Annotated in this window: 43 protein-coding genes and 3 pseudogenes (1 of these 46 only partly in view); 21 read left to right on the top strand and 25 right to left on the bottom strand. The window is 69.9% G+C overall.

The genetic code is table 11. From position 1 onward, the window contains the following. Positions 1–243: 243 nt before the first annotated feature. Positions 244–1,794: an MFS transporter gene (locus tag IOD14_RS22460; protein WP_249126288.1), complete on the top strand. Its 1,551-nt coding sequence runs from the start codon at positions 244–246 to the stop codon at positions 1,792–1,794. A 19-nt stretch (positions 1,795–1,813) separates the two neighbouring features. On the opposite strand, the gene IOD14_RS22455 is transcribed toward IOD14_RS22460, so the two are convergent. After that, positions 1,814–4,132 (bottom strand): FUSC family protein, encoded by a 2,319-nt coding sequence (locus IOD14_RS22455; RefSeq protein WP_249126024.1) that lies wholly within the window; start codon positions 4,130–4,132, stop codon positions 1,814–1,816. A gap of 348 nt (positions 4,133–4,480) precedes the next feature. On the opposite strand from IOD14_RS22455, the gene IOD14_RS22450 reads away from it, so the two are divergent. Then, a complete protein-coding gene (locus IOD14_RS22450; RefSeq protein WP_212671317.1) occupies positions 4,481–5,317 on the top strand; it encodes a hypothetical protein in 837 nt (278 codons plus the stop codon). 737 nt (positions 5,318–6,054) lie between these two features. Continuing rightward, a complete protein-coding gene (locus IOD14_RS22445; protein ID WP_212671316.1) occupies positions 6,055–8,109 on the top strand; it encodes a putative Ig domain-containing protein in 2,055 nt (684 codons plus the stop codon). 727 nt (positions 8,110–8,836) lie between these two features. On the opposite strand, the gene IOD14_RS22440 is transcribed toward IOD14_RS22445, so the two are convergent. Beyond that, positions 8,837–10,141 (bottom strand): DUF3533 domain-containing protein, encoded by a 1,305-nt coding sequence (locus IOD14_RS22440; protein ID WP_249126287.1) that lies wholly within the window; start codon positions 10,139–10,141, stop codon positions 8,837–8,839. A gap of 350 nt (positions 10,142–10,491) precedes the next feature. Between IOD14_RS22440 and IOD14_RS22435 the strand changes: the two genes are divergently transcribed. The 3 genes from IOD14_RS22435 (at position 10,492) to IOD14_RS22425 (ending at position 17,657) form a co-directional block, all read left to right on the top strand. Then, entirely contained in the window at positions 10,492–11,040 is a 549-nt protein-coding gene (locus IOD14_RS22435) for a hypothetical protein (protein WP_212671315.1), read from the top strand. Positions 11,041–11,490: 450 nt separating this feature from the next. Next, complete coding sequence (locus IOD14_RS22430; protein WP_212671314.1) at positions 11,491–14,763, top strand: ABC transporter permease; 3,273 nt, start codon at positions 11,491–11,493, stop codon at positions 14,761–14,763. Positions 14,764–14,822: 59 nt separating this feature from the next. After that, positions 14,823–17,657, top strand: a complete 2,835-nt coding sequence (locus tag IOD14_RS22425) for a hypothetical protein (RefSeq protein ID WP_212671313.1) — start codon at positions 14,823–14,825, stop codon at positions 17,655–17,657. A gap of 44 nt (positions 17,658–17,701) precedes the next feature. Here IOD14_RS22425 and IOD14_RS22420 read toward each other — a convergent pair whose 3' ends face one another. Beyond that, positions 17,702–18,664, bottom strand: coding sequence for an ABC transporter ATP-binding protein (locus IOD14_RS22420; protein ID WP_212671312.1), 963 nt, complete (start codon positions 18,662–18,664; stop codon positions 17,702–17,704). 351 nt (positions 18,665–19,015) lie between these two features. Between IOD14_RS22420 and IOD14_RS22415 the strand changes: the two genes are divergently transcribed. Continuing rightward, positions 19,016–19,684, top strand: a complete 669-nt coding sequence (locus tag IOD14_RS22415; RefSeq protein ID WP_212671311.1) for a hypothetical protein — start codon at positions 19,016–19,018, stop codon at positions 19,682–19,684. A gap of 136 nt (positions 19,685–19,820) precedes the next feature. Continuing rightward, positions 19,821–20,402, top strand: a complete 582-nt coding sequence (locus IOD14_RS22410; protein ID WP_212671310.1) for a DUF4383 domain-containing protein — start codon at positions 19,821–19,823, stop codon at positions 20,400–20,402. Positions 20,403–21,067: 665 nt separating this feature from the next. Here the strand turns inward: IOD14_RS22410 and IOD14_RS22400 are convergent. Next, positions 21,068–22,249 (bottom strand): helix-turn-helix domain-containing protein, encoded by a 1,182-nt coding sequence (locus IOD14_RS22400; protein ID WP_212671309.1) that lies wholly within the window; start codon positions 22,247–22,249, stop codon positions 21,068–21,070. 395 nt (positions 22,250–22,644) lie between these two features. Here IOD14_RS22400 and IOD14_RS22395 point away from each other — a divergent pair, with 395 nt between their 5' ends. Continuing rightward, positions 22,645–23,094: a DUF2690 domain-containing protein gene (locus IOD14_RS22395; protein ID WP_123986604.1), complete on the top strand. Its 450-nt coding sequence runs from the start codon at positions 22,645–22,647 to the stop codon at positions 23,092–23,094. A 394-nt stretch (positions 23,095–23,488) separates the two neighbouring features. On the opposite strand, the gene IOD14_RS22390 is transcribed toward IOD14_RS22395, so the two are convergent. Beyond that, complete coding sequence (locus IOD14_RS22390) at positions 23,489–24,055, bottom strand: TetR-like C-terminal domain-containing protein (RefSeq protein WP_123986603.1); 567 nt, start codon at positions 24,053–24,055, stop codon at positions 23,489–23,491. 76 nt (positions 24,056–24,131) lie between these two features. Between IOD14_RS22390 and IOD14_RS22385 the strand changes: the two genes are divergently transcribed. Next, positions 24,132–25,415 carry an MFS transporter gene (locus IOD14_RS22385; protein WP_212671308.1) on the top strand — a complete coding sequence of 428 codons (1,284 nt, stop codon included), beginning with the start codon at positions 24,132–24,134 and terminating at the stop codon, positions 25,413–25,415. A 354-nt stretch (positions 25,416–25,769) separates the two neighbouring features. Here the strand turns inward: IOD14_RS22385 and IOD14_RS22380 are convergent, their stop codons facing one another. Together IOD14_RS22380 and ctaD are read right to left on the bottom strand one after the other, a co-directional pair. Next, positions 25,770–26,249, bottom strand: a complete 480-nt coding sequence (locus tag IOD14_RS22380) for a hypothetical protein (protein ID WP_212671307.1) — start codon at positions 26,247–26,249, stop codon at positions 25,770–25,772. 3 nt (positions 26,250–26,252) lie between these two features. Next, the gene (ctaD, locus tag IOD14_RS22375; RefSeq protein ID WP_249126023.1) at positions 26,253–27,965 is read right to left on the bottom strand and encodes a cytochrome c oxidase subunit I; all 1,713 of its coding nucleotides are present in this window, start codon (positions 27,963–27,965) and stop codon (positions 26,253–26,255) included. 616 nt (positions 27,966–28,581) lie between these two features. On the opposite strand from ctaD, the gene IOD14_RS22370 reads away from it, so the two are divergent. Beyond that, entirely contained in the window at positions 28,582–28,746 is a 165-nt protein-coding gene (locus IOD14_RS22370) for a hypothetical protein (protein ID WP_212673539.1), read from the top strand. Here IOD14_RS22370 and IOD14_RS22365 read toward each other — a convergent pair. Beyond that, positions 28,711–29,282 (bottom strand): annotated as a pseudogene (locus IOD14_RS22365) (response regulator transcription factor); the annotation flags it as partial. The gene IOD14_RS22370 and the pseudogene IOD14_RS22365 sit on opposite strands and share 36 nt — an antisense overlap. A gap of 161 nt (positions 29,283–29,443) precedes the next feature. Here IOD14_RS22365 and IOD14_RS22360 point away from each other — a divergent pair. Next, entirely contained in the window at positions 29,444–30,136 is a 693-nt protein-coding gene (locus IOD14_RS22360; RefSeq protein WP_212671306.1) for a DUF4142 domain-containing protein, read from the top strand. A 294-nt stretch (positions 30,137–30,430) separates the two neighbouring features. On the opposite strand, the gene IOD14_RS22355 is transcribed toward IOD14_RS22360, so the two are convergent. After that, entirely contained in the window at positions 30,431–30,877 is a 447-nt protein-coding gene (locus IOD14_RS22355) for a peptidase inhibitor family I36 protein (protein WP_123986600.1), read from the bottom strand. A 140-nt stretch (positions 30,878–31,017) separates the two neighbouring features. On the opposite strand from IOD14_RS22355, the gene IOD14_RS22350 reads away from it, so the two are divergent. Both IOD14_RS22350 and IOD14_RS22345 read left to right on the top strand, forming a co-directional pair. Further along, positions 31,018–32,001 carry a winged helix-turn-helix domain-containing protein gene (locus IOD14_RS22350; RefSeq protein ID WP_123986599.1) on the top strand — a complete coding sequence of 328 codons (984 nt, stop codon included), beginning with the start codon at positions 31,018–31,020 and terminating at the stop codon, positions 31,999–32,001. Positions 32,002–32,455: 454 nt separating this feature from the next. Continuing rightward, positions 32,456–33,336, top strand: a protein-coding gene (locus IOD14_RS22345; protein ID WP_212673360.1) for an IS5 family transposase whose coding sequence is annotated in 2 segments (ribosomal slippage) — positions 32,456–32,816 and positions 32,816–33,336 — 882 coding nt in all. Because the reading frame shifts where the segments join, the coding sequence is not laid out codon by codon here. Between the two features lie 14 nt (positions 33,337–33,350). On the opposite strand, the pseudogene IOD14_RS22340 reads toward IOD14_RS22345, so the two are convergent. Both IOD14_RS22340 and IOD14_RS22335 read right to left on the bottom strand, forming a co-directional pair. Beyond that, a pseudogene (locus IOD14_RS22340) lies at positions 33,351–33,554 on the bottom strand (DUF664 domain-containing protein); the annotation flags it as partial. 65 nt (positions 33,555–33,619) lie between these two features. Then, positions 33,620–34,357, bottom strand: coding sequence for an SDR family oxidoreductase (locus tag IOD14_RS22335; RefSeq protein ID WP_123986598.1), 738 nt, complete (start codon positions 34,355–34,357; stop codon positions 33,620–33,622). Positions 34,358–34,441: 84 nt separating this feature from the next. On the opposite strand from IOD14_RS22335, the gene IOD14_RS22330 reads away from it, so the two are divergent. Then, complete coding sequence (locus IOD14_RS22330; RefSeq protein WP_212671305.1) at positions 34,442–35,083, top strand: TetR/AcrR family transcriptional regulator; 642 nt, start codon at positions 34,442–34,444, stop codon at positions 35,081–35,083. A 20-nt stretch (positions 35,084–35,103) separates the two neighbouring features. Next, the gene (locus IOD14_RS22325; protein ID WP_212671304.1) at positions 35,104–35,460 is read left to right on the top strand and encodes a hypothetical protein; all 357 of its coding nucleotides are present in this window, start codon (positions 35,104–35,106) and stop codon (positions 35,458–35,460) included. A 39-nt stretch (positions 35,461–35,499) separates the two neighbouring features. On the opposite strand, the pseudogene IOD14_RS22320 reads toward IOD14_RS22325, so the two are convergent. The 4 genes and pseudogenes from IOD14_RS22320 to IOD14_RS22305 form a co-directional block, all read right to left on the bottom strand. After that, a pseudogene (locus tag IOD14_RS22320) lies at positions 35,500–35,830 on the bottom strand (IS5/IS1182 family transposase); the annotation flags it as partial. Positions 35,831–36,124: 294 nt separating this feature from the next. After that, entirely contained in the window at positions 36,125–37,261 is a 1,137-nt protein-coding gene (locus tag IOD14_RS22315) for a cellulose binding domain-containing protein (protein ID WP_212671303.1), read from the bottom strand. 230 nt (positions 37,262–37,491) lie between these two features. Continuing rightward, entirely contained in the window at positions 37,492–38,514 is a 1,023-nt protein-coding gene (locus tag IOD14_RS22310) for a LacI family DNA-binding transcriptional regulator (RefSeq protein ID WP_212671302.1), read from the bottom strand. Positions 38,515–38,843: 329 nt separating this feature from the next. Further along, a complete protein-coding gene (locus IOD14_RS22305) occupies positions 38,844–41,762 on the bottom strand; it encodes a glycoside hydrolase family 48 protein (RefSeq protein WP_212671301.1) in 2,919 nt (972 codons plus the stop codon). Between the two features lie 735 nt (positions 41,763–42,497). On the opposite strand from IOD14_RS22305, the gene IOD14_RS22300 reads away from it, so the two are divergent. Next, entirely contained in the window at positions 42,498–44,243 is a 1,746-nt protein-coding gene (locus IOD14_RS22300; protein WP_212671300.1) for a glycoside hydrolase family 6 protein, read from the top strand. Between the two features lie 200 nt (positions 44,244–44,443). Here the strand turns inward: IOD14_RS22300 and IOD14_RS22295 are convergent, their stop codons facing one another. Next, entirely contained in the window at positions 44,444–45,028 is a 585-nt protein-coding gene (locus IOD14_RS22295; protein WP_212671299.1) for a dihydrofolate reductase family protein, read from the bottom strand. A gap of 230 nt (positions 45,029–45,258) precedes the next feature. Here IOD14_RS22295 and IOD14_RS22290 point away from each other — a divergent pair, with 230 nt between their 5' ends. After that, complete coding sequence (locus IOD14_RS22290) at positions 45,259–46,128, top strand: alpha/beta hydrolase (protein WP_212671298.1); 870 nt, start codon at positions 45,259–45,261, stop codon at positions 46,126–46,128. Positions 46,129–46,299: 171 nt separating this feature from the next. Here the strand turns inward: IOD14_RS22290 and IOD14_RS22285 are convergent, their stop codons facing one another. Next, on the bottom strand, positions 46,300–46,818 hold the full coding sequence (locus tag IOD14_RS22285) for an AAA family ATPase (RefSeq protein ID WP_212671297.1): 519 nt from the start codon (positions 46,816–46,818) through the stop codon (positions 46,300–46,302). 365 nt (positions 46,819–47,183) lie between these two features. Here IOD14_RS22285 and IOD14_RS22280 point away from each other — a divergent pair, with 365 nt between their 5' ends. Together IOD14_RS22280 and IOD14_RS22275 are read left to right on the top strand one after the other, a co-directional pair. Next, positions 47,184–48,023, top strand: a complete 840-nt coding sequence (locus tag IOD14_RS22280) for a hypothetical protein (protein ID WP_212671296.1) — start codon at positions 47,184–47,186, stop codon at positions 48,021–48,023. Between the two features lie 15 nt (positions 48,024–48,038). After that, positions 48,039–48,803: a PIG-L family deacetylase gene (locus tag IOD14_RS22275; protein ID WP_249126022.1), complete on the top strand. Its 765-nt coding sequence runs from the start codon at positions 48,039–48,041 to the stop codon at positions 48,801–48,803. Positions 48,804–49,004: 201 nt separating this feature from the next. Here IOD14_RS22275 and IOD14_RS22270 read toward each other — a convergent pair whose 3' ends face one another. The 8 genes from IOD14_RS22270 to IOD14_RS22235 all read right to left on the bottom strand — a co-directional run bounded on the left by IOD14_RS22270 (position 49,005) and on the right by IOD14_RS22235 (position 56,930). Next, positions 49,005–49,817, bottom strand: coding sequence for an alpha/beta fold hydrolase (locus tag IOD14_RS22270; protein WP_249126021.1), 813 nt, complete (start codon positions 49,815–49,817; stop codon positions 49,005–49,007). 166 nt (positions 49,818–49,983) lie between these two features. Beyond that, positions 49,984–50,790: a fumarylacetoacetate hydrolase family protein gene (locus tag IOD14_RS22265; protein ID WP_212671294.1), complete on the bottom strand. Its 807-nt coding sequence runs from the start codon at positions 50,788–50,790 to the stop codon at positions 49,984–49,986. Further along, positions 50,787–51,107: a ferredoxin gene (gene fdxA, locus IOD14_RS22260; protein WP_123986587.1), complete on the bottom strand. Its 321-nt coding sequence runs from the start codon at positions 51,105–51,107 to the stop codon at positions 50,787–50,789. The genes IOD14_RS22265 and fdxA overlap by 4 nt, the downstream gene beginning before the upstream one ends. Positions 51,108–51,114: 7 nt before the next feature. Beyond that, positions 51,115–52,119, bottom strand: coding sequence for an NAD(P)/FAD-dependent oxidoreductase (locus tag IOD14_RS22255; RefSeq protein WP_123986586.1), 1,005 nt, complete (start codon positions 52,117–52,119; stop codon positions 51,115–51,117). Positions 52,120–52,350: 231 nt separating this feature from the next. Continuing rightward, positions 52,351–53,220, bottom strand: a complete 870-nt coding sequence (locus IOD14_RS22250) for an IclR family transcriptional regulator (protein WP_249126020.1) — start codon at positions 53,218–53,220, stop codon at positions 52,351–52,353. After that, positions 53,217–54,176: a catechol 1,2-dioxygenase gene (locus tag IOD14_RS22245; protein WP_212671293.1), complete on the bottom strand. Its 960-nt coding sequence runs from the start codon at positions 54,174–54,176 to the stop codon at positions 53,217–53,219. The genes IOD14_RS22250 and IOD14_RS22245 overlap by 4 nt, the downstream gene beginning before the upstream one ends. Beyond that, complete coding sequence (locus IOD14_RS22240) at positions 54,173–55,567, bottom strand: peptidase dimerization domain-containing protein (RefSeq protein ID WP_212671292.1); 1,395 nt, start codon at positions 55,565–55,567, stop codon at positions 54,173–54,175. Before IOD14_RS22240 ends, IOD14_RS22245 begins: the two co-directional genes overlap by 4 nt. A 115-nt stretch (positions 55,568–55,682) precedes the next feature. After that, positions 55,683–56,930 (bottom strand): Rieske 2Fe-2S domain-containing protein, encoded by a 1,248-nt coding sequence (locus IOD14_RS22235; protein ID WP_212671291.1) that lies wholly within the window; start codon positions 56,928–56,930, stop codon positions 55,683–55,685. 163 nt (positions 56,931–57,093) lie between these two features. On the opposite strand from IOD14_RS22235, the gene IOD14_RS22230 reads away from it, so the two are divergent. Beyond that, on the top strand, positions 57,094–57,671 hold the 5' portion of the coding sequence (locus IOD14_RS22230; protein ID WP_212671290.1) for an AMP-binding protein. Its footprint extends 916 nt past the window's final position; 578 of the gene's 1,494 nt are visible here — the first part of the coding sequence; its start codon is at positions 57,094–57,096; its stop codon lies beyond the right edge, outside the window.

Below are 57,671 nucleotides of genomic sequence, written 5' to 3'. Positions count from 1 at the left end.
GTGATGTGTCGAAGTTTGCTGACCGACCTGACCGACCTGACCGACGTGACCGGGCGCTGTACCCAGTTGGCGCAGGCAGGGCGCGGCCGGGCGGCGAGCCCCTGCTCCGCCGCACCCCGCTCTGCCGCTGCGGTCTCGCCCAGGTAGAGGCAGACTGGCAGAGTGAGTGACACACGCTTCAAGGGTGCTGGCACCACGCCCGCGCCTCGCTCGGTGCATCAGCAGACGCTGGCCCTCGCGGCCATGATGTTCGCGGTTGCGATGACGTTCATCGATCAGACCATCGTGTCGATCGCCGCCCCGGACATCGTTCGGGAGTTGGACCTCTCAGCATCCGGCATGCAGTGGGTGATCAACGCGTATCTCCTGGCACTGGCCGCCTTCTTCGCCGTCGGCGGCCGCCTCGCCGACCTGTACGGTCCGCGCCGGATCGTGGTCATCGGCGTGCTGGTGTTCGTCGTGGCCTCGGTGATGTGCGGCTGTGTCCCCAAGGGAGAGGCCGCGCAGGGCTGGCTCATCGGCTTCCGTGCTGTCCAAGGGGCAGGGGCGGCGCTGCTGTTCCCCGCCGCGCTCGCGGTGGTCGTGGCGGTCTTCCCGGCCGAGCGCCGCGGCCGTGCCCTCGCGCTGTTCTTCGGGCTGTCCGGCGCACTGACTGCCGTCGGACCTTTGCTGGGCGGCTGGCTGACGGCGGCATGGACGTGGCGTGCGGTGTTCTGGGTCAACGTTCCCGTGGCAGTGGTGGCGCTGGTCCTCACCGCCATGGCGCACATCGCCGACCGCAGACGTGCGGGCACCCTGGACATCGTGGGAGCCGCTCTCATGGCAGCCGGCATGGGACTGAGTGTTCTCGGGTTCCAGCAGGCCTACTCCTGGGGCTGGGACAGCCCGGCCACCTGGCTTTGCGTCGTGGGCGGCCTGGCGATCCTCGCCGTCTTCGTCCGCTACGAGCGGGGCGTCCGGCATCCTCTGATCGACCTGCGCGTCTTCCGGGACAGGGGCTTCACCGTTGATGCGGTGGTGCTGTTCTTCGCCATGCTCGCGTTCGTCCCGCTGTTCTTCTTCGCGTCCGTGTACGCACAGGTCTCGCTCAGCGCCTCGCCCAACCAGGCAGCTCTGTTCCTGCTGTACGTCTTCGCGGGCTTCGCCATCGCCTCGCAGTGGGGCGGGCGGATCCTCGATCAGCGGGGCGCTCGCCCGGCGCTGAAGGCGGGCGCCGTCGTGGGCTGCGTCGGATTCGCCCTGTGGGCGGGCAAGCTGACCGACCTGTCCATGCACGACCAGTGGCCGTACGCGGCTCTGGCCGGAGCGGGCATCGGCTTCATCCTGGCTCCCGCCTCGACGGACGCCGTCAACCGTGCGATCGGCCCGTCCTACGGCGAGGTCACCGGCGTCACACAGACGGTGCGGAACTACGCCGCGAGCGTGGGCATGGCCGTCTTCGGCACCATGCTCACCCATGCCACGCGGGCGAATGTGACGGACACCCTGCAGGCGCGGGGCCTGTCGGCCGAACAGGCCCGGGACACCGCTCACCGCCTCAGCAGCTCCATCACGGGCAGCGGCGACGCCAACCCGCCTTCGGGCACCGGCGCGTCGGCCGACCAGATGCACGACATCGTCAGCGCGGTGCGCTTGGACTTCGCCGAGGCGAACCAGTGGGTCTTCTACGGCATGGCCGTCGCCCTGGGGATTGCGTTCCTGTGCGCGCTGTGGCACCCGGGCGGGACCGAGGCCGCGGCCGGTGCCTCATCCGTCGAGGCGCCGCATCGGCAGGCCGCCACGAAGACCGACTGATCGTCACCAGCCGCCCGTGTCAGGCGGGTTTGCAAGAGCTGCCGCCGCCCCCGGTGCTGCCCCCATCCCCGGTGCTGCCGCCGCCCCCGGTGCTGCCGCCATCCCCGGTGCTGCCGCCATCCCCGGTGCTGCCGCCATCCCCGGTGCTGCCGCCACCCCCAGAGCAGCCGGCGGTGTGCGAGTCGGCGGGCTCTGGTGAGGCCGCGCGGGAGATCCGGGTCAGATCGGCAGCCAGGGATGCCAGCCACTCGACGACGGCGTAGTACCGGCGGGGCGCGCCCGCCGGCTCGGCGTCGAACTCGGGGTGCACCGGATCGATCCGAGGTACGGGCGTGGGCGGGGTGTCCCCGCCGGGATCGAGGGCCGCGGAGACCAGCAGCATCCGCCCGGCCATGCGTTCGCCGAGCGCCTCCACGATCCGCGCTGTCGCCGCGGGCAGCACGGTGGCCGGCGGAGCCGCGAGCCGTTCGGAGCCCCACAGGGTGTGGTGGCCGGCGATGAGCGTCGCCTGCCAGTCCACCGACGGCGGGTAACCGCGCCCGGCGCCCGTCAAGGTCGTGGGCTCGCTCTGGAACTGCGCGTAGGCCGACTCGGCGAGGACGAGCGCGTGGTGCAGGGACCGCTGCCCCGGCGCGGCCGCCGGCACGATCGTGGCGGCACCGCCCGCCACCGACGAGGTCGTGGCCACCACGACCTCCGCGGCAGTGCGCAGGAGTTCGGCGGCCGCGCGGCGCATCTCGTCATGAGCGCCCCGCGGCCACGCGAGCAGCCCGAACACGGCGCCGATCGTGCTTCCGATCAGCACGTCGAGCATGCGCACCTCCGCCAGCTGCCAGGTGGACGGCGCCAGCTGCGCGAACACCAGGGCCACCAGCACGGTGAACAGCCCCTGGGCCCACCCGACACCCCGCACCGGCCCGACCGTGAAGGCGAGCAGCATCCACAGGGGAAGCAGCACGGCGTAGACGTTGGTGTGGGTGCCCACCAGGGTCAGTGTTGCGGCGGTCAGCAGCGCCCCGGCCAGCGTGCCCGTGAGCGCGAGCCGGATGGTGCGACGGGTCGCCTCCAGGGTGGTCCTGGTGAGACTGAGCGTGGCGAGCATGGCCCAGAAGCCGTGCGGCAGGGTGTCGATTCCCGCGACGAGCCGCGCCGCCGTAAGGGCCAGCGCGATCCGCACCGCGTTCTGGAAGAACACCGACCGGCGTCCGGCATGGCCGCGCACCCTGTGCCACCACAGCACCGGGGCCGGCACGGTGGAGTACCAGAAGCGCTCCGGCGCCACCTCCACCTCGGCATGCCGTCCGCGTACGGCACGGTCGGCCGCCGCCCCCATGGCCAGCGCGGCGTCCGCGATCTCCAGCACGGCCGCATGCCTGCGCAGCACAGCAGGCGTGAATCCGGACCGGGGCGTGGCCCCCGAGCCGGACGTCCCCCCGGACAGGGCAGACAGCGCAGCACGTGCCGAGGACAGCTCGTCGTACGGCCCCACCGGCGAGGTCCCTGCGCGCAGACACTCCGCCGTCGCCGTCGCGAGCTCCGCCGCCGCCCGCAGCACGGCCGCCACCTCGCGCTCCTGCGCCCGGGACGGAGCCGTCAGCCACGCCAGGCGATTCAGGAGCGTACGGACGGCGAGGCCGGTGTGGGCGAGGGCCCGAACCCGCACACCGGGACCGGCCGGACGCTCCGCCTCGGGCACCATCAGGGACCGCAGCCCCCGTCCGGTCTCTTCCGCCGCGCCGCGGTCCTGGGTCGTGAGGACATACGGCGGCACGGCCAGGGTTCGGGCGCAGTGGGCCGCCGTCCGTGCGGCGCGAGCTGTCCGCTCCCGGTACGGCGTCGGGGAGGGCTCGGGGAAGACCAGTGCCTCGGTGGCGATCAGCAGCACCAGTCCGGTCGTCGTCCCGAGCAGCCGCTCGTCGAGCGAGCCGGGATCGTACGGCGGGAACGACGGCAGGATGTACAGCAGCTGGAGCCCCGGTGCCACGCCTGCCGGGCGCGGTCCGCCCACGGCGGAGAAGGCCAGCGCGAAGCCGACCGCCAGCATCCCGGCGACGGCGCTCCAGGTGCGCACCGAGAGATAGGTGCCGACGACCACCAGGACCCAGCACACCGGAAGCACCCGCAGCATGCTCGCCGCGCGCTGCCGCCCGGTCCCCGGGATCCGCGAGAGTCCGCCCAGGGCCACCGCGCCGAACAGCGCGTACGTGGCCGCAACGGGACTGTCCAGCCCGTAGCGGAAGAGGTAGAAGCCGATCGCAGCGGCCAGGGCCACGCGCACGGCCCGTCGGCTGGCCGCGGCGTAGGCCGCTGGGAACAACCCGGCTGGCACACCCCTCACCCCTCCAGGATGAGCCCGACACCTCAGGCGCGCGTCCTGGGCCGCTCGCGTGGCGGGGATGCCTTCGCCTGACCGACGCCGACGCGGCTGACACGGGAGCAGTGCGACCGGCTCCTGACCGGCGCCTGACCGTCGTCGCGGTCCTGGCGGAGGCCAGGCAGGACCCCAGGCCGTCGGGAGTTGTGAGCAGCTCCGTAGCTCAGCGCCTGACGCTGTCGGGGATCTGGCAAGCGAGGAAGACGATCGGCGCCGGCGGCGAGCGGTCAAAATGCGGGGCCTCGCGGACGCAGAACTGCCGTGCTGTCCAGGCCACTTACGCATGTCTCCACTGATACCTATATTTGCCCCATGGCCACTCGAAGCACGAACCCGCTGGCGGGAGTTGTGTCGGCGACGGCAGCGGGTGGTCGGCTGGTGTTCGTGCCGAGTCGCATCCGCGAGTTCGGTGTCGCGCTCGGCGGGAGCACCCTGGTCCCGCTGTGGGTGGCGACCCCCCTGCTGCTGCCGATGCTGGTGATCGCCCTGCTCACGGAGTCCGGGTTGCTGTGGGCCATCGTCCGGATCGGTCTCGGGCTGACAGTCCTGGCCGTGATCGGGCTCGCCCTGGCCTTGATGTTCACGGTGTCGGCCACGATGGTGCGGTGGATCGAGTTCCGTCCTCGGGGAGAGGCGAAACAACTCGTGATCGCGCGCTTCCTGCGTTCGTCGATCGTCGCTGCGGCTGATCTGCAACGCGTCGTCGTTGTCGAAGGGCTCAAGCTGGGCCAACGAAAGTCCATCCAAGTGGTGTTGCACACGCGTAGCGGGACGGTTCAGTGCGAGCCGGGGTTTCGGGCACCGATGTCCCAGGTCGACGCAGAGGCACTGCTCGCCTGGTTGACCAGCCAACTCGCTTCGGCTGGTGTAGCGGTGGAGCACCTGGCGAAAGTCGACCGGAACTTCGCATGCCCGGAGGAATGGTGGACGCCATCACACCTGGCTGCCCAGTGGCATGTGCCCGTCGGCGTGGTCGACGAGCTGGCTGTCCGCCACGGCGTCCGCAGCTACCAGTACACGCCCCGGGCCATGGCGCTGTATTCACCGGCCGAGTCCGTGACGGTCTACGACCCGGATCGGGCGTACGAAGTCGCGGAGGAACTCCGCGGGGAGAACACCACGACTCCGGAGGCCGACGCTCGTCGATGAGCAGGATCACCGTGACGGTCTGGCCTTTGCGCAGGACGCGCGGCTTGATGCAGTGGTTCGGCGCTTGCACGCGGCTGCCGACGGCGGCACCGGCTCAAGCCTCGGGATGACCAGGACAGCGGGGCCGGTGACTCGATCGGGCCCCCGGTGGCGGGCCCTTCCGGACTGACGGCACCGGAGGAGCCTTGACGATTTGTGCACCATGCTGCGGTTGAGAGTGCTCGGGTCCGTCGAGACCGACGTGAACGGCGTGCGGGTGGGGTTGTCCTGCCCCCTCGGAGCCGTGCCTACGCGGTGGCTTCCAGGAAGAGTACGGGAACGTTGTCCGCACCGCAGGCGAGTGTGTGCCGCCGAACTCCCCGTCGCCGTCGGCATGACGGATGGTCGGAGACGGGCACGGTGGTCGGGATGTGCCACCTCTGAAGAGGTCCTCGAGACGCTGCAGAGTCCGCCTCCGGGGGCGGCCGGCTTGAGTCTTCTGCTCTGCGCCAAGCCCGCCCCAGTTACCTCCAATGAAGTGGCCATTCTCATCCTATGGCGGAGCAAAGATTTCCTTGCGGACCTGCCGGTTCGGCCGCCTCGGGATTTACGTTCCTCTCGCACCCTGTCATGTCATGTTCATCGGCATGTCGGGTCAGTGAATGTCATGCTCATGGCTGCGCGGTTTCGCCGCCGCTACGCGCGTCACGGGCCTGCCAATGCAGAGCGCATCCCCATGTCAACGGAGGCAGAACCCCATGCGTGCGTCACGTCTGAGCAAGCGGAGACGGAGTCTGCGAAGACTCCTCGCCGTCTCCTTCCCGGCACTCGCCCTTACCTTCGCCGGACTCGTCGCGGCACCGACGGCCGGCGCCCAAGCCGCTGCCGCCCACCCGCACACCACCAAGGTCACGCAGAACAACAAGGCGCTGACCGACCCCGCGCGTCAGACCTTCCACTCCACCGGCAAGGCGGGCCAGAAGGTACCCACAACTCACCTGTGCGCCACTGCCGAGCCGGGCCACGCGTCCTGCTTCGCCCAGCGCCGCACCGACATCAAGCAGCGGCTGGCCTCGGCGCTCGCCGCCGCGGCCCCCTCCGGCCTCTCCCCGGCCAATCTGCACAGCGCTTACAACCTGCCCACCAGTGGCGGCAGCGGCCTGACGGTCGCCGTGGTCGACGCCTACAACGACCCCAACGCCGAGTCGGACCTCGCCACTTACCGCTCCACCTACGGTCTGTCCGCCTGCACCAAGGCCAACGGCTGCTTCAAGCAGGTCAGTCAGACCGGTTCGACCACCTCGCTGCCGACCAACGACAGCGGCTGGGCCGGCGAGGAGGCCCTCGACATCGACATGGTCAGCGCCGTCTGCCCGAACTGCAACATCACCCTTGTCGAGGCCAACTCCGCCAACGACACCGACCTCGGCATCGCCGAGAACGAGGCGGTCTCGCTCGGCGCCAAGTTCGTCTCCAACAGCTGGGGCGGCGACGAAGCCTCCTCCCAGACCAGCGAGGACACCTCGTACTTCAAGCACCCGGGTGTCGCGATCACCGTCTCCTCCGGTGACTCCGCCTACGGTGCCGAGTACCCGGCGACCTCCCAGTACGTGACCGCAGTCGGCGGCACCGCCCTGTCCACGTCCTCCAACTCCCGCGGCTGGACCGAGTCCGTGTGGAAGACCAGCTCGACCGAGGGCACCGGCTCCGGCTGCTCGGCCTACGACGCCAAGCCGACCTGGCAGACCGACACCGGGTGCACCAAGCGGATGGAAGCCGACGTCTCCGCGGTCGCCGACCCGGCGACCGGTGTGGCCGTGTACGACACCTACGGCGGCTCCGGCTGGGCGGTCTACGGCGGCACCAGCGCCTCCGCGCCGATCGTCGCCGGTGTCTACGCCCTCGCCGGCACACCGGGCTCCAGCGACTACCCGGCGAAGTACCCCTACTCCCACACCTCCAACCTGTACGACGTGACCAGCGGCAACAACGGCTCCTGCTCCACCTCGTACTTCTGCACCGCGGGCACCGGCTACGACGGCCCGACCGGCTGGGGCACCCCCAACGGCATCACCGCCTTCACCTCCGGCAACACGGTGACCGTCACCAACCCGGGCAGCCAGTCGACGACGACCGGCGGTTCGGTCAGCCTGCAGATCAGCGCAAGCGACAGCGCGGGCGCCACCCTCACCTACAGCGCCTCCGGGCTGCCGACCGGCCTGTCCATCAGCTCGACCGGCAAGATCACGGGAACGGCGTCCACCGCGGGCACCTACCAGGTCACCGTCACCGCGAAGGACTCGACAGGTGCCTCCGGCTCGACGTCCTTCACCTGGACCGTCGGCTCCGGCAGCGGCACCTGCACCTCGACCCAGCTACTCGGCAACGCCGGGTTCGAGTCGGGCAACACCACCTGGACCGGCTCCAGCGGGGTCATCACCAACTCCACCAGTGAGGCGGCACACGCCGGTTCCTACTACGCCTGGCTGGACGGCTACGGCTCCGCGCACACCGACACGCTCTCCCAGTCGGTGACCGTGCCGAGCGGCTGCAAGGCCACCTTCACCTTCTACCTGCACATCGACACCGCGGAGACCTCGACCAGCAGCGCGTACGACAAGCTGACGGTCACCGCGGGCTCGACCACCCTGGCCACCTACTCCAACCTCAACAAGGCCTCCGGGTACGCCCAGAAGTCCTTCGACCTGTCCTCGTACGCCGGCTCCACCGTCACCCTGAAGTTCAACGGAGTGGAGGACTCCTCCCTCCAGACCAGCTTCGTCGTGGACGACACCGCCCTGACGACCAGCTGACCCTCCCGGAGGAAGCACCCGATCCCGCACGCGGAGACCGTCCGCGTGCGGGACACCCGCGATCCACTCAGTCCTCACCGCCGGCGGCCTCGGATGACGCGTTCGTACCCGCAAGCCCTGCGACGAACAGTTTGCGCCGCCGCAACGATCCTCCGCACGCGGCTCGGTGAGCCAGACGGTCCAGACGATCGCGGGTTCCGGCCAGGGCGATCAGTGCTTGGAAGGTGGCGGCCTCGGAGCGGATACGCGCGGGCTTCGGGTGAGGTCGTTGATCAAACGCTTGGGGGTCTGGAGGCCCGCGGGCGGGAAGCCGGGGACGGGTTCGTCCAGGAGCTCCACGAAGCCGTCCAGTTCGACGTCGGGCAGGGCACGGTTGATCCAGCCGTAGCGTCCGGCGAGGTCGGCGGGGAAATCGTCCGCTCCGGTGACGGCTTCGATGGCGCGAGTACGGCCATCGCCGGGTCAGGTGCTGAATTTGCCGGGCAGGCGAAGCCGACAACTGTGCTGACGTCACTCCCCGCTGGTGGGAGGCCAACTGACCCAGGCCCGGCCGACCGCGGTATGGCAGGACCAAAAGGCCCGTACTGGCTGTTGAACGCTCGACGTGCCGTGCACTGGCTCGACAGGTTGCCGCGTGTGCGGTGAGAGCTGGTAGTCGCAGGTGACCGACGCAGCGTCCTGTTCGACGGCTGTACGGTGTGCGGACTCTCGTGCGGCTCGGGGCCGATCACGGTGCCTCACCGGGTTTTGCGGAGGGCCGTGCGGTCAGGCGGTTCAGCCCTTTGCGGTCGTAGTAGAGGGTCATGGCGAACCCGAACAGCAGGGCGAGGGCAACGCCGATGGCGATCATGGACCAGCCGCGGGTCAGGCCGGCGTCGGCCCGGGCGTCGAAGTAGAGGATGGATCGCACACCGTCACTGAGTTGCCTCATCGGTTCGAACAGGGCCAGGAAGCGGTAGAAGCCCGGAACGGCATGGAGGGGAATCGTCGCACCCGAGGACGGCAGGGCCAGGGCGATGAACACGAACATGGACACCACCTGGCCGATCCCGCCGAAGGCCGCGTTGATGGCCTGCACCCCCAGACCCACGGCCAGGCTCGCGCAGTAGGAGAAGATCCACAGCAGCGGCAGGTGCGATGCGTCCATGCCCAGAATCGTGATCGCGGCGAACATCAGCAGGCTGGTGGTCAGCACGGTGATTCCCGCGGTCATGAGCATTTTCAGCAGCAGCGTCTGTGTGCGGCTGATCGGCACCGTCGGCCGCCGGGTGTGCCAGGGGCCGATCTCGTTGTCGGTGTATCCCAGGCCCGCGTCGACCCCGCTGTTGATGATGTTTCCGCCCACGAACCCGGTGAGCACCAGGAGCAGGGTGAAGTAGAAGGCTGTCAGGCCGAGGCCGCTGTGGTGGCCGATGGGGTGGCCCACGCGAGTAGTGACATCGATCGGGTCGCCCAGGAGCGCAAGGGTCGTGGCGTCGGCGCCCTGGGTGGAAGCCTGGGTCATCAGCCGTCGGCCGATGGTCAGGGATACCTGGTGAGCCGCACGCTGGCTGATCTGACTGGCCAGGGAGGAGCCGAGGCTGCCCAGCCCGGGGTTGGTCAGGACCGTGAGGGAGGGCCGCGCCGAGGCCTGGGGCGTCGTCAGCGCCGCCACCGAAGTGGTGAAGTCGGCTGGGATGACCAGGGCGCCGTAGACCTTGCCCGACGCCAGCTGGTCCTGCATCTGCGCCTGGCTGAGCCGACGCCACTGCACGGTGCCCGCTGGAGTTGATGCGACGACCGACCGGCTCACCTGCGCGCCCAGGGCCTGTTGCTGTCCGGGCAGCGGCGGGCCCTGGTCCGTGTCGACCAGGGCGATCGGCAATCGGCGCAGGTTTCCGTTCGGGTTGAGGATGCCGCCCATGTAGAGCAGCGTCAGAAACAACGCCACCAGCGCGCACAGGACGGTCGGCACCAGCCACAACCGGCCATGACGAGCCACAGCAAAGGCGCGCGCGAGCGCTTGCTGCTGTCCGGAACCCGCCGAGGTCATGGAACTCCAATCGGGACACGGCCCAGCGCTGTCGGGATTCGCCTGCAGGGTCGCTCGCTGTTCGCAGGAGTCACAGACAAATACTGCGGACCCCGTAGGGACGATAACCATCTGTGATCAGATCATCACTCAACGACACGGCCCGTGTCCGGGGCGAGCGTGGGTGACCTGCAGTCACGAAAGAATCCGCACGTCGCCCCGCACGCACCCACCGTCCCTCCCCGCCTGCGCTCGCGGACGTTCTCCGACCGCCGGATACTCGATTGCGGGCCGGATGTTCCGCCGCGCCGCCCGGGTGAGGAAGGGAGGGGCGTCATCCTTTCGGCCCTGACCGATATGGAGATTGCGTCATGCGCTCCCGAAGAAACCCGCTGACTCCCCTCGCGGCGGTCACCGCCGGCCTGCTGGCCGGGGCGGTGGGAACGGTGTGTCTGGATGCCGTCCACTACCTGAACTACCGTCGAGCAGGCGGGACGAACAGCCCACTCGCCTGGGAATTCGCGCCGGTCGAAAGCTGGGAGAAGGCCCCCGATCCGGGGCAGGTGGCGAAGCGGGTCATCGAGGGTTTCACCCAGCGCCGACTTCCTGATGGTTCCGCCTGGCTCACGAGCACCATCGCTCACTGGGCCTACGGCTCAGCGGCGGGCGCCGCCTACGGCATCGTGGCCGGATCACTGCCCAGGCCTTCCCCTGTCCATGGCGTGCCATTGGGTGGCGCGGTGTTCGCCGGTGACTACGTCACCTTGCCGATCGCAGGGCTCTACAGGCCGATCTGGCAGTACGACACCAAGGTTCTGGCCTGGGATTTCGGCGCACACCTCGCCTACGGGACCGGCACCGCAATCACCTTCTGGCTGCTCACCCGACTCGGCACCGGCGCCGTCGGAGACAGACCGTAGCCGCCTGCCGGCCACAGCCGTGCCCGTGCCCGCCACGGGATCTGCTGATGGGTACACGGTTCGTTTCGGGACCGCTGCCCGGACATCAACGGCCCACGATCACGTCTGGCGGCCGCGGAGGCCCCAGGAGGCGTCGCAAATGCCGGGCGGAGCCGAGCGCGCGGCACGTACCGCCGCCCGGAAACGGCGACGCGGTGGCTGCACCGGATGCGTCCGCAACTCCCGTGCAAGAGCCTGGCTTTGGACCCCGTGCAGGTCGGCACCACCGGTGTCGCGCGAACGGCGTCGGCGATCCTTGTGCGGTCTTGGTGGTGCCTGGTAGGACTGTGACACGCCGTCACCGTCACATGTTCGATTCTGCGGGGGTTGCATGTGGCCGCCACGGCCTTGAGTTCTTCGCCTCGGCCAGACCCGGCTGCCCCGCGTCCATCTCGGCAGCGGCTTCCCGCCGTGGTCAGACGGGCCGCCCGGCACGGGTCGGCGCTGGCCGCCGTCGCGGTGACCGTGCTGCTGTGTGCCACGGCGCTGGCCGCGCTCGCGGCGCTGGCGGGGAGTTCGGTGCAGGACGGAGCCGTGCGGCGGCTGGCCGGCCGTATCGACGCACAGGCGAGCGTCAGCGCGTCCTTTCGGGCCGGCGGAATGGCCGCCGCCGATCGCGATGTACGGGCCGCCGCCGAGCGGGTGTTCGCCGGAGTGCCGCAGCGGACCTACGTCGGTCTGCTGGGCGTGTCGCCGGTCTCGGTGACAGGGATCGGCGACGTGGCCGGCCCGCCGCGTTTTCCCGGAGCCGGCGGGCTGCACCCGGTCGCCGTCCAAGGCGGGGGCAGGTTCGGGCAGTTGGTCGCCGGACGGTGGCCCGACGGCACCGCCGACGCACCGGCAGCCGCGTTCACCTCCCTCCCCGACGTCCGGGTCGCCACCGGATCCACCGCCCCGGTCGACGCTGCGGTGCCCGACGCGCTGGCCCGGCGTCTGGGCATCGGACCCGGCACCGCCCTGCGGCTGGAGGACGCCTTCGGACGTCCCATGACCGTACGGATCACCGGCGTCTTCCGGGCGCGCGGCGCCGCCGGATTCTGGCCGGCCATGGCCGGCGACCTGGCCCCAGGGGCGACCGTCGACCAGAGCCTGCTCGTGGTCTCGGCGTCGGCCCTCAACGGCAGCGCCGTCCTGAACAGCCACCTGACGGCCCACTGGAGTGTGCAGCCCGACTTCTCCCGGATCGAAGCGGCCGACCTCGCCGGGCTGCACGCACGGCTGCGCGCGTTCTCCGGGAGCCAGAGCCGCGTGTCGGTGTTCGGCGGGCGGCAGCCTTCGCTGGACGACCTGACCGTGGTCTCCGGTCTGCCGGGGGCCATCGACGACCTGACGGTGCCCATGGTGGCGGCCCGGTCCTCGCTGTACCTGCCGAGCGTGATGCTGGCGGCCCTCGCCCTCGCCACTCTGGTCCTGGCCGCACGTCAGCTGACGGTGCGTCGGCGCGACGAACTGGCTCTCCAACGGGCCAGAGGCGCCGGAACCCTGCGGCTGCTGGGGAGCGCCACGGGGGAGTGGGCGCTCACCGGCATCCCGGCCGCTGTCGCCGCGCCCTTCCTGGCCGGACTGCTGCACCCCGGCGCCCTGGGCACCGGCGCCTGGGCGGCGGTGGGTCTGACCCTGCTGGTGCACGCCGCGGCGGTGCTGCTGCCCGTACTGCCGTCGACGCGACCGCGCTCGGCCCGGGGCGCCCGGGCCACCGCCACGCACCGCCTTGGCGCCGACCTGGCCCTGGCGGCCCTGGCCGTCCTGGGCTATCTGGAACTGAGGCGGCACCACTCGCTGCTGGCCGGTCCGGGTACCGGGGGCGCGTCCGCGGACCCGGTGCTGGTCCTGGTGCCGGCCCTGGTCGCGGGCGCCGCCGCCCTCCTTCTCCTACGACTGCTGCCGCTGGCCTCCCTTGCGCTGGACGCGTTCGGCCGTCGCAGCCGGGGTCTGGTCCTCGCACTGGCCGGCTGGCAGCTGGGCCGGCGGGCGGCGCGCAACGCGGGACCGGTGGTCCTGATGTGCCTGGCCGTGTCGGTGAGCGCCTTCGCGACCACCGCGCTGGCCTGCCTCGGCGCCCTCGCCTCCGAGGAGGCCGCGTACACGGTCGGCGCCGACGCGCGGATCTCGCCGTCCGCAGCCGGCACTTACCCCTCCTCCGTACTGGGCGCCGCCTATCGCGCCCTGCCGGCGGTGACCGCCGTGACGCCGGTGACGCGGTCGACGGTGAACCTGCCCGGCGGCGCCACCGAGGAACTGGTCGGGACGGTCGGCGGACCCGCTCCCCGCACCCCGTCACCGGATGTCTCCGGCATACGGCTGCCCGGGCGTCCGACCGCGCTGCTGCTGGACGAGCGGCTCAGCAGTGACAGCAGCCGGGCCGCACCGGGACTGGAGTTGACCGTCCAGGACGCCTCCGGTCTCGTCAGCACGGTTGCCACCCACCTGCCCGCCGCCGACGGAGCCCGGCACACCGTCGTCGTACCCCTCGAGGTGTCGCTGAGCGGCGGCCACCCGAGGCAGTACCCGCTGACGGTGACCGCCGTCAATGTTCTCCCCCAGCCGGGCACCCGTCCCGCGCGACTGGACCTGGAACTGATCCGGGTGGGCGCGCGCGGTGCCACGGACACCTGGGTGACCCGGCTGCCGCGCGGGCAGTCCTGGGCCGACGGCACGGCCCACGCTTCCGACTCCACCGCGGGCGCGTGCGAGGGGAAACTCACTGGGGGCTATGAGCCCGGCACCCCCGGGGTCTGCTCCGTCGTTCCCGGCGGCTCCGGGGTACTGCGGACCACCGTCAGCACCGGTATCCGGCGCTCGCAGGCCGTCGACGACGCACTCGGCGGCGGCCTGTCCGCGAGCGATTACGACACCCGGCCCGCCGGCCAGGTGCGACTCGTCGCGGGCCCGGCCGGCGGTCCGGCGCCGCTGCCCGTGCGCGCCGACGCCTCGACGCTGAGCGCCGTGCGCCTGAGCGTGGGCGCCACCACGACGCTGGACCTGGGAAGCGCCCGGATCACGGCCAAGGTGGTGGGCCGGGTCGGCTCGCTGCCCGGACTGGGCCGCGGACAAGGGCATCTGATCGCCGACCAGCGGCAACTCGCCGCCGCGATGACGCGGGTCGGCGCCGACCCGGAGGAGCCCGCGTTCTGGTGGCTGAGCAGCACCGACAGCGCGCGCACGGCCGCCGCCGTCGAGGAACAGCCCGCGCTGGGCCGCATCACCACCACAGCGCGTACCGCCGCTTCCCTTCAGGCGGACCCGTTCCGCAGCGGGCTGCGCCGGGTGCTGGAACTGGTCCGGTACCTGGCCCCCGCTTTCGCGGTCATCGCCCTCACCGTGCACGCCGTGGTCTCCACCCGGCAGCGTCGCAAGGAGTTCGCTCTGCTGCGGGCGATCGGCGTCCGCGCCGGAAACCTGTCCGCGCTGCTGGGTGCCGAGCAACTGGGTCTGGCTCTGTTCGCTGTGGTCCCCGGGGCGCTGATGGGCATGGCCCTCGCGTCGGCGGTGCTGCCACTGGTCACGGTGGACGACAACGGGCAGGCGCCCTATCCGCCGCTGCCCCTGGTCATGCCCTGGGCGACCGTGGCTCTCTTCACGGTGGCCACCGCTGTCCTCATCAGCGCGGTCGTGCTGGCGCTGGCCAGGCTGCTGTCGCGAGTGGACCTGGTACGGGTGCTGCGAGCGGGTGAGGACCGTTGAGCCTGCGGCCCGGCACGACGGACAAGGACGACCCCGGACACGACCTGGAAGGACGGACCATGACGCGACCCGTGCGCGCGGGCGCGGCGGTCACGCGGCGCCTGATACGCAAGGAGAGCCGCGGCGATCTGCCGCTGCTGGCCTGCCTCGGGGTCGTGGTCCTGGTGCTCACCGCACTGTGCGCGTGGGCCCCGGCGTTCGCGGGCGGCCAGGAGGACCGGGCACTGCGGCAGCGTGTCGACGCCGCGCAGGCACAAGCGCCCCTGATCAGCCTGAGCACCACACCCGAGGTCTTCGGCACCGTGCCGCCCGCCCTGGACGCGGCCGGCCTGCTCGGCGCAGGACGCACCCTCACCGAGCAGCTCACGGGCCCCGCCGCACGGCATGTGACGGTCACCGGCGGCAGCTACGACTACGAGCAGACGTCCCTGATCTCACCGCGGCCTCCGGGTCCGACGAACGCCGGCACCCGGCTGGCGCTCAGCTATCTGCCGTCCGCGCGGGCCCACCTGCATTACGTCAGCGGACGTCCGCCGGCCGACCACACGCCGTTGGGCACGGCACCGCAGATCGGGTTGTCGCAGGCCGGTGCGGACGCGCTCGGTGTGCGGGCCGGCAGCCGGCTGACCCTCGAGTTCGCCAAGACGCCCGGCGTGCAGGACGCACCGCCGCGCGCGCAGCTGCTCGTGAGCGGTGTCTACCGCACCACGGCCGCGAGCGACGACTTCTGGTCGGGCCGCGAGACACTGGACCAGCCCTCCCGCTACCCGGCCGAGCACTCCGCGGGCACGGTGCTCGCCGTCCGCGGCCTCGTCGGCCTCGACGCGGCCGACCTGCTGGCCGGAGCCGGCGTCGGCGGCCCCCGGATGACCTGGCAGCTGCGCGCCGACCTGTCCGGGGCGGCGCTCCACCGGGCCCAGGCGCTGACCGGCTCGCTGTCCAACTACGGCGCGGACCTGAACGCGAACCTGTGTCAGGGGGTCGATCCGATCACCAGCGACCTCAGCTGCCATGTCGGCGGCCAGGCCACCGGCCCCCTGTTGGCGATCGACTCCCTGACGCCGCTGCTCGCCGCCTTCACCGCTGAGGACCAACAGGCCAGACAGCTGGCTACGTTCGCCGTCGACGCGCTGGCCGCGGTCGCACTGGCCACGGTCACCGTCGCGGTACGGCTGCTGCTGCGCCGGAGGCAGGCGCATCTGCGGTTGCAGCGCGCGCGGGGCGCGTCCACCGTGCGGCTGGTGCTGCTGCGCTGCGCCATGGCCTGGCCGGTGGTGGCGATCGCCGCAGTGCTCGGCTGGACGGCCGGAGCGGCCCTCGCTCCCGACGGCACGTCCGGATCGCCCCAACCGATGACCGCCGCCCTCGCCGCCTCGGCGGTGGCACTGACGCTGCCGCTGATGACCTGGCTCGCGGTCCGCGAACCACGCAGACGCGGGCGGCTGCGGCGCTCACGCCGGAACATCGCCGTCGGCCGGCGCGTGGTCCTGGAACTGACGGTACTGATCGCGACGGCGTCAGGCGTGGTCGCGCTGCGCTCGCAGGGCCCCGACGGCATCCTCGGCGCCGTGCCGGCACTGGTGGCGCTGACCGTCGTACTCATCCTGCTGCGCTGCTACCCGTTCGTGCTGCGCATGGTGCTGCGGCGGGCCCGGCGCGGCCGGGGAACGGTGGGCTTCATCGGCGCGGCCCGGGCCGCGCACGACGCCCCGGCGACCGGGCTGGCGCTGTTCGTCCTGGTCCTGACCCTGGGGACGGCCGTGTTCGGCGGGCTCGTGCACCAGACGATCGACGACGGTCTGGCCACCGGTGCGGCCTGGACCACCGGCGCCGACGCGAGCGCGACCGTGGCCGGGACCGTCACGCGTGCGACGAGTGCCCGCACCAGCGGAACGCGGACAGCCCTCCAGCACCTGTACACCCTCGACCTGGTAGGACAGGCCGACGGCGCGGAGATCTCGCCGGTCGCCGTGATCACCGTGGACCCGGAGGAACTCGCCGCCGTCGCCCCGAAGTCGCCGCTGGCCGCCACCGTGCTGGCCCGCCTGGCCACGTCGGCGGATGCCCGAGCCGACGCGAACGCCCCGCTGCCGTGTCTCCTCTCGCCCGAGCTGCGGGCGAGAGAGCACCGCGGCGGCTTCACCAGCAAGGTCGTGCCCCACGGACAGCGCCCGAGAGACCTGGTCTTCACGCCGGCCGGCACTCTTACCGCCGCTGAACTGCACGATCCGCTCCTGGGGCCGGTCACGGCGCAGATCGCCGCCGATGCACCGCTGCTGATCACCACGGCCCGAGCCGCGCGCCTGATCCCCCCACAGTCCTCGGGAAGCACCGTCCTGCTCGTCAAGGCCGCCACTCCCGCCACCGCCAAACCCGCCGCACTGCGGTCGGCGGCGGCCAGGGAACTGGGGCCACTGGCCCGGATTCGCGTGCGCTCCGAGACGCTGAGTGCTCTGCGCACCGACGGCCTGACGCGGGGACTCGTCACGATCTACAGCACCACCTCGATCCTGGCCGCCCTGTCGGGACTGCTCGCGCTCGTCCTGGAACTCAGGCTGACCTCGTACGAACGCAGTCGCACGACGTCCTTCCTGCGCACACTCGGACTCGGCGGCACACAGGCCGGGATCCTGCACTTCCTGCAACTGCTGCCCCTCGCGCTCGCCGTAGCTGTGGGCGGCACTCTGCTCGGAGTACTCGAACCGCGGCTCATGGCGCAGACGTTGGACCTGCGGCAGTTCACCGGCGGCCCCACCCAGCCGGCACTGCACACCGACTTCTCACTGACCGTCGCGCTCGTCGCCGGCGTCACCGCGCTGATTCTCGCCGCCGCGGTCACCGAAGCCGTGCTCGCCCGTCGGCGTGGACTGGGAGCCGTACTGCGCCTCGCCTGAAGCCCTGGGCCGCGACGCCCGCACCACCTGTCGCCCTCACGCGCTCAGCGTTCGGGGCTGCCGGTCGTGTCCTGGGCTTCCGCCCGCGCCGGGCGGCCGGCCTCGCCGGGCCACACACCCACGTGGTCGCTCTCCAGCACGAGCCGCACCCGCTTGCGCAGGTGCAGACGTTCGGTGAACTCGCCCGGCAGTTGCAGCCGGCCGCTGCCGTCCAACACCGCGTACTCCTCCGCGGTGTGCACCTCGACGCCGTCCTCACCGGTGTCGACCCGGCGCAGCACCTCGGTCGAGGTGCGTCCGTCGCGGATCCCCACGGTGCGCTGCACCTGCTCGGACACCAGCGCGTCATGGGTCACCACGACCACGGTGACTCCCAGCTCCTCGTTGGCCCGGCGCAGCGCGGCGAAGACCTCGTCGCTGGTGGCGGTGTCGAGCTGACCGGTGGGTTCGTCGGCGAACAGCACCCGCGGCTCGTTGGCGTTGGCGACAGCGATGGCGACCCGCTGCTGCTCGCCGCCGGAGAGCGTGTCGGGCGTGCGGTCGCGGCAGTGGCCGACGGACAGGAGGCCGAGCAGTTCCTCGGCCCGGGCCCGGCGCCGGGAGCGCCTGATCCCGGCGTACGTCATCGGAAGCATCACGTTCTCCGCCGCCGAGAGGTACGGCAGGAGGTTGCGGGAGGTCTGCTGCAGGACGAAGCCCACCGTGCGACGCCGGTAACCGAGCCGCTCGCGCCGGTTCATCGCCAGCAGGTCGTGCCCGGCGACCTCGGCACCGCCCGCCGTAGGCACGTCCTGGCCCGAGAGTATGCCCAGCAGGGTCGACTTGCCCGAACCGGAGGCACCGACCACCGCGATCATCTCGCCCTCGGCCACCGTCAGATCGAGGCCCTGCAGGGCCTGGACCTCCACGCCCTCGGTCTGGAAGATCCGCACCAGGTTCTCGCACACGACCAGTCCCGCCTCGCGCTGCGGGGCCGCGGCCACAGCCCGCCGACGCAGCTCGTCCAAGTCCGGTGCATCGGTGGGCTGTTCGTGAACTGGCACACGGTCCCCCGAGAAGGTGAAGTAGGCAGACAACGCTGTCAGGCAGTCGTCAGGGTAATGCGGAAGTCTCCGTGAGGGGTCGGATCCTCCAGTTCGTTGTGGTGCGACGCCACCGGCGCCGGACGTTGAACGACAGGCTCAGTGCCCCTTCCTGATCTCCGGTGATCTTCCGGTTCTGTGGCTGTGCGGGGCGACCGGCGTCGGCAAGTCGTCGGTCGGCTTCGAGCTCTAGCAAAGGGTCCTGGGTGCAGCCGGTGCCAGTGGCCACGTGCGCACCCCCTGAACGAACGCACCTTCACGGTGCAGCACCACCCTTTGATCGCTGCGGAAACCCCCCGGCAACTGGCTGCGGCCATTCAACGCCGGCACCTGCTCGCCGGTGAGGCCCGGGTCTACGGGGCGGTGTCGGCGAGACTGGGCCTGTCCCGGTACGGACAGCCCACGGAAAGCGGCAGTGCCACCGACGTGACGGTCCGGGTGATCCTGAGCGACCTGGTGACGAGGGCCGGCAGCCCGGTCTCCTTCTGTGTCACGGCCGAGTACCTGCACGCCGGGTTGCCGTTCGCGACCTGCGCGATGCGGTTCACGGCATCACGGCCGGAAGAACGCGAGCCGCGCGGCGAGGCACCGAGGCCCGGACTGCTGCACCCCGCCGCGGCCGCGGACCCCGACGTGCTGCTCGCCCGTGATGCCCAGGGCCGTGTGGTGATCGCCCCGCGAGATCCCGGTCACCCGGTGCTTCTGCCCGGCCGGCCCGGCCGGCTGACCACACCGGCTGTGCTGGAGGCAGGTCGGCAGGCGGTCCTGTTGTCCTCGGGCATGACGGCTCGTGCCGTGGTGGGACTGCGCGTGAACGTCAGGTCACCGGTCCCGGACAGGGGTGCTGCCGTCGACGTGGTCCCGGAGCACGGAGGGGCCCGCTTCGTGGTGAGCGCGGCCGGCCGTGTGGTGGCGACAGGGGGAGTGAGTCCGGTGCGGCCATGAGACCTATACCCGGGGATTTCCTCGTTCTGGTGCAACCGTCCGGCGTTTTTCGGGCGAACAGTGTGGTGAGTGGTCGATATCCGGGCTGCTGAGCGGAATGCCGCGATGCGCTCGCCTTTCGGGAAGGGAATGGGCCATGAAACTCAGCGACGAGCTCCCCGTGGACCACAGACTTGCCACGGTGTACCGGTACGGCGCCGCCTTCTGCGGGCTGACCCTTCTGGTTTTCGGTGCTCTCGGATTCGCCGACGAACTGAGTCCGTTCAGCACCGACGGGAAGCAGATCGCCGGCATGTCGACCAACGGCGTACTGAGCCTTGTCTCACTGGTGGTGGGTCTGGCTCTCGTCGCAGGAGCCATCGTTGGAGGGAATGTCGCGTCGACGCTCAACATGGTCGTGGGCGCGCTGTTCCTGCTGAGCGGTTTCGCGCACATCTTCATCCTCGACCGGCCGTCCAACTTCCTCGGTTTCGGCATGACCAACGTGATGTTCAGCTTCGTCATGGGGCTGATCATCCTGACGTTCGGCATGTACGGACGCGTGTCGAGCAAGTTGCCGCACGACAACCCGTACTGGCGCCGCCGGCACGCCCGTGAGGCGGCCCGCGAGTCCCTCGCAGCCCGTCGCCGGGAGCGGGGCGAGGCACTGCCCGTCGCCGTCGGCGGTCCGACGGGCCGACAGGCGCTCGCCGCGTCCGACGAGCCCCGCACGGGGTGAGCCGCGCCGGGAACGGACGGGGCGGCGGCCTCCTGCGGAGCCGGGCGCCGCGGTGCGTTCAGCAGGTCGCCCGTCGGGCAGGAGGCGGTGTCGCTCGCGAGGTGGATCGCGGCGCCGACCACCTCCTCCGGACGGGCGAGCCGCTGCATCGGGACCTGGCGCAGCAGCTGCTCCTGCATCCATGCGGGCTTGCCGTCGGGGCTGGTGAAGCGTGGGCAGAGCGCGTTGGCCCGCACCCGCGGTGCGAGCTCGACGACCGGGTACCGCCTGGACATCCACAGCGCCGCCTTGCTGACCCTGCCCACCGCGACGCTCGTCCCCGGCAACAGCCCGGAGCCGAGGTTGAACTCCTCGGCGGCGACACGCCCTGAGGGGACTTCGGAATCGGAAGGTGTACCAGTCGTGGCCGCGGGCTTCGTTGAGCTTGTACTTCGCCCTGCACATGAGGTCGTACACCGACAGGTTGCGGCCGTCGATTTTCTTCGTGCCGAGGGCCACGCGAGTCGCGACCCACGGTCACCGCGGCCTTGACCGACTGGGAGTCGATGACGGTGGCGAGTGCTCCGAGCGCCCGGCTCCTCTGCCTGCGGATGCGGCTTGCGGAGCCGGTGACTGCTGTCGCAGCACGAGGGCGTGCCGTTCCGGCGCTTGCCCGTCAGCCGCGGTCAGTCCTTCTGCGAGGCCGTGGGCGGGGCCGAAGACGGGATGGCCGATGCCTTGGTCCGCAGGGCGCGCTCGCAGTGCGGCCAGTCGTGGAAGTCACGGTCGCGGGACCAAAGACGTTTGGCGGCCTGGATGTTCCATTCGGGATCGAGCGCCTTGAGCGGAGTCCCGCCCAGTTCACGCAAGCGGGTGTCGGAGATCTGGAACAGGCCCCAGTTCCTGCTGCCGTTGGTGTTCGGCAGGATGTGCAGAGGGTCCAGAAAGGACTGACAGTCGGCGATGGCGACCGCGTCGTCCGGTGTCTCGTCGAAGACCTCACGGATACGCTGGCGGGCTTTCTCCGGCGACCAGGTGTCCATACGGGCCTTCGACTCGTAGAGCGCCGTTTTGGTGGCTGCCGTGACAACGCCGTTCGGCGGGAGTCCGGTGATGACCTGGAAAGCCGTCACTCGGCGCAGTGTCTGCGGACCGAAGTCGCCGTCCACGCCGATGACGGCGCCACGGCGTTCGAGCAACGTCTGTACTTCGCGTACGCACTCGTCGTGCTGGCCCATGCTCACGACGGGCGAGCAGACAGGTGAGAACAGGGTTCGTGGATCCGCCTTGTCGGCCGGTTCGTCGGTGGTGGTGGCCAGCGACATGGCCCATCCGACGGTCCCGAGAACGGTGACGGCGGCCGCGACGGTCAAAGCGATGGCCCGACGGTTCGCCGGGAGGCGACCGGGCTTTCCTCTCGGCTCCTGGCCGCCGGAAGCGGACGCGGGATCCTGGGTGTGCAACTCCCGGTGTGCGCCGGTGGGTTCCTGTTCGTTCACAGTCGATATCGGGTCTGTGTGCGCGGCTTCCTCGGTGGGAGCGGACGCTGCCTGTTCGGCCTCGGCCTGCGCACCCACGACATCGCCGTGCGCGGTCTCCTCCTGCGGCATCTGTCTCTCGCGCTCCGTGTCGGCGAGAGCCCACAGCCGGTGCAGTTCGCGCAGTTCGGTGGTGGCGGCACCGCAGGCGGTGGCGATGCGGTGCACGACGCCGTAGTCCTGCGGGACCGACGTGGCCGCGCAGTAACGGTGCAGGCTGGAACGGCTGATGCCGGCTCGCTGCGCGAGAGCGTCGTAGCTGAGCCCGGATCTCTTCTTCAGCGCGCGCAGCTGAGCGGCGAGCCGCTCGGCCTCCTTGTATTGGTTCATGGAGAACCCCCCTGTTGTTCGAACACGCTCGCCCGTCCTGGCTGCGTGTCGGAGCGTGCCGACGGCCCGATTGCTCCGCCGGCCGGAGATGTGGTCACGATCCCGGCGGTCCAATGTGCCAGAAGTTGCCCGGCAAAGACGGGAGTTGGTCGTTCCAGATGCCGTCGGTCGCTCCGGCCGCATCCCACGCGCCTCCCAGACGCTCCATGAATACACAGCTCAGGGGGTGAATGAGAGTGTCAGCGTCCCAGGCGGCCCCGTTCCGCTTGTCTGATGCGGCGGGGCCCGTCACCGTGACGCCGTCGGTGCTTCCGCGTCGTTCGCCCTCACCCATGGATGAGTCGACGACGGCCCCGTCACTGGCTCAACTACCCGCTATGGATATGGGAGAACAGATGAGAAACAGCACAACCTGGGCGCGCGCTGCGGCTGCGATCCTGCTCGCAGGCGGCGGACTGCTCGCGGCAACCCCGGCTCAGGCAGCCGCCACGGCGTGCTCGGGCTCGGCCTGCGACGGCAAGGACCCTGCCGTCTACTGCCAGGGCGACGCGCGGACCGTGGAGAGCACCAAGCTCGGCCAGGCGCTGCTCGAGCTTCGCTACAGCCCCAGCTGCCGGGCCGCCTGGGGCCGCATCTCCAACGCCGGCTATGACACGCGGGACCAGTTCACCCCGTACGCCACGGTCCACCGCAACAGTGACGGGCGTGAGTACTCCTGTTCCGTGCCCAACGGCGACACCGACTGCTACACCCGCATGGTCAACGACGCCAATGTCACGTCGTACACGAAGGGAATGTGGGACAGCGGCGCCCGCATCTACGAGGGGCGCACCGCGTCCTACTGAACTGCCTGCTGAAGCTCGACACCTTCAGCACCCCTGCTCTCCGAGGCCGGCTTTCCACCGCTGGACACACGCCGCCGCCTCGAGGAACTCGGCCCGAGCGGCATGCTTTCCAGCCGCTCGGGCCGCTCTGCCTGGCTGATCCGCGACGCAGCGGCCACGTCCATGGCCTCTCCCGCCTGCCCGGGCCGGCGGCCGCAGTGGACCGCGCAGCGGGCCGCACCTCTCGCACTCGGTTGCGAACGCATCGGCAAACGCGATCGACAGGTGCACCCCGACCACAAGGCCGCCGAGCGGTCGGACGGTGGGTCACACCTGGATCGAACGGTCACCCTTTGAGGGCTGACCTGTACGCATGCGCGTGAGCCGCGCCACGTCCCCGTGATCCGTGTGCGGGTCAGGGCGTCCGCAGCGTCGCCAGATAGGTGGACACCAGCGTGCGGGCCCAGTCGGCGGAGGCGGGTTCGGAGGTGAAGACGGCCCGGTAGTAGAGCGGTCCGAGGAGGAAGTCCGCCGCGGTTTCGACGTCGAGCGCCGCTCCCCCCCGGTCCTGCTCGCGCCGGATGATCGCGCCGAGCTGGCGGTGGCGGTCCTCGACGCATGCGCAGCCGCCCGCCGGGCCGGAGCCGATGGTCGCCCGCATCAGGGCGAGCGTGTCCGGGTCTGCGACGTCGGTGGCCACGTCCGCGAGCCAGCGCTGGAGGTCACCGGCGAGCGAGCCGGAGTCGGGGACCACCAGGTCGTCGGTGAAGCGGCTGGTGGCGACGTCGTTGAGCAGCTGGGCGGTGGACCCCCAACGCCGGTACAGGGTGGTGGGGTGGACACCGGCGCGCGCGGCGACGACGGGCAGGGTCAGGGTCTCCGCTTCCTCCTCGGCGAGGAGTTCCGCGACGGCGCGGTGGACGGCCGCCCGCACCTTCGCGGAGCGGCCGCCGGGGCGTACCTGGGTCGACGATTCAGCCATGCGGAAATTATCGCACCGATCGCTGCGTTAGTGGTAGCGTCCTAAACGCATCGATCACTGCTTTTGGAGTCGCGTCGTGTCCGGTCCCGCCCCGTCCCAGCTCCAGCCCTCCCCGACGCCCACCGACGGCACGGCACCACCGGAGGAGCAGCGACGACGGCTGAGCCGTCCCGTCGCCTTCGCCTCCCTCGCGGTCGTCTTCGTGCTGTTCATGGCCGCCTCCAGCGCGCCCTCCCCGCTCTACGTCGTCTACCAGCAGGAATGGCACTTCTCCGCCACGACCCTCACCACGGTCTTCGCCGTCTACGTGCTCGGCATGATCGGGGCGCTGCTCGTCCTCGGCGCCCTCTCCGACCACCTCGGCCGCCGTCCGGTCCTGCTGTCTGCGATCGCCCTCGAAGCCGTCTCGATGGTCGTGTTCCTCACCGCGGGCAACGTCGGCCTCCTGCTGACGGCGCGCTTCATCCAGGGCATCGCCACCGGGGCCGCCATGACCACGCTCGGCGCCGCCCTCTCCGACCTCAACCCCGCGCACGCCCCGCACCGGGCGGGCCTCGTCACGGGCACCGCGCCCACCTTCGGACTCGGACTGGGCTCGCTCGGCTGCGGGCTCCTCATCGAGTACGGCCCGCACCCCACCCGCCTCGTCTACGTCCTGCTGCTCATCGCCCTCGTCGTCGCCGGCGCCCTCCTGTGGGCCTTGCCCGAGACCTCTCGGCGCCGCCCCGGAGCCGCCCGCTCCCTCCAGCCGCGCCTGCGCATCGCCCCCTACCTGCGGGCCGACCTGCTGAGCCTGGTCCCGATCCTCATAGCCAGCTGGGCGCTCGGCGGCCTCTACCTCTCGCTCGGCCCGTCCGTCGCCGTCGGACTGTTCGGGCTCTCCAGCCACGTCATCGGCGGACTCGTGGTCACCCTGCTCACCGGCCCCGCCTTCCTCACCGCTCTCGCCCTTCGCGGCTGGCCCGTCGCACGCACCCTCGCCGTCAGCGCGACCCTGCTGCTGATCGGCACGGCCGTCGCACTGACCGCCGTGGAGGAGCACTCCCTGCCCGCGGCCGCGGCCGGAACCGCGATCGCGGGCGTCGGCTTCGGTGGCTCCGCCCTCGCCAGCTTCGGCACCCTGGCCCGCATAGCCCGACCCGCCGAACGCAGCGAGCTGCTCTCTGTCGCCTTCGTCATCTCCTACCTGGCCTTCAGCATCCCCGCTGTGATCGCCGGCATTGCCGCCACCCACGCCGGCCTCAAGGACACGTTCGTCACCTACGCGGCAACGGTTGCCGCCCTCTGCGCCCTCGCCCTGCTCGCCCAGCGGCTGCGCGCGACCCGCGCTCGCGCCGCCGGTGTCGTTCCCCAGGCCTGAGAAACCGCCCGGAATCGGTCGCCGTGGCCCGCTCGGGCAGCGGCGACCGCGGTGCGTCGAGGCTTCGACCGCCGTCCGCCCGGTCTCAGCCCGGCCGGGAAGCATTCACCACGCGCTGATGGCACCCGGAGGTGGACCACGGTGGCGTTCAGCCGCCGATCGGACGGGCGAGGCGCTTCGCCGCACGGGCGAGTAGGGCCAGGGCGTCGACATACCGGTACTACGGCTCACAGACCGGCAACATGGTGAAGGTGGCCCCGGGGACCGGCACCGACGGGCTGGCGACGTAGGACAACACGGTGAGCAACGCGAAGATCCTGCTGGGCACCAACGGCAACGCCGGCAACATCACCGTCAACTCGAGCGCCTCGACACCACCTCGTGGTGGAGAACGGCCGGGTGCGCGCGCTCGTCCAGCGCATACCGAACAGTGACCGTGGCGCCGACCAGGCCGCAGCCGAGGAGGGCGGCGACGGCGAACCGGGAGGGGGCGTGGCTCCTGCTGTGCTGGGGCAGGCCGGGTGCTGGTGTCGCCCAGTGGCGGGTTAGTTTCCGCGCCTCGTGGTGGTGTTGAGCGGCGGCGCGGATCGGCAGAGCAACCGTGACGGTGGCACCGGCCGCCGCCATGACGCATGTCGCCTGCCACGGCACGCCGTAGAGGAGGAGTACGACGATGACCGCGAGCGTGGTCCAGCCTGTCAGGCAGGCCGCCGCCGCGGTGCGGGAGTACGGCAGGTCGGCCCCCGCGCGCAGATCGGCGAAGGCTGGGAGGTACCAGACGCAGCCGACCGCGGTCACCAGCGTGGCGCCAAGGGACACGACGGGCTGAGCCATGGCTCAGCTCCCCGCTTCGAGTGCGGCGATCTCGGGGTGGTGCAGGTCGAAGGCCGGGGCCTCGGAGCGGATGCGCGGCAGAGAGGTGAAGTTGTGCCGCGGCGGTGGGCACGCGGTGGCCCACTCCAGCGAGCGTCCGTAGCCCCAGGGGTCGTCGACCTCGACCGGCTTGCCGTACCTCGCTGTCTTCCAGACGTTGTAGGCGAACGGCAGGATCGACAGGCCGAGCAGGAACGAGCCGATGGTGGACAGGGTGTTGAGGGCCGTGAAGCCGTCGGCGGCGAGGTAGTCGGCGTACCGGCGGGGCATGCCCTCGACGCCCAGCCAGTGCTGGACGAGGAAGGTGGTGTGGAAGCCGACTGTGAGCGTCCAGAAGGTGAGCTTGCCGAGACGCTCGTCGAGCATCTTGCCGGTCATCTTCGGCCACCAGAAGTGGAAGCCGGCGAACATCGCATATACGACCGTACCGAAGACCGTGTAGTGGAAGTGGGCGACGACGAAATAGGAGTCGGACAGGTGGAAGTCCAGCGGCGGCGAGGCGAGGATCACGCCGGTCAGGCCGCCGAAGACGAAGGTGATGAGGAAGCCGGTGGTCCACAGCATCGGCGTCTCGAAGGACAGGGAGCCTTTCCACATGGTGCCGATCCAGTTGAAGAACTTCACGCCGGTCGGAACCGCGATGAGGAAGGTCATGAAGGCGAAGAAGGGCAGCAGCACGCCGCCGGTGACGTACATGTGGTGGGCCCACACTGTCACCGACAGGCCCGCGATCGCGATGGTCGCGCCGATCAGGCCCATGTAGCCGAACATCGGCTTACGGGAGAAGACCGGCACCACCTCGGAGACGATGCCGAAGAACGGGAGCGCGAGGACGTACACCTCCGGATGGCCGAAGAACCAGAACAGGTGCTGCCACAGCAGCGCACCGCCGTTGGCCGCGTCGAAGACATGACTGCCGAACTTGCGGTCGCACTCCAGGGCGAACAACGCGGCCGCCAGTACCGGGAAGATGATCAGGACCAGTACGCCGGTCAGCAGCACGTTCCAGGTGAAGATCGGCATGCGGAACATGGTCATGCCCGGCGCGCGCATGCAGATGATCGTGGTGATGAAGTTGACCGCGCCGAGGATCGAGCCGAAGCCGGACAGGGCCACGCCCATGATCCACAGGTCGGCGCCGAGCCCGGGCGAGTGGACGGCGTCGGAGAGCGGGGCGTACAGGAACCAGCCGAAGTCGGCGGCTCCGCCGGGGGTGAGGAAGCCGAAAGCGGCGATCGAGGAGCCGAACAGGAAGAGCCAGTAGGCCAGCATGTTCAGCCGGGGGAAGGCCACATCGGGCGCGCCGATCTGCAGCGGCATGATCCAGTTGGCGAAGCCGGTGAAAAGGGGCATGGCGAACATCAGCAACATGATCGAGCCGTGCATGGTGAACGCCTGGTTGAACTGCTCGGTGGACATGATCTGCAGTCCGGGGCGGGCGAGTTCGGCGCGCATCATCAATGCCAGCACGCCGCCGACGAGGAAGAAGGCGAACGCGGTGACGAGATACATCGTGCCGATCTTCTTGTGGTCGGTGGTCGTCAGCCACTCCGTCCACGCCGGCCGGGGCGTCAGGCGTCGCGCAGGTGCGGATGCCTTGTCCGCCGCGGGCGCAACGGCACCTGACCGCGCGGCGCCCACCTGTTGAATTTCGTCCACCGGACGGCGTCCTCCCATGAGCTCATGCTGTGGACGAGCCGGGAAGGGCCAGGTGTGCGGGTATATGAAGTTGGCCCTTCCCGGCCGTCGCCCCATGATCGGCGGTGAGGCACCCGGCCCGGATAGGGTCCAACAGCCCCAGTGCGGCCCGTCGATGGGGTCGAACGGCCCTTCTTCGCACCGCTTCGTGGACGGGCGCACTTCGCATCGCGTCGCGGCTGTACGCTGCTGTGCACCGACCGGTCCAGGAGCGCCGGGAATGCCCGAATCGTCAAGTCTGCCTCAGTGCTTTCGCGGTCGCGGCTCGCCGTCCCGGACCGAATGCACAGCCTCCTGGACGTCATCACGAACATCGGACGCGGCCTCGAACCGGCCTAGGTGCTCGGCGGCATCGTGGAGAGGCGGCCGTCGCCCTTGACCGACGCCGAGTGCGGAGCTTTCGGAGTGATCGGCGACGAGCAAAGGTTGTCGTGGTTTCTGCCGGTCGGCATGGCCGACGACCTCGGGGTCCGCATCGATCGGGCCCCTGCGGCCACGGCATCCTCGGTGAGCTGATCCGTGAGCCGGTGCCACTGCGCCTCACGGATCCGACGCGGCACCCGAACAGCTACGGTTGTTCGAGCGCCATCCGACGATGCGCACCTTCCTGGACGCGCTCATCCGCGTCCGGGACGAGGTCTTCGGCAACCTCTACCGACTGGGAAGTGGGGCGGTGCGGGGTTCCACGCAGGCGACGAGGCCGTCCTGCCCATGCCGGCAGCTCCTCACCGATCAGCTCCAGGATCTCCGGCCCGCGTGACGACAGCCGCTCCAACTCCGTTGTCAGGTAGGGGGCTTCGTGCTCCGGGTGTGGATCACGCAGCCGCGCCATCACTCGCGCGGTCGCCCGGGGATCCAGCAATGGACTCGCCGCAGGCCACCGTGCGTACGGCGGCGACCAGGTCGGAGCGGTCGATCCGCTTGAGAACATAGTCGGCGGCACCCGCCATGATGGCGTCGAAGAGCGCCTCATCGGCGAACGAGGTCAGCATGAGGCCAGGCCGGCTCGGGCCTCCAGTCCCGCAGCTCACGGCACACCTCCACCCTCGCATGATCCCTGCCCCCGCCCCCGCCTCCGCCTTCTCCCGCGCCGAGGCGAACGTCGAGCACCGCGACATGCGGGCGGACCGCGGGCACCCGGGCGAGTGTTTACCGGGCGTCGGCCGCCTCCCCGGCTACGACGATGTCCGGTTCGGCGTCCAACAGGTCGCGCACCCCTCGGCGTACCACCACGTGGTCGTCCGGGATGAACACCCGCAGGTGGAGGGGGCGAGCGGTGGGCTGGGCCCATGCCACCTTGAGGCAGAGAGCCGAACACTGATCGGCTTTACCAATCCATTGCGAGCCCAAGGAGGTTCTGTGGGACCTCACATCCGTATTCCTGTGCGTGCGGGTTCCGAAAACCGGAATCAGGAGACACCGTGCTCGTTTCACGGAAAGCGGCGGGAACTCTCATCATGGGTGGAGCAGTGGTGACCACCCTGGCCTCTCTCCTCTACCCCGCCATGCTCGGAGTCCAGAAGGTCAACACCGCGCAAGACCGGGTCATCGCCACCCCGGCAACCGGAGCGCTGACGGAAGCCGACCGGGACTTCGTGGTCAAGGTGCGCGCGGCGGGGCTGTGGGAGTACCCCGTCGGGCAGATGGCGTTGGAGAAGAGCAGGACGAAGGCGGTCAAGACCGTTGGGGAGCGTCTGATCGACGGAGTTGCGTCGATGGACGCCGCCTGTCGCGATGCGGCCGTTCGGTTGGGCATCACGCTGCCCAACCAGTCGTCGCCGCAGCAGCAGAGCTTTGTGTTCCGGTTGAACGCGGAGAGCGGCGAGCAGTTCGAGACCGACTTGGTCACCGTCGTGCGCGCGGCGAACGGCCAGATCCTCTCCACGATCGCGAGCGTCCGCACCACCACGAAGAACTCGCTGATCCGAGCCCTCGCAACCCAGGCCAACGACACCGTACTGGAGCACATCACGGTCGTGGAGAAGACCGGCCTTGTCGACTTCGATCAGGTCCTCGTCCAGGAGACCACCCCGCCAGAGCTCCCGGCCCAGGACCTGACCCCGCCGCCTCCGGTCGCGGGTCAGCCGCAGGTCGTGCTCACTCCGCCGGCGATCAGCACGGTCTCGCCAAGTCGGTCGGCGGGGCGGTGAGGGCGCGGGCCGCGACGCTTCTGCCGGTCTGACGGCTCTGTCCAGCCGCGGTCGCACGGCCTCGCCCATGGGCACGGCGTTCGAGCAGAACTCATCGGGCGCCACGCACAACCGTGTGGGAGAGCAGCGCCACACATCGCCGGCCGTCCGGCCGGGATGGCGGCAGACGAAGGTGCCCTGGGCGAGGCCGGCGTCTGACGGGCTGGGCTGGCGCCGTGGCGTTCGTGCCGCATGGCGAGCGACAGGTGCGGGCGGGCCCCGGCTCTCCGGGGCCCGCCCGCACCTGTCATCCGGTCATGAGCAGGAAGTGCGCCAGCGGTGGGAGCGGATCTTGGTGTTGAACTCTGATCCGAAGCCGCCGTTCTGCGCCCAGCAGTAGTGGTCGCCGGTGTAGTTGGCGCCGGTGTAGAGGACGACCCAGTTGTACGAGGAGGACGTGCCGCGGTTGTAGATCGACCTGACTACCTGGTTGTCGGCCCACGAGCACTGGATGTCACCGCTGTACCAGTCCGGGTCGGCGTTGCTCCATGAACATCGGCTGCCCGTGCCGTTGTTGCCGCTGTAGACGCACACGCTGCCGCTGTTGCACTCCCACGCCTGCGCCGTGGCACTCGCGGAACTCGGTGCGATCAGGCCCAGGGCGGCCGTGGCGAGGGTGAGCGCCGCGGCGGCGAGACCCCGGCGGCCCCGATGTGGGGTGCGGCTGGACTTGCGGTTGTGCTCCTGTTCGTGCGGGAACATTTCGTACCCTTCCAGTGGACTGTGCCAACGGGCCTACGGCTGGCGGGAATTCATGTTTCCCGGCCTCGCGTATCGCTGTCATGCTCATGCGAGTCCAGTGACACTTCGCAGGTCGGCACCAGTACCCCCTGGGGAAACGGATGCTCCGCTTTCACTTCACGTCCGAGGACCTCACCAGGGTCAGAGTGGCGACCGAACCGCACGCACTGTGGGAGATCGCGGTCAGTCTGCACCGGCTCCAGACCCGCGAAGGCCGCTGGGCCTACGCGCCCTGGTTCCGCGCCGCATGTGAGTCGCTGCGCCTGGCCGGGCTCGAACGGACGGTGAAGACCTTCCTGTTGCCGCTCTTCCCCCGCGCCAGCTACTTCCCCGACTTCCTGACGCCACCGGAGGGCACCCAAGGACTGGACGCCGGGCTGGAGGCAGTTCTGGCGACGCCGTGCGAGCGGGTCGCGCGCGAGGTCGACGCGCTCAACCGGGCCGTCGGGGCCCCGGCCTGGACACGCCGGCTCACCGAGCCGGACCTGCGCGAACAACTCGTGGGCGCCCTGCGCGCCTACCACCGTGCCGCGATCGCCCCGCACGAGGAGTACATCCAGGAACGGCTGCACGCCGAACGGGCCCGGCACGCCCACACCCTGTTCCACGCGGGGACCGAAGGCCTGCTCGCGGGACTGGGCCCCACGATTCACTGGCGGCCACCGGTCCTGGAGATCGATCCGTATCCGGACCACCGCGACGTCCACCTCGACGGGCAGGGGCTGCTCCTGATCCCGTCCCACTTCTGCTGGCAGGCACCCATCGCTCTGGCCGACCCCGGGCTCCCGTCCGTTCTCCTCTACCCCCTCCACCACTTGCCGACGACGACCCCGCACGCGGACGCCCCACCGCTGAACGGGCTGCTCGGCCCTACCCGCGCCGCCATCCTGAGAGCCAGCGCGACCGGCTCCACCACCACCGAGGCCGCCCGCCGGGCCGGCGTGACCCCCACGACGGCCAGCCATCACACCGCCGTACTGCGCGACGCCGGCCTGATCACCAGCCACCGCCACGCCAACACGGTCCTGCACACCCTGACCCCACTCGGAGCGGCCCTGCTGCGAACGGGGGCGGGCGACCGTTGACCCCGTGCAGTGGCTGGGTCGGTTCGAACAGCAGGTGGCAGACGATGCTGGTGATGCGTTCCGTGCGGTCCACGCGGCTAGGGACTGTGCTGAGTTGAGATCATGGGCTTGGGGCCCCACTCGGCACATTCTCCAGTTCCTCGCGAGGTTTGCCCGATGTCCCCGATGTGTCGGGGGGGGTGATGGGTGGGGCAGGATGCCTGCCCCTGTACCGCTTCACCTCCTCCGCCTGGAGCTGACGTGTCCCCAAGTTCGCTGAGAGCCCTTTTCGCCGGAATCGTAGGCGTCGTGATCGGAATCGCTTTCCTGGCCACGGGTGTGTTCGCCATGGGGATACCCGCCGTGCTGCTCGGCGGAGCTCTCCTCTGGCTGGCGCTGCGGCCCGCCGGGCGGAAGCCTAGGCCGTGTCCGGCGGATCTTGTGACTGCCACAGCCTTGGTTCGTTGGCATGCTCATGGGGCGCGGAGATCTCACAGATGAAGAATGGGCCCGGCTGAAGCCACATCTACCGAAGTCCGGTCAGCACGGGGGCCGTTGGGAGAGTCATCGCAGGGTGATCAACGGGATTCTGTTCCGGCAGCGCACCGGGGTACCGTGGCGGGATCTGCCTGCGCGTTTCGGTCGGTGGAAGACCGTGTACGAGCGGCATCGGCGCTGGTCAGCGGATGGCACATGGGACAAGCTCTTCGCGGCTGTCCTCGCCGATGCTGACGCGGAAGGCCGCATCGACTGGTCCATGGTGAGCGTGGACTCCACCTCCTACCGGGCCCACCAACACGCTGCGGGAGCACGTAAGAAACCCCCGCGGCTTCCGGGAAAAGACACACGCCCCTGCAGCACCGCCCCGATCAGGGCCTGGGACGCTCACGGGGCGGCCTGACCTGCAAGATCCACCTTGCCGGTGAGGGCGGACGCCGCCCACTCGCCTTGCTGATCACCCCGGGGCAGCGGGGCGACGCCCCGCAGCTCATCCCGGTCATGGAGTGTGTCCGTGTCGCCCGCCGGGATGGCGGGCGACCGCGGACTCGGCCTGGCCACCTCGGCGGAGACAGGGCTTACTCATCCCGCCGCAACCGCCGCTACCTGCGGCGACGCCAGATCAAGCACACGATCCCCGAACCGAAGAACCAGCGGGCCAACCGACGGCACAAAGGCAGCAGGGGCGGTCGGCCCGCTGGCTTCGACAGGACGATCTACAAACGCAGGAACGAGGTGGAGCGGACGATCAATGCCCTTAAGAGCTTCCGGGCTGTGGCGACGAGGTTCGACGAACGCGCCTACGTCTTCTACGGCACCGTCACCGTTGCCTCGATCCGACCTTGGCTCCGGTCGTGACCCACCGGAGAGAGCTAGTAGTACCCCTTCGCCCCGTCAAGCAGCTCCCTCACGATGTCCGCGTGCCCCGCGTGCCGTCCGGTCTCCTCGACGAGATGGATGAGCATCCAGCGGACGTCGGCGTTGCCGGAGCGGCAGTCGGGGTGGCGGCCGGCGTCATCCAAAGCGGCCGCGGCCACGATCTCGTTGCTTCGAGCGTACTGGGCCTGGTACGACGCATACGCGCGGCCGGGAGTGCGCCCCATCGCTTCGCGGGAACCGGATGCGCACCACTGGCCGTCGTTCAGGCCCGGGTGTAGCCGCCGTCGGCGAAGAGTTCGGCGCCGGTGACGAACGACGAGGCGTCCGAAGCCAGGAAGAGGGCGGCCTCGGCGATTTCCTCGGCGTCGGCCAGCCGCCCCAGTGGCACGACGGCCTCGGCGAACCGATCGGCGTCCGGCCCCGCGGCGCCCAGCAGGCCAGGGGTCCGCGTCGGTCCCGGGCTGAGCACGTTGACCCGGAATCGACGCTCCCGCGACTGCCGGGCCCAGTTGTGCACGAGGTTGCTCACCGCCGCCTTCGAGGCGCTGTAGACCTCGAGATGCTCATTGGGCCGCAGGCTGTTGCTCGAGCCGATGACCAGGATGGAGGCGTTCTCCGCCAGCAGCGGAAGCGCCTTCTGAACGGTGAACAGTGGGCCCTTGACGTTGACGGCGAGCGTCAGGTCGACGTTCGCCTCGGTGTGGGCGCCGAGCGAGGCGTCCGCGACGATTCCCGCGTTGGCCACCAGTACGTCGATGTGTCCGGCTTCCTCGCGGACTCGCGTGTAGAGCGCGTCCAGGTCTGCCAGGACCGAGACGTCGGATCGTACGCCGGTGGCCGCAGGGCCCATCTCCTTGACTGCCGCTTCGAGGCGGTCGATGTCCCGGCCGGTCACGAAGACCCGTGCGCCCTCCCGGACGAAGCGGTGGGCGATGGCCAGCCCGATCCCGCTGGTCCCTCCGGTGATCACGGCCACCTTCTCCTGCAGCACGCCTGGCATGTCGAAGCCCTTCAGTTGTGGAATGGATCGTCCATAACGTAGGCAGTAATGGACGATCGAGTCAAGAATGGATACGCTGAGACCATGCCGAGACCACGCGCATTCGACGAACGCCAAGTCCTGGAGCGGGCCCGGGAACAGTTCTGGGCGACCGGCTACGCAGGAACCCGGATGGACGACATCGCCCAGGCGACCGGCCTGGGCAAGGGCAGCCTGTACGGCGCATTCGGCGACAAGGGCAAGCTGTTCCACCGCGTGTTCGGCGACTGGTGCACCGCCGTCGTCGAGGTGGCCGAAGGGCGGCTGGCAGGTGGCCCGGACGCAGAGGCCTTGGCCCGGCTGTCGGGATACGTGCACCTAATGGCGGAGAACACCGCCTCCGACACCGAGCGCCGCGGGTGCCTGTTGGCCAAGGGCGCGGCGGAACTGGCCCAGCACGATCCGACGGTCGCCGGACGGTCGGCCGAGACCATGACGGCACTGCTGACCCTGCTGCGGACGGAGATCAGCGCCGCCCAGCGCCACGGCGACATCGATAGCGCTGCGGATCCGGAGCGGTTGGCGGCACTGCTGCTGACGGTGGTCCGCGGTATCGAGGCGGTAGGCAAGGCCGGCCTGGACCCGGAGACGCTGCGGAACATTGCAGACACCGCACTGGCAGTCCTGCCCATGCCTGAAGGGCAGAAACGCCTCGCAACCGGGCGCGGTCCGGCCCGGAAAAACTAACTTGGTGCCAACACGGCCACATGATCCGCCGGACAGTGCCTAGGCCCGGGGAGACCGTCATCGCTCCTGTGGGCAAGGTCGGTGACCTCATCGTCCTCGAGGTGGCGGGAAACGGCGGCGTCTCCCCCTTCTGGCTGGCCACGGTGGCGGAGGTGGACCGGCAGGGGCTGGTGACCGCCGTGACCACCTGCAAAGGGCTCATCTTCGAGATGAAAATGCTCCGCCCCCGGCTGAAGACCGCACAGATATGCTCGGCGGCCCACTTCGACGTGCCGGACGCGATGCGCCGCGAAGGGGAGAGGCGGGACGCCAACCAGAGGTGGACGTCACGCGAAGAGGTCATCGCCCTGCTGCGCCCGGCGTCGACCGCGCTCTGAGGCCCATAGGCGCCCAGGCACTGCGCCGAGTTGAGGCCCTCATGTGAGGCTGCGCAGCCAGATGACCGCGCCGCGTAGATGCAGTCCGGCAAGGTGGCTGACCGGGGTCTTGTCGTAGCGGGTGACGAGCCCGCGCCACTCCTTGATCTTGTTGATGCAGCGGTCCGCCATGTTGCGGTCGCGGCAGAGCCCTGTGCCATGGGCGACGGGTCGCCCACCCCCCTGCGCCCCTTCTTCTTCCGGTTGGCGGCTTGGTCTACCTTCTCCGGGATCACCTCCCGGATCCTGCGCAGGTAGGCGCGGTTGGCGCAGAGGAGTACGCCTTGTCGGCAGTCACGGCGGCAGGTCGTGTGCGGGGCTGGCCGACCGGGTGCGTCGTCCGCGCGGCCGTCTCGACGGCGAGGCGGGTTCTCTCAAACGAGACCGTGGAGGGCGTCCAGTCCGGACTCTGCCTCGACGTGACCGGTGGCGTTAACACCACGAAGCTGCAGCCGTACATGTGCCACGGTGACACCAACCAGCGGTGGTCGCGGACATGATCCGAGCCGGCCCACCGGCTGCGAGCCCTCCGGGGGACGGCTGTTGAGGCCGGATCGCCTCACGTCCTCCGGGGCCCGTCCGCCGGCTCGGCGGTGTCAGGCGGACCCCGGAGGACGGGCCTGCGTCACGTGGTGGCGCAGGCCGTGCCGTTCAGGCTGAAGGCGGAGGGCTTGGAGAAGGTCCCGCTGGAGGTGCCCTGGAACCCGAAGGTCGCCGTGCCGCCGGCCGCCAGCTGGCCGTTGTGGCTCACGTTGCTCGCCGTGATCGCTCCTGACGACCCGGACAGGTTCGTGTTCCAGGAGTTGGTGATCTGCTGCCCGGAGGGCAGGGTGAAGGCCAGCTTCCAGCCGTTGACGGCGGAGCTGCCGGTGTTGGTGATGGTGACGTCGGCGGTGAAGCCGCCCTGCCAGGAGTTCGTCGCGTACGCCACCTTGCAGGCCGTGGAGCCGCCGGGGGTGCCGGGGCCCGGGTCACTGGAGGAGCCCTTGTTGACGCTGGAGGAGAACGAGGTCACGGCGAGGCCGGCGCCGTTCTGCCAGGGCTCGAAACCGGCCTGAACACTCGTCAGGTACCAGTTGTTCTGGGCGAGTCCGCGGGAGACGGCCTGCCGGGCGAAGTCCATGACGTCGAAGTTCCAGCTGGAGACCGCGGACGGCGCGACGAAGGACAGCACGTCGTTCGAGCCGTTGCTGCCGGACCACACCTGCCAGTCGCGCCCGCCCACGTTGGCGTTGCCGACCGGGGAGCCGATGGGCTGGACCGGACCGACCTTGTTGAACCAGATCATGATCTCGGTCCGGTTCACGCCGTCGGTGCGGGGCGTGGGGTCGAGCCAGATGTCGTACGCGGCGTCGTACACCGCGTCGTTGACGTAGCTGAAGGAGATGCCCGAGGGGGCGGAGGAGATGCTGCTGAGCTGGGCGGGAAGGTTGGTGCCGGGGGAACAGTTGGTGTAGTGGCAGCCGTTGTAGACGGACGGGTAGGACTTCGGGGCGCCGTTCGTCGGCACGGATCCGTCGGCCTGGGTGATCCTGAACCCGGAGTCGGTCGCCGTGATGCACTGCGTGGCGCTGGTGCCCCAGCGGTTGTTCTGGACCACGTAGCGACCCTGGATGACCGTCGTCCCGAAGGGCTGGCAGAGCGAGGTGTCGGCCTGTGCGAGGGGGGCGGTGGTCAGCAGGGCGGCGAGCGAGACGAGCGAGGTGAGCAGCGCGCCGAGCAGCCCACGCGCGCGGCGGGCCTGATGCGGTGAAGGACGCATGCGGATCCTCTTCAGGGGTGGGGGAGGGGTATCGGGAATCGGTCCCGCGACCTAGTGAATGGGAGCGCTCCCAATCCTGGGTTCGCCAGGACTGTAGGGAGTGTTCAGGGTCATGACAAGGCTGTGGACAGGAACGCGTTGAACTGATTCGTGAGACGCAGGTCAGACAGGGGTACGGGTCACGGCGCGCGGTTGCGAAGGCCCTCCCCGGAAGGGTGGGCGGGCCCGCGTCAGGTCGACTCGCGGACCACCAGCTCGGTACGGAGGATGACGTGCCGCCAGGCCACGGCACCCTCCTCCATCTCCTCCAGGAGCAGTCGGATCATGGCCCGCCCGACCTCCTCGATCGGCTGCCGCACCGTGGTCAGCCGGGGCTCGGTCCGCTGCGCCAGCGGGAAGTCGTCGAAGCCGATCAAGGCGACATCCTCGGGCACCCGGCGGCCGGCCGCGCGCAGAGCCTCCAGGGCCCCCGCGGCCGTGGTGTCCGACGCGGCGAGGACGCCGTCGATGTCCGGGTGCCGGTCAAGGAGTTCGGCCATGGCGCGGCGCCCGCTCTCCGCCGTGAAGTCGCTCTCGGCGACGCGGGTCCGCTCGACCTTCAGGCCTGCCAGCGCCAACGCCTCCTCGTAGCCGCGCAGCCGGCACTGGGCGGCGTGCAGGTCCAGCGGCCCGGTGATGGTGGCTATCACCCTGCGGCCTCGCTGCACCAGGTGGGAGACGGCGCTGCGCGCTCCGCCGACGTTGTCCATGTCGACGTAACTGACGTACTCGTCGCCGGAACGGCGCCCCAGCAGCACGGTCGGCAACCGTGCCTCGGCGAGCATGTCCGGCAGCGGATCGCCGGCGTGCACGGACATCAGCAGGACGCCGTCGACCCGGCCGCCGCGCGCGTACTCGAGGAAGCGCTGTCGTTCGGCGTCCGAGCGCACCAGGGTCAGCATCAACTGCATGCCCGTGTCGGTCAGGGCGTCCCCGAGCGAGGTGACGATCTCGGAGAAGAAGGGCTCCGCGAACTGGCGCCAGTCCGGCTCGGTCATCACCAGGGCGACGGCGTCGGCCCGCCGTCCGGCCAGGGAACGGGCCGCGAGATTGGGCACGTAACCGAGTTCGTCGATGGCCTGCTGCACGGCCCGACGCGTCGACTCCTTCACGCCCGCGGCGTTGTTGATGACGCGGGAGACCGTGCCCCGTCCCACCCGTGCGTGGGCGGCGACCTCCTCCAGCGTCGGTGCCCCCGGGCGCCGTCTGCCCATGCCACCTCCCCCAAGAGATCACCGATCTTAGCGGCCGGAGGGGGTCGCGCACACGACTTCACCAGGGGGATGGCTACGGACGGTCGTCCTGCCCCCCCCAAGCTTGGGAGCGCTCCCGAACGGGAGCGGAGGTGGTGCGGTCCGGCATCGGACTCCTTCCCTGGCTTCGGTGACCTGCGTTCGCCCGGGGGAACGCCATGGTCTTCGGTGGGCGTTCCGGGACCGCCGGAGAGGTGTGGAAGGGCCGGGCGACCCCTGGGGGGTGGGGCCGCCCGGCCGGTGACCCCGCCGTCTGGTGACGGGGTCCGTACACGAAGCTCCAGCGGGGGCTACTCGAGGAGTTCCGCGTACGAGCCCATGGCCAGGGCGATGTCTGCCTGGGCCCAGAACCGGTGATAGGTGAACACGGGCGCGGCGCCGCCCTTGAGGTAGGCCTCGATCTTCGACCAGGCCGGGTCGTTCTTGTAGAAGGACCGGATCGACAAGAACGTGGAGGACGAGGTGATGGCGTCACCGTTCGGCATGGTCCCGGTCCAGCCGCTCGGGATGTACACCGAGTCGTCGAACCGGTTGTAGTCCGCTCGGTTCTCCGGCACCGCGATGCCGAGGCTGTCCTGGTAGTTGCCCCACATGCCGTCCAGCAGCGCTTTCGCGGTCGACTTCGCCGCGGTGTCACCGGACTTGGCGGCGTAGTAGCTCAGGGTCTTGGCGTACGCGGCGGCCACGCCGACGTCGTTGGTGTAGTCGGCGACGGTGACGTGAAGTCCGCTGTTGGCGCCGGGACTTGACGCGTTCCAGGTGTCGGGCTGGCCCGACCACTGGAGGGTGGAGGGGATCTGGTAGGTGCCGTCGGGGTTGATCGTGGTCTTGGACAGCGCCCACTTGACCCACTTGTCGAGGACCGCCTTGGCCTGCGCGTTCCCGGTCTGCTGGTAGTACTCGGCGACCCGTTCCATCGACCATGCCTGGAAGCCGAACCACTGGTTGGACGGCGGGTCGTGGTAGACGGGCTGCTGGTCGTAGTACATGCCGTAGAAGGTCGACTTTCCGGCCGGCGGGGTCGCGTAGCGGCCTGCCCAGCTGTTGGTCGAACCGCCGGCGATCGCGCCCTCGTCGGACTGCAGCCAGCGATAGAACTCCAGCTGCCGTTGGAGCGACTTGCTCCAGTCGGCCGCGCCGGTTGCCGACTTGGGCCTCAGGTCGGCGGAGGAGCTGAGTGCGTACGCGGCCAGCGGGTTCTGGTAGCCGCTGTGGGCGTAGCTGGACCCGATCCGCCAGGCCCAGCCTCCGCTGGTGTCGGCGGAACCGCCCCACGCGTAGTACCAGGAGAGCAGGTAGTGCGAGGCGTCCTTGCCGGTACCGGCCGGGCAGGTGGTCGGACCGACACAGTTGCCGATCTTCTTGAAGTACTTGTCGTACATGGCGTAGCGCAGGTAGTCGCCCATCCTGGCCGCCTTGGCTACCGTGCCTGACACGGCTGAGCCTTTGCCCTGCTGCTTCGCCCACAGGTCCGCCCAATAGGCGGCCTGCACCGCACGCGCGTCGGCGTCCGGGGCGTTGGTGAACTTCCACTGCTTGGCATAGGAGGCGTCACCGGTGAAGAGGTCCAGGTAGCCGTTCTTGCCCCCGTACTTGAAGGCGTCACAGGTGGGCTGCGGAACCGTCTCCCACACCGACTCCTGCGGTCCGCGCTGGAAGGTGTTGAGGTACGACGGTCCGGTGGCCGTCGGCCCGGCCTCGCACTTGCCGCCCGGTGTGTTGCCGAAGCCGTAGGTGTTGTCGACGTCCTGGATCCAGTGCATGCCGTAGACGTCGTCCGTGCTGTAGGTCGACTTCAGCTCGCCGGCGAGGGGGTCGGTGCCGACCGGTACGGACGAGTCGAGCGCCGTCGGATACTGGTTCGGCGTGTCCTCCTCGGGGGCGTAGGTGGCCGGCTTGGAGGCGTTGTAGAAGGAGTTGGTGGGCTGGTCGGCGTGGGTGGGGATCATGTACCTCTCCATGATGTCCCAGGCGCCGTTGAACTTGGACCAGTCGCCCGTCACCTTGCCGTACATGGCCTGCAGCCACAGGAGGTAGCTGTACGCCTCCGAGGTGGTCTCATGTCCGTGGTCCGGCGCCTCGACGATCAGTGTCTCGACCGAGTGGTAGGGGATGCCCTCGGGGGAGAAGTAGCCGTTCGCCGGGTTGGTGATCTTGCCGTACAGATCCAGGAAGCGGGCGTTGTACGTGCCCGTCGCCGCGATCTGCGTGACCGTCACCGAGGCCTTGCCGTGCCCGGCGGCCGTCGACTCGAAGGTCGCCGCGCCCGTGCCGGAGGCGTTGGCCGTGACGGTCACGGTCTGCGCGGTGTTCCAGTTCGACGGAGTGAAGGTGAGCGAGGCCCCACCGGTCACGGACAGCCCCGAGTTGCCGCCGGTCCGGGCCGTCGTCACCGTGACGTCGGCCGACGGCTGGGTCGAGAGCTTCACCTCGTACGTGCCCGTTTTGCCCTGCTGGACGGCCAGTTGGGTGGTGGAGGTGACGACCGCGGGACCCGAGGCGACCGTGATGCCGACCGGCGTCGATTCCGCGGACGCGCCCAGGCTGTCGTAGGCCTTGGCGAGCAGGGAATGACTGCCCACGGTCAAGCTTGAGACCGAGAGTGAATACGGCGCCGTCGTATCGGTGCCGAGCAGCGTGGTGTCGTCGTAGAACTCCACCTTGCTGATGGTCGCGCCGTCCGCCGCCGCCGCGGTCGCCGCGAGCGGGACGGCGTCACCGCGTGAGTAGGTCGAGCCGGCTGCCGGGCTGGTCAGCACGGTGATCGGCGGCTGGTGGGCACCGGTGCAACTGGTGCCGTTGATCGCGAAGTTGGTCGGGGCCGCGTTGGTGCCGCTGTAGCTGAACTGCGCGCCGGTGGAGACGGCCGCGCCCGCGGCGATGGTGCCGTTGTACGGGGCGTTCTTGACGGTGACCGTCTGGCCGGACTGGGACCAGGTGCCGTTCCAGCCGTTGCTCAGCTTCTGGTTGCCCGGGTAGCCGTACGTCAGGGTCCAGCCGTCGATCGCGGCGGTGCCGCGGTTGGTGAGGGTGAGGTCGACGGTGAAGCCGGAGCCCCAGTCGTTGGTCTTGTAGTCGACGCTGCACTGGACGGCCGCCGCGTTCGCGGTGGTCGATCCGGTGGCGAGCATCGACAGGGGCAGGGCGAACGCGACGGCGACGGCGGCCCAGAGCCGCCGAACCGTTCTGCGTTTGCGTCCGGGATCCATGTGCTGTTCCTCCTTGCGTCACGCGACTCGCGGAGATGCCAAGGCTCTGAATCCAGTGGGAGCGCTCCCATCGTGGGGACGAATGCAAGTGCCGTCAAGATGCTGTGGAGTTCAAAGTTCGAAGCGAGCGCCTGAACGCGAAAAGTTTCGTAAGGGCCCTATGAAACCCCGCCAGTTGTCGCTAGCTTCCTCCTCACCAGTGGGAGCGGTTCCATCACTCGACGCGTCCGTAGCGGCGCGCAAGCTGTGAGGACTCGCTCATGAGACACCCCCCGCATTCAGTACTTTTAGTCAGCTGCACTCTGTCGAGCGCCGGCCTGCCGGGTCTTGCGGCCCGGGGAGCCGCGGCCGCGAGCTCGGCGGGGCACGCCGTCACCCGTCAACGGGACGGTTTCTGCAAGGACTTGGCGCCGATGGACGACTCGGCGCCGATCGACGGCCTGCCTGTCGAACCGTCGCCGCCGCGACTTCACGACGGCCCCAAGTTCCTCTGTCTATAGGGCAGTTCGGCGAAGGCGCCGGGTCGTCGTACCCCCTGTCGGCGGTCGTTCGACGTGGCGCGACGCAAGTGAGTCCGTCCTGCCCACCCGGACCTGGACGGTGCGCAGCCGCTTCTCCGGTTCGTCCTTGATCTTCGTGTGCGACGGCACTTCCTCCGCGTAAGGGCATCGCTCGCGCGTCCGTCCGCACGCCTTCCCACCGCAAGTCCGCTTCGAGAGAAGGAAACCCGCACTCATGAGTTACACCAGGACATCGCTGCTCGCTGCCCTGGCGCTGGTCGCCGGGACGACGGGGACGGCGCTCCTCGTCGGTCAGGCAGGCGCCGCCACCTCGGCCGTCCCCTGCACCGTCGACTACAAGGTGCAGAGTCAGTGGGACACCGGTTTCACCGCAGCCGTGACCGTCACCAACAACGCCGCCGCCAAGTCGGGTTGGACGGTGAAGTGGTCGTACGCCGGCAACCAGAAGGTCACCAACGCCTGGAACGCCAAGGTGAGCCAGAGCGGCACGGCCGTCACCGCGGCGAACGAGAGCTACAACGGCAATCTCGCGAGCGGCGGTTCGGTCAGCTTCGGCTTCAACGGCTCCTACAGCGGCTCCAACGCGATCCCGGCCACGTTCACGCTGGACGGCGTCACCTGCAACGTCAGTGGCGGCCCCACCGACCCGGGACCGACCGACCCGGGCCCCACCGACCCAGGCCCGACCGACCCCGGCACGCCCTCCGGCAAGGCCAACAACCCGTACACCGGCGCCAAGGTGTACGTGAACCCCGAGTGGTCGGCCAAGGCGGCCGCCGAACCGGGCGGCAGCAAGATCGCCAACCAGCCCACCGCCGTCTGGCTCGACCGCATCGTCGCCATCAACGGCGTCAACGGCGGCATGGGACTGCGCGCCCACCTCGACGAAGCGCTGAAGCAGAAGGGCTCAGGCGAGCTCGTCGTCCAGATCGTGATCTACGACCTGCCCGGCCGTGACTGTGCCGCCCTCGCCTCCAACGGTGAGCTGGGACCGAACGACCTCGACAAGTACAAGTCCCAGTACATCGACCCGATCGCGTCGATCCTGTCCGAGTCCAAGTACGCCGGTCTGAGGATCGCCACCGTCATCGAGCCCGACTCGCTGCCCAACCTGGTGACCAACGCCGGCGGCACCCCCACGACCACCGACGCGTGTGTGGCCATGAAGGCCAACGGCAACTACGAGAAGGGCGTCTCCTACGCCCTGGACAAGCTGGGCACCATCCCGAACGTCTACAACTACATCGACGCCGGCCACCACGGCTGGCTCGGCTGGGACAGCAACCTCGGCCCCGCGGTGCAGGAGTTCGCCAAGGTCGCGACGACGAACGGCGCGAGCGTGAAGGACGTGACCGGCTTCATCGTGAACACCGCGAACTACAGCCCCACCAAGGAGCCGTACCTCAAGGTCACCGACACGGTGAACGGCCAGACCGTGCGCCAGTCGAAGTGGGTGGACTGGAACCAGTACGTGGACGAGCAGTCCTTCGCCCAGGCGATGCGCGACAAGCTCGTCGCGGCCGGGTTCGAATCCGGCCTCGGCATGCTGATCGACACCTCGCGCAACGGCTGGGGCGGCACCGCCCGGCCCACCGGCCCCGGCGCGCAGACCACCGTGGACGGCTACGTCGACGCCAGCCGCATCGACCGGCGCATCCACGCGGGCAACTGGTGCAACCAGAGCGGTGCGGGCATCGGCGAACGGCCGACCGCGGCGCCCGCCGCCGGCATCGACGCCTACGTGTGGGTCAAGCCGCCGGGGGAGTCGGACGGCAACAGCACGGCCATCCCCAACGACGAGGGCAAGGGCTTCGACCGCATGTGCGACCCGACGTACGGCGGCAACCCGCGCAACGGCAACAACCCCACGGGCGCGCTGCCGAACTCGCCGCTGGCCGGACGCTGGTTCTCCGCACAGTTCCAGGAGCTGGTCAAGAACGCCTATCCGCCGCTGTCGTAACGTCCTGACGGGTGTGCGACCGTCGGGTCCGTCCCTCGACCCCGAGTCGAGGGACGGACCCACGGAATGCCGACCCGGGACGTGGGCTCAGCCGGCTGATCCACCCATGACCAACCACCACTCGTGGCTGGTTGTGGCGCGGTGTTGTTGGCGGCCACAGCGGATCGACCAGGCCAATGGGCAGGTGGAGTCTGGGGGCCTCAGCGTCGCACGCGGTATCGCAAGTGTGTCGCGCCCTTGCCTTGGATCACGACCGGGTCGTCGAAGCGGTGCGGTGCGCTGGTCAGGTTGGCGAAGTAGGGGATTCCCTTGCCGAGCAGCACCGGTACGAGACTGACGCAGACCTCATCCACCAGTCCCAGGTCAAGCGCCTGCCTGGCGATGTCAGCGCTGGCGATGATGACGTGTTTGTCCCCGGCGATCTCCTTGGCGCGCGCGATACCTTCCGCGACGCCGTCCGCGAAGGTGGTACGCGGCCATTTCGCGGCCTCCTCCGGCGAGTTGTGGGTCACGACGACGACTGGCGCGCCGATCGGGTGTTTGTCGTTCCAACCGTTGGTCAAGTCGAACAGCCGACGGCCGCAGAGGAGTGCACCAGCCCCGGCGAGAACCCCGCGCAACATTTCCGCGCTGTTCGCGTCGACCTGGAAGCACCAGCGCTCGTCGGCACTCGGCACGGTGACATCGCCGGCGTCGTACCAGCCGAACAGCTCACCGGTTCCGTCCTTGGGGTCGGCCACGTAGCCGTCGAGCGACATCGTCATGTGCGTACAGACCTTGGACATGCGGACCTCCTGTGGCCTTTCGTCCTGCATAGACCACCCGGAAGGCCCGAATTCATCGGTCTGCCAGTGATCATGCAGTGGCCTGCCCGCATTATGCCGTCCTGCCGAGGGCCGGGCGTGGGATGTGCTGCATCGGGTGGGGGCGCGCTCCGGGACAGGAGCGTGGACCCCTCGTGGAGCGTCTCCTGCCGTGCCGATGAGTTTCGGGGACGGGGCCGGTCTGCACTGGTATGGAGACTCACACACTCGAGACAGCCGGCGCCGACCTCGTCTATGACGTTCGCGGGCAGCTGCCGGCCACGGATGGACGCCCGCCGTTGTTCATGATCGGGCAGCCCATGGACGCTTCGGGCTTCACCGCGCTCGCCGCGCGCTTTCCCGAGCGGACCGTGATCACCTATGACCCGCGCGGCCTCGGTCGCAGCACCCGTAAGGACGGGCGGGTCGACCACACGCCGCAGACCCAGGCCGGCGACGTCCACGCCGTGATCGAGGCGCTCGGGGCCGGGCCGGTTGAGATGTTCGCCAGCAGTGGGGGAGCGATCACCGCGCTCGAGGTCGTGGCGACGTATCCGGCAGACGTGACCACCCTGGTCGCGCACGAGCCGCCGCTCATCACCCTCACGCCGGACGGCCCGGCGGCCGTGCGGGCGTGGGCCGGAGTCCGGGAGGCCTACGAGAAGCGGGGATGGGGGGCCGGGATGGCTGGCTTCGTGGCGATGACCTCGTGGAAGGGAGAGTTCACCGACGCGTACTTCGCACAGCCAGAGGCCGATCCCGCCGCGTTCGGGATGCCCGTGGAGGATGACGGCTCACGTGAGGATCCGCTGCTGTCCGACCGGTCATGGGCGGTCAGCAGCTATCGGCCGGATGCCGAGGCGATCGCCGCTGCGCCGACCCGCGTCGTGATCGCTCTGGGCGAGGAGTCCGAGGACGTGCTGACCGGACGCACCGCCGTCGCGGCTGCTGAACTGCTCGGACAGCGGGTGAGTGTGTTCCCGAGCCATCACGGCGGGTTCATGGACGGAGAGTTCGGATATGCGGGGAAGCCGGACGAGTTCGCGCAGCGGCTGCGCCAGGTCCTTGACGGCGCCTCGTAAGCGACGGGCGTCATCGAGACCGGCACAGACTCCTACTGCCTCGCCCCCACCCGAGCCCGGGCCGCCGAACCAGCCAAGGCCGGCTGACGGCCTCGGCCTCCTACCGGCGGCCCTCCGCCCTTCGGTCTGCGGGCCGCCGCGATGCGCAGCCGCTCTCTCTTCGGGGCGCGGTCATGAGGCGTCCGCCGATGCGTGACTGAGATGGTCGAGCAGCGCGGCGAGGGACTCTTCGGGCTTCTCCCCAGCGGTGTCGATGACGATGTGGTCCCGATCCCATGGTTCGTAGTGATGGCGGCGAACCTGTTGCCAGTCGGGCAGCGGAAGGTCGGGGATGTCGGTCGACCGGGTGGTGACACGTTTCCGGTGCTCCTCCAGGTCTGAGCAGATGCATTCCACTTCCGCGACCGAGACACCAGCCCTGGATCCGGCGTTGCGCCAGCTGTCGCGCGTGATGGCCAGGGGATTGACCGATTCCGCGATCACCGTGAGTCCTTGCCGGAGATGATCCTCGGCCAAGGCATATCCGACGACATAGCCGACCGGTCCGACAGGGTGCTGGGCCAGGCCAGAGCGGACGATGGCCTGTTCAATGGTGTCAATGCGCAGATGGACCGCGTCGAGGCGCGCGGCCAGGAGGCGGGCCAGCGTGGTCTTGCCGGTGCCGGGCAGGCCGCCGATGACGATGAGCATGGGCGCAATGCTGCCTCAGCAGGAGAGCTGAAGGCAGTTGATCGTCGGTTTCGTGCTCTCAGTGGCAGTGGGCTCGTTGCTGTGGCGTGTGCGAGGCGATAGGAGCACCGCCTCGCCGGCGCCTGAGCATGAACCAAGGAGCTCATCGATGCCGGCTCACGAGCGCGGCCTCTTCGGCGTCGATGTCTACATCGGCCCTTCCCATCGCCGCACCTCCGGCCAGGTCCGTGTGACAGGCGAGGTCGGCCCGCTGCGCGACCGCGGCTGCGCCGGGACAGAGACACGAGCGCGCGGCATCTGCAAGACAGGACGAGGCAGAATCGCACTATATGCGAAGAATACTCTTCTATGCCTAGCATTGCTTCATGTCGGTCACGCGGGTGGTGGTCTTCCGGTTTCACCGTGACCCCCTGGTCTGCCAGGCCCGTATCGGGCTGGTCCGGCGGCTCAACCCCGGGGTGGGGGTGCATGGCGTCTTCGGTGGCCCGGGTGGCCTGCGCGGTGGCGCTTTCCGATTGACGGGCCGGCGGGCACTGGGACTGGACACTCTGTACATGTCCCGCCACAGCGGGTCGTGGAACTGGAAGAACGGGGACCTGGTACTGCTGGACTGGTACCGGGACGTGGGCCATCGACTGCGCTTCGACGTTCTGCATCTGCTGGACTGGGACCTGCTGCTCGCGGAGCCGTTGGACCGGTTGTATGCGAAGGTGCCGGCCGGTGCGGTGGGTCTGACGGTGCCGACGCCATTGAGTGTCATCGGCGATGACTGGCGCTGGATCGCCGGCGATGACGAGGCGCGGGAGTGGCACGACCTTCTGGCTTTCGCCCGCGCCCGCTTCGGCTATGACGGGACCCCGTACGGCTGTCTGGCTGACGGGCCGTGCTTTCCCCGGGCATTCCTCGATGACTATGCCGCCTGCGATCCGCCCGACTTCGGCAACGACGAGCTGCGCTACCCCCTGTTCGCACAGCTGCTGGACTATCCGGTGGTGGACACCGGCTTCCGCAGCGCCTGGCACTGTCCCCAGGACGATCCCTACTTCAACGACCTGGGAGACAGGAACGTCGAGTGGGAGACGGTTGCCGCCGAGCTGGCGAAGCCGGATGGCCGGCGTGCCTTCCATCCGGTCCGCAGTTCTTCGCGCGGACGGCGCGCCAGGTCGGGTGGCCGGAGTTCGTGGATCCGGCGGAGCGGAGGGTAGGGACGTGACCTTGCGATGCCTCTTCGGCCCGCGGTGGCCGAGGGCAGGGCGGTGACGATGACGATCGCGGACTGCAGTGCTGCGGAACGGGTGGTGGCCGTGGTGGCACATCCCGATGACGCCGAACTCCTCGCCTACGGCACGCTGCGGCACTTCCGCCGACTCGGTGCCACGGTGACGGTGCTGTGCCTGACTCACGGTGTCAACGGCGTCTCCCTCACGGACGCGGCCCGGGGGGCTCGTCTCACCGAGAGGGAGCGGATCGATGAGGCGCAGGCCGCCTGGGACGGAACCGGCGTGGAGGTGACCTGCCTCGGCCTTCCCGACGGGGCGCTGCACCCCGACCGTGAGCTGATCTCCCTGGTCGAGGGGGATCTCAGGGCCCGTGAGTGCAACATTCTGATCACTCACAGTCCCAGCGCCGGCAATGACCACCAGGACCATCTCGCCGTGGGCGCGGCCGCCACCAACGCGGCCACCCGCGTCCCCACCTGCCACACCGTGCTCTACGGCGAGCCCCACGCTCCCCACAGCGGTTTCGCGCCCACCGTTCTGGTGGACATCACTGACTTCCTCGACGACAAGATCAAGGCCCTGGCCAGGCACACGTCCCAGCGCGGGCGCTGGTACTTGCGCGAGGACTACATCCGCCACCGCGCCGCGGACGCCGCCTGGCGCCTCCACCCCGCCTATGCCGCCCAGGGAGCCGCGTTCGAGGCGTTCGAGAGCCCCCTGCTCACGCTGTTCCCCCCGGCGCTCGATCGACCCCAGGTGCGCTGACCGGACAGACACGCTGCCGGGCGTTCGGTTTTGACGTGCAGGGTTGCACTTGTTTGCCGTTGGTCTGGGGTCGTGGACGGGTCCGGCGCGGGCCGATGCCCGGCTCGTGGCAGGTCGTGCTCCAGGGGTTTTCGCGGAGGCTCAGGCCAGGGCTTCGATCCGCCCCTCCCGTGGAGGGGGAGCCGGAGGCAAGGATCAGCCTCAAGCGCTGTTGTCTCCGTCGTGGTGGCTCACCCAGGCAAGTACCGTCCGGGCGAACTCTTCCGCCACCTGCTCCGGTGCCGCCGCGTGCCCGTCGGACAGTACCCGGGTCTCGCAGCCCAGTGATGCCGCGAACTTGGCGAGCGAAGGAAGCGAGTAATGATCCCCTGGTGCGCAGACGGCGAGGGTGCGTGCGGTGATGTGTGGCAGGCGGGGCTCCATGATGTAGCGGCGCAGTGACTCGTGGCCCTCCTCGACCCGGTTCAGCACGGTCAGGGCGTCGATGACGTACCGGGTCAGTGCGGCCTCCTCGCCCGGCCGGTAAAAGCTGCGCCGCCTGTTCCACAGCTCCAGGAGATGCGAGCCGTCGGGCTTGGGGTCGACGTGGTCGATGCGGCCGTGCCCGGCGCCGTTGCGCTTCTCGGCGTCGACGAATGCGGCCGCCGACAGCATCAGGCTGGTCACGCGGTCCTGGAGGCGGGCCGCGACCTCGACGGCGATCACTCCGCCGGTGTGGTGTCCGACGAGGTGGAACCGGTCGAGGCCGAGCGCGTCGACGAGGTCGGTCACGCCGTCGGCGAAACGCTCCACGGAATGGGGGCCTTCGGGCTTCGCGGAGGCACCGTAGCCCAGGGTGTCCATGGCGATCGCCCGGTATCGCGCACCGACGAGGGGCAGGACGTCGACGTACTCCGTCCAGGAGCGCGGCGTCTGGTGGAGCAGCAGTACGGGCTCGCCCTCGCCGCACTCCACGTAGTGCAACTGGCCGAAGCGGCTGGATGCGTAGCCTTTGCGCAGCGTGGTGGTGCTCATGCTCGTGTGCGTCGTGTCCGTCATGCGCGGGTCGCTTTCGTCACAGGGCCGGCGGCACCGCGGTGCCGCCGGCTTCGATGAGGTCGGTGGCGGGTCGTACGAGGCCAGGTGCCGCAGGAACACTTCGCTCAGCCCGTCGGCGTGCCGTGTGAGGTGCTCGTGCCACTCATGCGGCGTCTGCTTCCGGCGCGAACTGCACACTGATGCGGCCCAGTTGGCTGATGCGGGCCTCGAAACGGTTGCCGGGCGCGGCGACCGCCATCGGGCCGAGCGCCCCCGTGAGCACCACGTCCCCGGCGCGCAGCGGGTCTCCGGCGCGGGCCAGCGTCGAGGCGAGCCAGACGGCCGCGTTGAGGGGACCGCCCAGGCAGTCGGCGCCGATGCCCTCCGAGACCGGCTGCGATGCGCCGTCGCGTGTCATCGTCATGCGTACGGCACGCAGGTCGAGGCCCGACAGCGGCACGGGTGTGCCGCCGAGGACGTAGAGGCCGCTGGAGGCGTTGTCGGAGACGGTGTCCACGATGGTGATGTCCCAGTCGGCGTTGCGGCTGTCCACGATCTCCAGCGCGGCGAGCGCGAAGGCGGTCGCCCGGATCACGTCCGCCACCGTGCAGTCGCGGTTCGGCAGGTCCGCACCGAGCACGAGCGCGACCTCCGTCTCGACCTTCGGCTGGATGAGCCGCCCGGCCGCGACGGTACCGCCGTCGGGTACGGCCATGTCGGCGAAGAGAGTGCCGAAGTCCGGCTGACCGACGCCGAGTTGGGCCTGGACCGCGGGGGATGTCAGTCCGATCTTGCGCCCGGCGATGCGGCGTCCCGCTTCCAGGCCGCGCGCGACGTTGATCCGCTGCACCAGGTACGCGGCGTCGATGTCGCCCTCGGGGAGCAGGTTCCGCACGGGGGGACAAGCCTCGCCGGTGCGCTCGGCGGCCAGCAGCGCGTCGGCGGCCTTCGTGGCGTCGGCGGCGTTCACAAGGAACTCACCATGGGCGTGTCGACGCCGACGGGACCCAGCGGTGTGGCCCCGCCCGGGGAGCCGAGCGCGCTGTCGCGGCCGGGGAGTGCCTCCGTGAAGAAGCGCCGGTTGTCCTCGCGGAATTCGGGGTCCGCCTTGCGGTCCACCGTGATCGCCTGCTCGGGGCAGGCGACTTCGCAGGCGCCGCAGTCGATGCACTCCACCGGGTTGATGTAGAGCTTGCGCTCGCCCTCGTAGATGCAGTCGACCGGGCACTCCTCCATGCAGGACCGGTCCATGATGTCGACGCAGGACGCGCCGATGACGTACGCCATGGTGTGCTCAGTGCTCCTTCTCGGTGGAGTGCCCGGGGAACAGGGCAGCTTCCGGGTCGATGACGGTGGCCGCGTTGTTGACGGCGGTGGCGGCCTCGCCGAAGCCGACCGAGATGAGGCGGACCTTTCCGGGGTAGTCGGTGATGTCGCCCGCGGCGAACACCCGGGGCAGGTTGGTCGCCATGTGGGTGTCGACGGTGATCTTCCGGGCCTGGAGATTCAGCCCCCAGTGCTGGAGCGGGCCGAGGTCGGCGATGAAGCCGAGTGCGGCGACCACGGTTCCGGCCGGGACGAGACGGGTCTCCTTGGTGGTGCGGTGCTGTATCTCGGCCTGCTCCACCCGGTCGGCGCCGGTGAGCCGGCTGACCTCGCAGTCGGTGACGATCTCCACGCCGAGGGAGCGGACCTTCTCGACCGACGCCGCGTGGGCGCGGAAGCGGGCGGTGCGGTGCACGAGGGTGACCGACCGGGAGATCGGCGCGAGGAGGGCTGCCCAGTCGAAGGCGCTGTCCCCGCCGCCGACGACCACCACGTCCCGGTCCGCGTGCACGAGCGGGTCCGGCACGAAGTACTCGAGTCCGCGCCCGAGGAACTCCTCTCCGGCGGGCAGCGGGCGTGGGGTGAACGTCCCCACGCCACCCGTGATGACGACTGCCTTGGCGCGCACCGTCGCCCCCTGGTCGCTGCGGACGACCGGCAGGCCGTCGGCGTCGTGCGTCAGCTCGGCGGCCCGGTGGCCCAGGAGGTAGCGCGGGGAGTACGACTCGGCCTGGGCCACGAGGCCGTCGACCAGGTCGCGGCCCCGCACGGAGAGGAAGCCGGCGATGTCGAAGATCGGCTTCTCGGGATACATGGCGCTGATCTGCCCGCCGAGCTGGGGCAGGACGTCCATGACGGTGACGGTCAGGCCCCGGAACCCGGCGTAGTAGGCGCCGTAGAGGCCCGCCGGACCGGCGCCGATGATCAGGACGTCGGTGGTCAGGACGCCGGTGTCGTCGGTGAGTTGGCTCATGTCGGCGAGCGTAGGAACGAGGACCGTTTCTCCCTACGGAGTCGTTCCGGTGAGCGGTACGCATCAAGACGCAGCAGGTCGGGCGGTGTGCGGCGGGGCGTCGGTGTCTGTGGAGCACACAGCGAGGGGCCCGCCGTCCGGCGGGCCCCTCGCTGTGTGCCGCGTGTACTGCTTTTCTCAACAACCACCCGGTCGCACAGCGGACCTGCGACCGGGCGTCCGGCAGAGCACTCAGGCCAGAGAACGCCCGATCCCGAGCGCGGCCGTCCGCAGTGCCGTCGCGTACCCAGCCGCGTCCATCCGGTAGGTGGGCGCCGTGATGGACAGCGCGCCCACCAGTGTGGTGCCGCCCGCGAACACCGGAACGGCAAGGCTCGCGTAGCCGAGTCTGATCTCCTCGGACTCCAGGACGATGCCCTCCTCCCGGATCCGGTCGAGCTGGGCGCGCAGACGGCCCGGCGAGACCACCGTGTGGCGGGTGATCGGCTTGAGGCCGCCCCGGACCACGTCGACGAAGAGCGACGGCGGCGAGAAGGCGAGGATCGCCTTGCCGGTGCCCGTGCAGTACAGGGGCAGTCGGCCCGCCACCCGGGACTCGGCGTTGAGCCCGCGGTGCGGGAAGATCTTGTCCAGGTAGACGACGTCCAGGCTGTCGTGGATGGCGAAGTGGATGGTCTCCCGGGTGATCAGGAGGAGATCCTCCATGTACGGCTGCACGGCCTCGCGCAGGATGCGCTGACGGTGCACCCGCTGCCCCAGCTCGAACAGACGCAGTCCGAGTCGGTAGTCGCACCCCTCCCGCTCCAGCAGCCCCCAGGTCACCAGCTCCTGGGCCAGCCGGTGCACCGTGGCCTTGGCCGCCCCTGAACGGCGCACCAGCTCGGCGAGCGAGAGGGCGGCGTCGTCGGAGGTGAAGGCCTCCAGGATCGGACGGACCTTCCCCAGAACGGAGTTCATGGAGTCGGCCCCGCCCGCCTCCTCGCTCGCGGGCGCCGGCGCGGCGCGGTGTGCCGCGTACATCAGTCCCTGCGGCGCCGGGTGCGCGACCGGGTGGGCGAGGGGGTGGTGACCGGCCAGCCTCACGTCGGCCGGCGCTTTCATGCCGACTGCCCCGCGTCCGCGGACGCCGGGTCGATGACCGCGACGCCCATCCCGGTGAGCCACTCGGGTATCGGCTCGTACGCCAGACGCCGTGCGGGCGCATGATCGAGGGCGGCGGCCATCAGGAGCCATGTCCGAAGCTCCTGTGCGCCGTTGCCCGCCGCCTTCTCCAGTTCCTCGGTCGTGTACGCGGTGAGGCGGTGCGCCTCGCCGCGTTCGAGAAGGGTGAGGAACTCGTTGTCGAACTCCGGGGTCAGGGAGGCCTCGGCGGCCCGGATGATCTCGCGGCGGCGGGTGTCGTAGTCCTGCCAGTTCTCGCGGCCGTTGAGCCACGCGCCGACCATGAACTCCTCGTCGTCGCCGTGCGGTTCGCGCCAGTCCGGCCACGGCAGCCGGTGCGAGAGTCCGCCCGAGCCGACCACCGCGACCCGCCGGTCGCCGGGGAAGGCGAGGACGGCCTCGCGGATGGCGACCCCCAGCTCCTGACATCGCTGAAGGGTCGGCAGCGGGTGCGCGAAGACGTTCACCACCAGCGGCACGATCTCCACGTCGAGCCCGTCGAGCAGGTACTGGATGGCGTGCGACTGCCCGTGGTCGATCTGGAGCCGGGCGGAGAACGCCGGATCGAACCGGCCGCTCTGCACCAGCGAGCCGGCGATGTGCTGCGCGAGCGGCACATCGACCGGCTGCGGGCCCTTCGGTGTCCCGGACTCGCCGCTCGCGATGCACTCCCCGACGCCCAGCGTGAACGGCGGGATCAGGTCGAGCCAGAAGCCGCGGAAGTGGTTCGAGCCGATCAGGACGACGGTGTCGGGGCGGACGCGGGCCAGTTCGTCGCGGGCCTGGCCGAGTGCGTCACGGAAGCGTTCGGCGCGGTCCTTGTGGAGGGTCTCCTCCCAGTGCGTGTTCATCAACGTGCTGTGGGAGGCCCCCACACCGAGCACGATCTCGCTCATGCCGTTGCTCCTTCCGGCTTCATGGCGGGCCCGGACTCCCGGGCGGAGTCGCACTCCGCGCGGGTTCGGGTCACGGTGTCGACCGCCGTGCGGATCAGATGGCGGGTCAGTTTCTGCATCTCCCATACGGAGACGGTGTTCATGCCGCGGGCGAAGTCGATGTCGAAGGGTGCCTCGGCCACTTTCGGCATGCCGACGCGGACCGTGGGGATGCCGCGTGCACGCAGGATGTTCGCGTCGGTCGCGCCGCTGTTGCCGTTCAGGACCTCGTGCGGGCGCCCTTCGAGGGCCTCCCACCCGGCGACCGCACTGCGGAAGATCCAGCTCTCCCGGCTGGTGGTGGTCCCCGGGATGGCGAGGACCATCTCGACCTTGGCGTCGAGCCCCGGCATCGAGCGCTTCAACTCCGCGATGGCCGCGGTGAATTCACGCTTCGCCTGCAGGGGCCTCGTCTGCGGGGCGATCCGCAGGTCGACCCGCAGGTTGCAGGCAGCCGTGGTCACCGCGGCCATGCGCGGCCAGCCGCCCCGCACCGACGACACGATGCCCTGCGGCGAGACCGTGCCGCCGGTGTGCCGCTTCGCGTACTCGGCGAACCACTGCTCCAGGTGCCGTACGACGTCGCCGGCGCGGGTGATCGCGTTGTCGTACGGGAGCCGGTGGCGCGAGCCCACATAGGTGTGGGTGCCGTGCACCGTCACCTCGAACCAGACCAGGCCGACCTCGTCCCACGACACGGTCCATCCCGGCTTGGCTATGACCGCGTAGTCGGTGTGGACGCCCTGTTCGAGGAGGAACGAGCAGCCCACCCCCTGGCCGGTGTTGAGCCGATCGCTGCCCGGCCGGGCGTTGGTCGGCATGCCGCCGGCGCCGAACGCGGCCACCAGGTCCCCGGTCAGCGGAACCCCGGACAGTGCGATCGCCTCGGCGGCCATCATCACGCAGGCCGCGTGGCCTTTGGGGTTGGAGGCGCCGAGGCCGGTCACCAGGTCGTCGTAGACGGTGGCCTCGGGACGCATGTCCTCGCGCAGCTTCGGCCCGATCCACGGCACGTCCTCGCTCTCGTCACCCACAGTCAGGGTGTCGATGGGCGCGTACAGCATCAGATCGGGTCCGGTGCCGTCGCCCTCGAGCCGAGCCCACGCGTTCGCCTGGCGGGCGTCGAGCGGCTGACAGGCCGAGCGCAGCCCGACCGATGCGAGGTTCCCGGCGATGAACTCGGCGAGCGGTCGCTCGTCCCCGGTCGGGCTGGCGATTCCGACGAGGCCGACGATCAGCTCGCGCAGCCGTTCGTCGGTGACATGCTCCCAGGCCTCCGTGACCCAGGCGCGACGCTGCTCGTCGAGCCCGGAGAGTCCGGAGGGCTCGTCGACGGGTTGGTCCCCGGTCACTGGTTGATCCGGTGCACCTGGGTCAGCGTCGTCTGCGCGAAGCGGTTCCTGGCGCGGGGGAGTGCCACCGCGATGGCGACGCCGAGCAGGATCTTGAACAGGGTGCGGACCATGATCAGGCCTCCGTTTCCGTGGTGTCCGTGGTGGGTTCGGTGACGCCGGCGGCGGCGAGCTTCTTGCCGTACTCCTCCTCGCTGAGGTTGCGCCAGGCGGTCAGCGACACGTCGGGGCGGTAGAGCTTCTCCGGTGGCGCGTCGGTCACGTCGACCATCCAGGCGTCCTGGCCCGAGAACTGGCCGTGGAACAGCCAGCGGATGGCACCGAGGTACTTGCCGTAGAAGCGGAGGGTGTCCCAGCCCTGTTTGAAGTTGACCATCACGCCGACGTACATGTGGTTGTCGGCGTCGATCGGCACGTAGAACTCGTAGTGCATGAAGTTGGGGTAGGCGATCCGCAGCACGCCCGGCATCGACAGCGACGCGAAGCCGGGGAAGTCCTGGGACTCGATCACCGGGTCGACCTTGTCGGTCGCGCCGGTGTTGCCGAGGTTGAACGTCCCCTCCGGCGGCTGCTTCATCCACCACCGCTTGTTGGTCCAGCGGCCCACGCCCGGGAAGTCGGCCTCCCAGTAGACCTCGTCCTGCACGCGGTAGATCCAGCGGTCCTTCGGCACGATCCGGGTGATGTTCCACGTCGGCATCGGCTTGAACAGGCGCCACAGTGCCGTGCGGTGGAGGTACTTGGCGTGTCCTTCGTCGAAGCCGTTCTCGCAGGCGAAGCGCCAGTTGCCGCCGCGCGGATCGAAACGGCCGCCCATCACGAAGGCGTTCGACACCAGCTCCTCGGGCAACTGCTCGTCGATCGGGTGCGGCTCCTCCTCGGCGAGGGGGATGTACACCCAGACCATGCCGAGCCGCTCCTCGACGGCGTAGGTGCGCACGCTCAGCTTGCCCGTGAGGCGGCAGCCGGGACCGTCGGTGATGACCGCGGACAGATTGCCCGTGGGCAGGTCGAAGGTCCAGCCGTGATAGGGGCAGCTGACTGTGCCGGGGAACTGCTGGTTGCCCTCGGACAGCGGGACGCCGCGGTGCGGGCAGCGGTTGTGCAGCGCGTACACCTTGCCGTTGTCACGGATCAGCGTGATCTTCTCGCCGCAGATCGTGAAGGGCTTCGGGGCGCCTGTGATGTGGCTGGCCCAGGTGACCGGGTACCAGTAGCCGCGGAAACCGGACGCCGCCTTGTCGTAGTGGGGCCAGGAAGACCAGTCCTGCCGGCCGATCTTGTCGGCGGATGCGCGTGGCGCCTTGGCGGGCTCCTTCGCCGTGCTCTTGCGTGCAGCGAGGGGTCGTTCGCTCGTCGTCATCTCGTCGTGGCCTCCTGCTCCAGTGGGTGTGCCGCACGAGCATCCGGCGCGGCGCGGTGCCTGCCTATGAACCTGTTCCGGTGAACGGACCGTGCCGTGCGGCGGACCGGTCAGCGAACCACGGACCTTGATCGCTCAGGGCGGGGGCGGACAGCATCCGTTCATGAACCGCCTGACGATTCCCGGCCTGGTCGACGCGGCGGCCGCTCACCACGGCGAACGGGCCTTCCTGAGCCTCGACGGAACCACGCGCACCTACGCGCAGACGCGCACGGCCGCGGCCACGATGGCCGGCGCGCTGGCGGCCCGCGGCTGCCGCCCGGGGGACCGGGTCGCCGCGCTGCTGTCCAACCGCGTCGAACTGATCGACCTGGTGCTCGGCTGTGCCTGGCTCGGCGCGGTCGTGGTCCCGCTCAACACGGCACTGCACGGACGCCTGCTCCGGCACGCGCTGGACGCCTCGCAGCCGCGGTTCCTGTACGCGGAGGAGGAACTGGCCGCACGCGTGGAGCACGTGGGATACGCGGGGGAGGTGTGGGTGACCGGTTCGCCGCAGGCCCCGGTCCCCGGCCTCGAGAAGGCGCTCGACACCCACCCGTCCCGTCCCGGTGACACGGCCGCCGTCCTGTTCACCTCCGGCACCACAGGCCCCTCCCGCGGCGTGCGCTGCCCGCACGCCCAGTTCGCCTGGTGGGGCCGGAACGTGGCCGACTCGCTGCGCCTGACCGCCGACGACACGCT

The sequence above is a fragment of the Streptomyces sp. A2-16 genome (genome assembly GCF_018128905.1).
In the GTDB taxonomy this organism is placed as follows: Bacteria; Actinomycetota; Actinomycetes; order Streptomycetales; family Streptomycetaceae; genus Streptomyces.
This window is presented reverse-complemented; position numbering and strand designations above follow the sequence as displayed.

Excerpts from the sequence above, each read along its gene's own strand:
- IOD14_RS22460 (WP_249126288.1), top strand. The coding sequence starts at position 244 with ATGATGTTCGCGGTTGCGATGACGTTCATCGATCAGACCATCGTGTCG.
- IOD14_RS22450 (WP_212671317.1), top strand. The coding sequence starts at position 4,481 with ATGGCCACTCGAAGCACGAACCCGCTGGCGGGAGTTGTGTCGGCGACG.
- IOD14_RS22445 (WP_212671316.1), top strand. The coding sequence starts at position 6,055 with ATGCGTGCGTCACGTCTGAGCAAGCGGAGACGGAGTCTGCGAAGACTC.
- IOD14_RS22440 (WP_249126287.1), bottom strand. The coding sequence starts at position 10,141 with ATGACCTCGGCGGGTTCCGGACAGCAGCAAGCGCTCGCGCGCGCCTTT.
- IOD14_RS22435 (WP_212671315.1), top strand. The coding sequence starts at position 10,492 with ATGCGCTCCCGAAGAAACCCGCTGACTCCCCTCGCGGCGGTCACCGCC.
- IOD14_RS22425 (WP_212671313.1), top strand. The coding sequence starts at position 14,823 with ATGACGCGACCCGTGCGCGCGGGCGCGGCGGTCACGCGGCGCCTGATA.
- IOD14_RS22410 (WP_212671310.1), top strand. The coding sequence starts at position 19,821 with ATGAAACTCAGCGACGAGCTCCCCGTGGACCACAGACTTGCCACGGTG.
- IOD14_RS22400 (WP_212671309.1), bottom strand. The coding sequence starts at position 22,249 with ATGAACCAATACAAGGAGGCCGAGCGGCTCGCCGCTCAGCTGCGCGCG.
- IOD14_RS22395 (WP_123986604.1), top strand. The coding sequence starts at position 22,645 with ATGAGAAACAGCACAACCTGGGCGCGCGCTGCGGCTGCGATCCTGCTC.
- IOD14_RS22390 (WP_123986603.1), bottom strand. The coding sequence starts at position 24,055 with ATGGCTGAATCGTCGACCCAGGTACGCCCCGGCGGCCGCTCCGCGAAG.
- IOD14_RS22380 (WP_212671307.1), bottom strand. The coding sequence starts at position 26,249 with ATGGCTCAGCCCGTCGTGTCCCTTGGCGCCACGCTGGTGACCGCGGTC.
- ctaD (WP_249126023.1), bottom strand. The coding sequence starts at position 27,965 with ATGGGAGGACGCCGTCCGGTGGACGAAATTCAACAGGTGGGCGCCGCG.
- IOD14_RS22370 (WP_212673539.1), top strand. The coding sequence starts at position 28,582 with ATGCGCACCTTCCTGGACGCGCTCATCCGCGTCCGGGACGAGGTCTTC.
- IOD14_RS22360 (WP_212671306.1), top strand. The coding sequence starts at position 29,444 with ATGGGTGGAGCAGTGGTGACCACCCTGGCCTCTCTCCTCTACCCCGCC.
- IOD14_RS22355 (WP_123986600.1), bottom strand. The coding sequence starts at position 30,877 with ATGTTCCCGCACGAACAGGAGCACAACCGCAAGTCCAGCCGCACCCCA.
- IOD14_RS22350 (WP_123986599.1), top strand. The coding sequence starts at position 31,018 with ATGCTCCGCTTTCACTTCACGTCCGAGGACCTCACCAGGGTCAGAGTG.
- IOD14_RS22335 (WP_123986598.1), bottom strand. The coding sequence starts at position 34,357 with ATGCCAGGCGTGCTGCAGGAGAAGGTGGCCGTGATCACCGGAGGGACC.
- IOD14_RS22330 (WP_212671305.1), top strand. The coding sequence starts at position 34,442 with ATGCCGAGACCACGCGCATTCGACGAACGCCAAGTCCTGGAGCGGGCC.
- IOD14_RS22325 (WP_212671304.1), top strand. The coding sequence starts at position 35,104 with ATGATCCGCCGGACAGTGCCTAGGCCCGGGGAGACCGTCATCGCTCCT.
- IOD14_RS22315 (WP_212671303.1), bottom strand. The coding sequence starts at position 37,261 with ATGCGTCCTTCACCGCATCAGGCCCGCCGCGCGCGTGGGCTGCTCGGC.
- IOD14_RS22310 (WP_212671302.1), bottom strand. The coding sequence starts at position 38,514 with ATGGGCAGACGGCGCCCGGGGGCACCGACGCTGGAGGAGGTCGCCGCC.
- IOD14_RS22305 (WP_212671301.1), bottom strand. The coding sequence starts at position 41,762 with ATGGATCCCGGACGCAAACGCAGAACGGTTCGGCGGCTCTGGGCCGCC.
- IOD14_RS22300 (WP_212671300.1), top strand. The coding sequence starts at position 42,498 with ATGAGTTACACCAGGACATCGCTGCTCGCTGCCCTGGCGCTGGTCGCC.
- IOD14_RS22295 (WP_212671299.1), bottom strand. The coding sequence starts at position 45,028 with ATGTCCAAGGTCTGTACGCACATGACGATGTCGCTCGACGGCTACGTG.
- IOD14_RS22290 (WP_212671298.1), top strand. The coding sequence starts at position 45,259 with ATGGAGACTCACACACTCGAGACAGCCGGCGCCGACCTCGTCTATGAC.
- IOD14_RS22285 (WP_212671297.1), bottom strand. The coding sequence starts at position 46,818 with ATGCTCATCGTCATCGGCGGCCTGCCCGGCACCGGCAAGACCACGCTG.
- IOD14_RS22280 (WP_212671296.1), top strand. The coding sequence starts at position 47,184 with ATGTCGGTCACGCGGGTGGTGGTCTTCCGGTTTCACCGTGACCCCCTG.
- IOD14_RS22275 (WP_249126022.1), top strand. The coding sequence starts at position 48,039 with ATGCCTCTTCGGCCCGCGGTGGCCGAGGGCAGGGCGGTGACGATGACG.
- IOD14_RS22270 (WP_249126021.1), bottom strand. The coding sequence starts at position 49,817 with ATGAGCACCACCACGCTGCGCAAAGGCTACGCATCCAGCCGCTTCGGC.
- fdxA (WP_123986587.1), bottom strand. The coding sequence starts at position 51,107 with ATGGCGTACGTCATCGGCGCGTCCTGCGTCGACATCATGGACCGGTCC.
- IOD14_RS22255 (WP_123986586.1), bottom strand. The coding sequence starts at position 52,119 with ATGAGCCAACTCACCGACGACACCGGCGTCCTGACCACCGACGTCCTG.
- IOD14_RS22250 (WP_249126020.1), bottom strand. The coding sequence starts at position 53,220 with ATGAAAGCGCCGGCCGACGTGAGGCTGGCCGGTCACCACCCCCTCGCC.
- IOD14_RS22245 (WP_212671293.1), bottom strand. The coding sequence starts at position 54,176 with ATGAGCGAGATCGTGCTCGGTGTGGGGGCCTCCCACAGCACGTTGATG.
- IOD14_RS22235 (WP_212671291.1), bottom strand. The coding sequence starts at position 56,930 with ATGACGACGAGCGAACGACCCCTCGCTGCACGCAAGAGCACGGCGAAG.